This is a genomic window from Ruminococcus sp. NATIVEDY161 (assembly GCF_045819895.1).
GTDB lineage: Bacteria > Bacillota > Clostridia > Oscillospirales > Acutalibacteraceae > Ruminococcoides.
This window is the reverse complement of sequence record NZ_CP162392.1, coordinates 2190888-2247892: the sequence shown is the minus strand read 5'-3', so window position 1 is coordinate 2247892 and position 57005 is coordinate 2190888. Positions and strand designations below refer to the sequence as shown.

Here is a 57005-nt window from a genome sequence, read left to right as displayed (position 1 = left end):
GTATTCCAACAATTGGATTTACTAACAATTGCGTCGAAGATGACATTAAGTTCACATATGCGCCCAACTCGTATTGTTGTGCCTCTGACATTCTGTTATAGTCAAGTCCAAAAGAATTAATCCTTTCGGTCGCCTTGTGTAGTTTTTCAGTTTCGTCATCAATTCTGACAATTCTCTCGTTTATCTCTACAATCGCTAATTCATATGATTTAACATCACGCTCGCTAATTAGAGTAAAAACGTCCTCAATATGCTTTTTGTCAACGATATTTTTCCAAATAAGCAGTCCACTTGTAACAAGTGCCACGCCTGCGATTGCCCAGCCAATCGGTCCGGCTAAAGCCAAAAACGCTTCACCGGCAGCCATTCCACCACCGCCAGCAGCAACAGCACCGCCACCCAACCACGCTAAAGCCGCATTTGTTGCCGCTGCGCCGCTTAAAGACGATATAGCTGTTCCTGTTGATGCAACACCGAATGTTGTAGCAACTCCCATTGCAGCAGTAGGTCCCATTGCAACAACGGCGACACCAAGACCTGCTCCGGCAGCACCTGCGCCAGCTTGTTTAGCTTGAGCCGCTTTGTAGTCAGTTTCAATTTTCTCTGCCTGTTGTTTCCAATTTGACCGTATTTCCTTAAACTTATCATACTCTATTTTTTTATCCGATGGTACATTTCTGATATTATCAAAAGCTTCTTGAATAGCACATAATTCACCATATAAGTCATTAGTGTGTTTGCCTAACTCATCAATCCGTTCATTGGTTTTATTTATTGCTTCTTCAGTTGCCTGTTGAGCAAGTTTTAGTTTTGACGGTTTTCTTTTAAATTTCATTTTTCTTCACCACAAAATACTCATCAATATCTTCTTTTGTCCTTAAAATCTTATCTTCGGGAACATTTCTCTTTTCTGCTAATTCTACCGATTTTGCAAAGGCTTGTAAATAAAAATCACTATGCTCAAAATCGTCTATGAAGTTTATCAAACTTCGATCATCATAAATATTTGATAACAGCTTTAACCCATCAATATAATAATTGATAATATCTGTTTTTCTATCCAATAAATATACTTCATTCGTTAAATCGGACTTCCTAATGGTTCTTGTCATCTCACCAAACAATGAGATTGAAAGACGACCTATTCCAACAATATTTAGGCGGAGAACGAACTCTACTACATTAAAATATCCGCCACCTGTGATGAATCCACGAATCACGGCATCGCCAACATCTATCAAGCAGAATGTTCCGTGCGCAACTGTCAACATTCGTTTTACAGTAGCATTGGAAAATGGCTCACAAGTTTTCCAAAGGAGCGAAAGTGAGCGTTCCTCAGCTTTAGTTGTTGAAATATACTTTATAAATCTACGAATGGAATACATCAAACGAACTACTAATTCATTTATAAAAACAGGAATACCTTGTGTAGTTTGAAAACGTGCATCGTATCCTTTTTCATAGATTTGCAATGCAAGATTATTAACAGATTTATCAAACTCCGATACTGGAATTTTTAATTTCCTTTTGATAGCAATAACGTCATTTGTCCAACACCATAACGGTGAAGGCACTCCCATTCCTCGACCTTTACTGCCGGACGAACCAGATGTATCTGACACTAAATGTCCTATCCAATTAGCGAATCCGCAAAACAATTTGCTTATTGCGTTATTTCCACGCAATTCAAACTTACCGTCCGCTTCTTGTAGCGAAATCAATTCTCCTTCAGATACAAAATGTGATGTGTTAGCAAATTGATCAAGAATAGAAAAAAATAGTCCTAACACGCTCGGATTGTGAGCTAATGATTTAAAGTGATGGTTCTTCGGATTTAGGTTAAAAATCCAACTTGCTGCATCACCTGCGCCACGCTGGTCGTAAGGTATCTTAAACTTCTTTTCAAGGAATTTTATCGCTGATGATACAGAAGGGTTCTCCTTTGAATCCCACCCACATAGCTTTGCAAAATCCTTTGTTCTATTCTCAAACCATTTGTCAGTAATATTGCCAAGCGGCGATTCACCCGGTTTTCCAACAAGGAATACATCAATAACGCCACAAATAGCACCGCTTGACGCAGCTAATGCGTAATCAAGTTTATCACATTCCGGAGTTAATAGTTTTATTGTTTCTAAATTCTCTGCTATTTGAGCTTGCGTTTCCTGTAATTCAGTTTCTGCCTGTGCCAGTGCTTTTGAAACATCTGACAAAAACTCATACTTATCGTCATCTACCGATAAGCCCATTTGTACACAAATGTTATTTTTAGCAAAATGATTATCATCCATAATATGATTTTCCTCAAATATCTGTATTCCTAAACTTGTGATCACACGGTTGTGCATTCATTATACAATGTTATAAAATGCCTTTCAATACATACGTTTGCTTGAAAATGGTTTTTAGAGAAATTAAAACAAGGGTGCTAATAGGTTTGAGAAGTTTATTTTACTCTTTACAGCTTATGATTGTTGTCTTAATTCTTCTGCTTTTTTTTGTATAATCTTCAAAGCCCCATCTGCGACCATACAACCTAATCTCAGATCCACTTCCAAATCCCATTTTTCTTGTTCGGTTGCTGTGCCATCAAGAATTTTATTGTAAATAACTGCTAATTCGTCAAAGGTATGAAACATATATATTCCTATGTCCTTTCACAGAGAATGATTCAGTTTAATTCATTGCTGGTCAATGTTTTCGGCTTGCGGAAGAAAAAGCTATCTGCTTCACAAGGAACTCTAAAATCGTAACCGAGTTTGTTAAGCTCTTGGAGTTTTATCAGGACGAGATTGATATTCACATTCAGCATTTTTGCCATCTGAACGACATCGTACTTTTCCTTACTCATTGAGTAAATGTCATCATCGTCAATTATCAGATGTGCTGCAAAAGCGTTGGCTTCATATTCCGTTGTGTCTTTCATATTAAAAAGCACAAACTCTTTAAGCCCCTCGCCTTTGGCTATATCTCTATGAAGGGCATCGTGTCCAAGCTCGTGAGCGCAGACCATTCGTGCCATTATTTCCTCCATCTTATCATTAAGAAGGATAATTCTGTGCTTCCAGCGATATGTGTAAAGTCCCAACAGTTTATCTAATTCCTCTGAATAACGGAGCATAATACCAATTTCGGAAGCAATCTTCATAGGATTGCGAGTGCCTGTTTGCTTAACCATTTCGGTCGCTTTAGAGTAAATGTAAAATGAATCAATCATAATATCACCACCCTAATAGGAATGATTATTCCTTTTATTTTAGTTAAGGATTGCATCGCTTACAAGGAGAATAACCCATCTCAATGGCTTGCTCACGAGTGCCTTCAAATACTTCTTTGTTTTTTTCTTTCATATCTGAAACTGACGAACAGGAAGGATAATGAAATTTCTTTGTATTTGTATTTAGTATATATTTTGTTGAATCACTATATTGATTATCTTTAACTGTATTGTTATTATCTGACACGGAATCTTCAAGCCAGCTATCTCCATTGCTGTAATCTATTATTATTCCGGGTTGGATATTATAACAAAAAACACAGAAGCAAATACCAGCACCATTGTCCTCAACCGAATACCCTTCAAGAAGTACACCATTAGCTACAAGATTATCATCCTTGAAAATAGGAGATGAACGATACAGAACGTGGTTATTTGTTTGCTCGACATAGTTATGCACCTTGTTCTCAAATGGCAGCATACCTTCTATATTCATATAACGTGTCCCAGTAATGAGATTCTTTTCGTTTGCATTTTCACCTGATAATTCAAATGCAATAAGATGACAGCGATTATATAAATACTTATCTGGAATCACATCATCATATCTAACAGTATGCCAGCCCGATGGCTTAACCATACCGATAGCACCACGCTGTTCAGTTGGAATAGTGTCTATCCCTATACAAGCGTAAGCTACACCACAACGACCTTTTACATCAAGGTCACTGTATGATTCAAAGCATTCAGTAGTATAATCACTTTGGGTAAAGAAAGGGACATTTCCATTAATCTCAGCAAATGCAGATCCTGAATACTCAGGGAACTCTGAAATGGTATTGATGGGATTTTTTGTTTCTGTTATTTTTGAAACAGTGCTTTCTGTAACTTGTTCGGTAACAGGAGAAGAAGTCGGAATTATTGTTGTTGCCGGAACAGTATTGGAAGATTCGCACGTTTCTTTTTTTGTAGAATAGTCAACCTCACTGCCTTCGCTAAATGTACAACTTGTAAATGAAAGAGTTATTATGAGTAACAGAAGAACAACATATAGTGTACTATTCTTATTTGTTTTCTTTATGCTTTTACAATAAATCGTGTTTTGCAAAATATATATCCTTGTCTTAATGCTTCCTTATAATTTCTATACAACAATCTGCATAATACTTACACCATATGCAATTATGACTGCAATGTTTTCTTGAAATGAACAAGTGTTTAAGTCGTTTTATGAATTGCAATAAGCTCACCTCTTAATTAACGCTTACCGAAAACAGCATATTCGAGAAAAATCAGCCCGAATTTTTTACGCTTGAATGAAAAAGTGAAGCTAAGGTAAAAACACGTTAGCGGTCAATTTCGTCCAAGCTGATTGAAATTTGAGCCTGTTTCGACGTTCAAAACGCGGAAACGAAGCTGGTTTTACTTAATGTGGCAATCATCAGTGCATAGCAAAGCTGACAGACCGCCTCTCGATTTTGTCAAAGTGAAACCGACCTGCCTTTTCAAGCAATATAGCCGGTCACTGCCCGCAAAATCGTTAATTTACTTTGTTAATAATGTGGGATTGAGATTGACCTCATCGGAGGGAATCGCGTGTAACCCCAGCATTTTCAGAAGAAGCTTTACTTCCTTTCGATCTTCCGCTTCAAATGGAGATTTGCCCCCGAGCTTTTCCCGTCTGGTGCTGTTAATATGGTTCATCAAAAGCACCATATCGTCCTGTGTGTAAGGGTTGAAGCTTTTGCCTTTACGCAGAACATAGCGTATATATTCGTGGTTCTTTTCAAGCTGAGCCTTTTGCCAAGACGCCTGCGGATCACAGTAAAACAAACGTGTCCTCTGAACGCCCTGATCCGTCTTTTCAAGCTCCTGTGTGTACTTGAACTCACTGCCGTTGTCAGTCAGGATAACCGGGAAAATTTTGCGAAAATTTTCCACCCCGACAAGGCTTGTCAGGTAGTCAAACTGTTCCACAACCGTTGCCGCCTTGCCGTCCCTCATCAGCATAATCAGCATCAGATTCGTCTTGCGAAACAGCAGCGTCAGCATCCGTTTTCCCTGTTCCCGGCATCCTTTGACCGTGTCCATCTCAACAACGTTGATATCAGGGTGCTTCTCCATATATTTCACAAAATCAAGGTAGGTTCGCGTCTGTCTGAACTTCTGGTTTTGAAACGCCTCAGATTCTTCACGCTTCTTTTTTCTCTGCTTGTAAGAAACCTTCCTGCGCAAATCAAAGTTGTTGACCTTCAAACAACCCATGTCAATGTAACGGTACAAGGTGCGCGGTGAAACGCCGATTTCATCGCCGTGTTCCGCATAGATATGCGAAATCGGCTGTCCTTTGCGAATCAGTGGGGAAACAATTGAGTCAATGCGTTTCAGCTCATCCTCGTCTGCGTGGGTTTTCTTTCGCGCCTTGGAATAACGCTTTTTGGACATCGCGTCGGCTTGGTTCGCCATGTAGTAAAACCGGTCGCATTTGCAATTCCTGCGGCGGGAACAAACATTGCAAACATACGGCGGCTTTTGGAGAACAGAGCAGGGGGAGTTGTCGTACTTGTTGCAAAGCTCTCTGCAATTAAAGTCAAAGCACCAAACACATTTGCGTTTGCAGTCAAAGTTGCAGCAAAGATTCTTTTCCTCGCATTCGTTGGCAAACCGGCAGTCATTTCCGTGCGGCTTAGATCCTTTGGCAGGAGTTCGGTTCATCCGAATTTCTTTAGAAACCGATGCTCTCGATACGCCTATTCTACGGGCAATTTCGGTTAATGAAAGTCGTTGATAAATTCCACTTTCAATAATGATTCTTTGTGATAAATTGATTCTGCTCATAATTACCTGCTTTCCGCAGGCAGTAACCGAAATCATTCTACCACACCGACCGTCAACCTTGACTGAACGCTGAGAAAAATGCTGAAAAGTTTTTGAAGGCGACGGAAACTCGGAAATATCCAAACGTTTTCGCCTTCAAAATGACGAGTGTAGCATTTTTCTCACCAACCCGTCAAGGTCAAGCCGCCTTAGGGCGGTGACTGCGTTAAAAGGCTCCGAAAATCTGGAAATATCCAAATATATACCCTGCACTTTTGTCAAGGTGAGCTTTCGCTAACTCTCCAAATTTTCCCTTAAAACGTTAACTTCACTTTGTCAATTTAGGCCGAATTTTTTACTGCCTACTATAATTATAAATCAAGAAGTGTCCCAAAAAACGGACTTTGCTCCGCTACTCGTCAGATTTTTTTAATTTTTTTGGGGTATATTTTTCCCGGTTTTCTGCCTTACACTCCCAATATATATCTTGGAGAGCTTTCATAACGCCATCCATTTCATCATCGGACAGCTCACCGCCTGCAAATAAGCCGCCAATCTCCTGTACAAGCTGATCGGCTTGTTGCTTACCTCTATATCCATATTTTTCAGATGCTTCAGTAATAAACTCCTCATTTTCATTTCGGAGATAATTAACGTCAACCTCAAGGATCTCTGCGAGTATATCATATACTTCTCTTTTCTTGGGATATGTTTTTCCGCTTTCATAATTACTAATTGTGTTTAGTCCGAGATTCGCTGCTTTGGCAAGCTCGCTTTGTGTCATTCCCTTTTTCGCTCGGCTTTCACGAAGTTTCTCACCAAATGTCATTATTACAACCTCCTTGATTTCACAACTAACTTGTGAATGATTAAAATTACCTCTTGACTTTCACAAGTATCTTGTGTATAATGGGTATGTAACCCACAAGTAACTTGTGAATTACTACTTGTATTCTACATTAAGTTGTGAATTAAGTCAAGAGGTATTACAAAAATGACACGAAATATTTTGCATTGCGATATGAATAACTTTTATGCTTCTGTCGAATGTATGCTAAACCCTGAATTGAAACAGTATCCCGTTGCTGTTTGTGGATCAGTTGAGGAACGGCACGGCATTGTACTTGCAAAAAATTATAAAGCCAAAGCATTCAAGGTCGCAACAGGTGACGCAGTATGGCAGGCAAAACAGAAGTGTCCTGATTTAGTTGTTGTACCACCTCATTACGAAGAATACTTGAAGTATTCCAAATTGGCAAAAGCAATCTACTGTGATTATACCAATCAGGTAGAGCCTTACGGTATGGACGAGTGTTGGCTTGATATTTCCGGCACAAAAAAGCTGTTTGGCAATCCGGTAGATGTTGCTAATGAGATTCGTGAGAGGATAAAGTTTGAACTTAGCTTGACCATCTCCGTCGGCGTTTCTTTTAACAAAATATTTGCAAAGTTAGGCTCTGATTATAAAAAGCCTGACGCTGTAACAGTCTTTGAAAAAGAAACCTTCCGGGAAAAGATTTGGGGCTTACCGGCTTCCGATTTACTCGGCGTAGGGAGAGCTACGACAAGAGTCCTTAATAACTACTGCATAAGAACAATCGGTGACTTAGCAAATTCTGACTATGACTTTATAAAAAGGATATTAGGAAAGAACGGAGTATCACTATGGTTATATGCAAACGGCAGAGATAATTCTACGGTTAAGGATATTAAGTTTGTTTCACCTGTTAAGAGTATCGGACACGGAATCACAACGGTTGTAGATTTGAGTAACGAAGAAGAAGTTTGGCGTGTTTTCTTAGAATTGACACAAGGCATCGGACATAAGCTGCGTGTACATCAAAAGGTTGCAAAAGCCGTTGCTATCTATGTTAGGGATAATACCTTGTTCTCAAAGCAGTGGCAGACGCAAATGCAGATGGTGACGCAATCACCATTGGTTTTAGCACAATATGCTTTTCAGCTATTCAGAAAAAGATATGATTGGAGAAATCCTATTAGATCGGTAACTATTCAGGCAATTAACCTGTTTCCGCAGGATATGCCGCAACAGATTGATTTGTTCTTTGATTATGAGCGAGCCGAGAAACAAGAAAAGCTGGATAGCTGTGTTGAAAAACTTCGACAGAGGTTTGGTAAACGCTGCATAAGAAATGCCGTGTTATTGCAGGAGATTGGTATTCCGATGGGAAATGTTGAGATTACTATGCCAACAGGATTAGTCAAGTAGGAGGTAATTATGTTCACAGTAGAAACAGAAAATATACAGGGGTATGTGGATGCTCCACAGTTTTTGACCGAAAGACAAAGCACATATATAGCTTTGATAGCTGATGATGGGAATCGTTTTCTATCCTATGATATTGTCGAAGGAACAATCCTGTTTGTCGATTTAGAAATTGAGTACGCCAAAGGGGAATTGTCGTGTTTTGTCAATAAGAAAAAGGAGTTTAAGCTATCCGAAACAGAGATTGACGGATATGAATATGTAGGACGCATTGTTGCTGCCCGCAACGAATTTGAGGTGTGAATATGGAACAAAAACGAAATAAGGTCTATGTTTCTGTCAATGCCGACCATAACGCCGATGGCACTTGTCGTCCTCGTTCAATTACATTAGAAGATGGACGAAAATTTGATATTGACCGCTTAATTCACCGCTGTCGTGCAGCAGCTACAAAGGTTGGCGGAACAGGTATTCGATACACAGTGTCTATCTGCGGAAAGCAGACATACCTTTTTGATGAAGAAAACGGAAAATGGTTTGTCGAATTTAAAGCAATATAGGAGGAACAAATAATTGAAATATCTGTCACGAAAGGATATTGAAATTATAGGAAATAGAGTTATTCAAGCGTATATGAGATTACCCGATTTTGTAGGTAAGACTATTTACAGAATCACCCCTGATGTACTGATTAGGGACGTTTTGGGATTGAATCTTGAATATCATCACTTATCTTTGGACGGCTCTGTCCTCGGTTTAACAACAGCTTATAGTGATGTAGCATATAAGGTGTTTGACTGTGCTGATGAAGAAAGCTACTGCAAACTTGACGGCAAAACAATCCTTATAGAAAGGGACTTGAATGATGATGTTTCCCAAATTGGTAGATGTAATTTTACCAAATCACACGAAGCAGGTCATCAAATATTGAAAATGCTATTTCCGAATGAATATGGCGGGAGCTATAAAAAAATACATTTCTGTCTTTCACAACCACAGCCGCACAAAAGAATGGATTGGGAGGAATGGCAAGCAAATGGAATTGCTTCGGTTATACTTATGCCGGAAGAATTAATCAAACAAGCTATGTTTCTTTTTAGCTTGGGTGATAAGATTGAGATGATTAATAAGGTTTATGCAACATACGAATACGAACAATTCTCAGCTATGGCGGATTTCTTGGGAGTTTCAAAAACGGCTCTATCTATCAGGCTTACACAGCTTGGCTTGGTCGAGAAAAACTTCTTTAGCAATCCCTATGACTTAACGAATGTGTATTATGATGGAGGTATATGAAATTGGCAAAGTTTAATGCAAAAGAAAATGATCCTGAGCGTTACGCAAGAGTTAAAGAAGAACAGGATAGATTGAGGACAAGGTGCAAGTCAGAGCTGCGATTAGCTCGCTTATGTCCATACTGTGATTATAAGCTATCTGTTGTCTTAAAGGGCGAACATAGCTACACAAGCGAGAAATGTCCTAACTGCGGCGAGATAATCGTTTTCCCACCTATATCATTCAGAATGGCGTCCAGCCACTAACATTAACCAATTTTTTCTAATATTATCCAACAAAATCAAATATTAAAAAACTATAAAAAGCAAGTTTGAGCTTGGAGCCGCTTGATGCGTTGATTCCTATTGCCACTTGATTTAGATTTATACCTTATATATAAGGTATAGGTCTATCTTGTGGCAGTTGGCGACGGATCAAGTGGCTTTTTATCTTTTCATCAGGCAGCTCCGGAAAAGGAGTTACTGATGAAAACAATTATTGAAAGCAATGAAAACTATTCTGTTATCGACCTGACTCTTGAATACGAGAATTGGACAGGAAAAGAAAGATATGCTGTTATTTCAGATTTATCTCAAGAATATATCGAAGAATTGTATTCTTCGGAATTGGTATTGTATATGCCCTACGTCTTTATGTCCAGCGCTTTTCTTGAGATAAGTAATGACTACAAAAGAAATGAAAAGAAATTTGAAATAAGAGATTATCTCTATCATAGCCTTTTTGAATATGAGGACGGAACGACAGAAGAAAGAAATCACAGCTTGTTATCATCTGACTTTGTTGACGGGTGGATTGAAACCCAAACAATAAAACTCGCATTGTCTACCTTAAAAGAAATCGAAAGAAAAAGAGTTGTTCTGCGCTTCAAGGATCAGATGACATATAAAGAAATAGGTGAAGAAACAGGCTGTAGCCCAAGAGGTGCAAAATACTCAGTGGATTGCGCTATAAAAAAATTAAGAACTTTTTTTGAAAAACACTTCAAAAATGACCTCTCCCATTAGGTATAAGTGAAAGGGTTAATTACTTTCGACAATACTTAATGAAAAGAGGAATTAGAATGAACAACAAAAATGTTAGAAAAATCAGACGTGGTGACATTTACCTTTATGATTATGGTGAGAATGAAGGCTCGATACAGAACGGTTACAGACCTGTTGTTGTTTTGCAGGCAGACAACTTCAATCTCAAAGCGCCTACGATTATGGTGGCGGCTATTACCACCGCCATTAGAAAGACCTTTCTTCCCTCACACATCTTGGTGGAGGATAAGTTTGGACTGACTGATCCTTCAATGATTATGCTCGAACAGCAGAGAGCTGTGAACAAGGAGGAATTAGTCAATTATGTAGGACACATCAACGACGATAATGTTTTGCGCCGAATACATAATGGCTTAATGAAGCTGTACGGTTATTGGGACTACACCCGATATAACAAGGCAAATATCCGGTGCCTGTGTCCGAGCTGCTTGAACAAGTACAAATATGTATCGGAGCTGATTGTTAAGCGAGTTGATCCGCTGACCAATATCAAGGATAGGTGTGACCAATGTCAGGGCTTTGGCTATGATTATTTTGTCTATGAAAAGCCGAGGAGGGACAGAAATGGATAATGACGCAACAAGGAAGAATGGTTTAAATGTTCCGATTTGGGAAAGAAGCACACTGACAGTTGAAGAAGCGGCAGCATACTCAGGTATAGGTAGGAATAAGCTCCGTTCTATCACTGATAAAGAAGATTGTGACTTTGTTCTTTGGGTAGGCAGTAAAAGACTTATCAAAAGGAAACTGTTAGATAAGTTTATCGACGAATCTTATTCTATTTAAGTCAAGGCTGTCAAATGTGCGATTGTATAAATCGCATCATTGGAAAAAAGGCGTTGTCGGGATAGAATCATATCACGGCAACGCCAAAAACAGTTTTAGGAGGTAAGAAAAATGGCAACCAAAAGAAAGGATAACAATCGAGTAGTTTTAAGGAAAGGTGAAGGACAACGAGAAAATGGTTCTTACTATTTTCGCTGGAGTGATAAGAAAGGTAATCGGCATTATATTTATGCTAAAACCTTAGAGGACTTACGAGAACAGGAAAAGGCGATTACAAAGGAGAAACTTGAGGGGCTGAAAGCCGAAGCTCGGTATAAATCGGTGAATGACCTGTTTGATTTATGGGTTCAGTTGAAAAGAGGAGTAAAGAATAATACATTTCAAAACTACAAATATATGTACAACACCTTTGTCCGCCCCGTATTAGGAAAAAAGAGAGTTTCAACTATCAAGAAATCAGATATTAAGACGTTTTACAATTATCTTGCCGACCAACGGTACTTACAGGCAGCAACAATAGATAATATTCATACGGTTATACATCAGGTTTTCCAATTAGCCGTTGATGATGATTATATCAGGAATAATCCGACTGATAACGTTTTGAAAGAACTCAAAAAATCTCACGTTTTCCAGACGGAAAAAAGGAGAGCATTAACAAAGGAAGAACAGGATTTATTCCTGAATTATCTTAGGAACAATCATCAATACAATCATTGGTATCCACTATTCGCAGTAATGTTAGGAACGGGACTTCGTGTTGGAGAACTGACCGGACTTAGATGGTGTGATCTCGACTTTGATGGAGGACTTATTGACATTAACCATACTTTGGTGTATTATTGTCATAGAGAAGAAGTTGCTAAGAATGGCTGCTATTTCAATATTAACACGCCCAAAACCAAAGCGGGTAACCGCCAAGTGCCGATGATTGATTCAGTCAGAGAGGCTTTCTTGATGGAAAGGGACTATCAGGAAAAAATGGGCATAAGTTGTAATGTGGTCATTGATGGATATACTGATTTTGTTTTCTTAAACAAAAACGGGAAAACCTATCAGCAGGGAACTTTGAATAAAGCGATTCGCAGAATCATACGGGATTGTAATGACGAGGAATTATTAAAAGACGAGAACGCTACTGTATTACTTCCGCATTTCAGTTGCCACTCATTACGTCACAGCTTTGCGACAAGAATGTGTGAAGCGGGCATAAATATCAAAGTAATGCAGGATACGCTTGGTCATAATGATATTTCAACGACTATGAATATCTATACCGATGCGACAAAGGCATTGAAGAAATCAGAGTTTCAAACTCTTGAAACGTACTTGATTCCAGAGGAATAAAGGACATCTCGTTTTCACTGCATACACCATTTACACCAAAACTTACACCGTTTTGAACAAGCAATATAATAAGTTGAGTTAGGTTATAAAAAATCGAAAGATTTTAACCCCTGAAAATAACAGGACTTAGGAGCTTTTGGCAACTTACAAAACGGCGGTACTGTCAATCCCGACAATGAAGTCCCTCGATAAGTAACAACCTCAAAAGTGGCTTATCTATGCGGTTTTTGAACTTCACGAAGTACCGAATTTACACCATTTACACCAAACTTACACCAAACGGTGCAGAAAGTTGTGCAGAGCGAAAACAATCGCATATTTTAATGAATTTGACCTTGATGGATTCGTTTTCATCAAGGTCTTTTTTTGTTTGACGGATAGACAAAATCAGGCAGAAATGATATAATGATAGAAAGATAAATCGGAGTTTTGCAGGAGAACCGGAATGGATACAATTAAGAAAACAGGACTAAACTCCAATGAAATAAAGCTGATTGCCATTATTGCGATGACAATCGACCATGTAACTTGGCTACTATTTCCTGGATGTCAAAAGATATGGTGGGTCATGCTTCTTCACGCGATAGGAAGATTGACAGCGCCAATTATGTGGTTCTTTATTGCAGAGGGATTTCATTACACTCGAAACGTAAAAAAGTATATTGCCCGACTGTTCCTTTTCGCTGTAATATCGCATTTTGCCTATAACTTTGCCGGAGGAATACCATTTATTCCTAACGGATTTTTCAATATGACCAGTGTGATGTGGTCGCTTGCTTGGTCGGTAGTTTTGATGGTCATATTTACAACGGATCAGTTGCCGCAGTGGGGTAAAATTGTTTTGATCCTGATTATCTGCTTTATTACCTTCCCATCGGATTGGTCAACTGTGGCGGCTATGTGTCCGGTATACTTATACATGAATCGCGGCGATTTCAAGAAACAATCGCTTACTATGCTCATATGGACAACAATTTATGCAGTCGTATATTTTATCTTTATGGACAAAGCGTATGGAATCCTTCAGATGTGTACGCTGTTATCATTACCGATTTTGAAGCAGTATAACGGTGAGAGGGGAAAATGGAAAGGCATGAAATGGTTTTTCTATCTCTATTATCCGGCGCATCTGTTTGCAATTGGAATTATCAGGGTGCTCATTGGAAACGGAAGTATCTTCCCTTAGGCTGTCGATAAATTCTGATTTATTGCATTTACTATTATGGCAATCGCAGGCAGCCTTATATGAGGTTGCCTGTTTTATTTGGGGTATAGACAAAATCAGACTGAAATGATATAATTTCAAAAAGACAAATCGGAAAATATAGGAGCGCAGAATTATGAAAGGTATTATTCTTTATCAATCCAAATACGGTGCTACAAAAAAATACGCCGATTGGATATCGGAAGCTACGGGATTTGAATGTGTCGAAACGAAAAAAGCGAATATAAAAGAAGTCGAAAAATATGACATCATCGTATTAGGCGGTGGAATATATGCAATGGGTATAGCCGGTCTTTCTTTTTTGAAAAGGAATATCGATGTATTATCCGATAAGAAGATAATCGTGTTTTTCTGCTGTGCGTCCCCATATGACGAAGATGCTTTTAAGCAGATCAGAAGTCATAATATGAAGGATAAACTATCTGATATTCCGATTTTTTATTGCCGTGGTGCATGGGATATGGATTCAATGTCGTTCAAGGACAAGACCCTGTGTAAAATGCTGAGAAAAGCAGTAAGCAAAAAGGATCCTGCCGATTATGAAATATGGGAGAAAGCAATAATGGATGCTGGAGAAAACAAGTGTGATTGGACTGATAAAAAATATATCGATCCTATTCTCAAATGTATCCTATTTCAAAGATAAATTTCATTGCTCACAGTCTGTTCTTGCCGCATATGCCGACGAGCTCGGATTAACGGAAGAACAAGCGTTGAAAATCGCCGCCTGCTTTAACGCAGGAATGAGAAAAGGCGAGGTGTGCGGAGCTTGTTCGGGAGCGTTGATGGTGCTCGGAATGATGTACGGTCAAGCCGATAAGGACGATCTCGACAGTCGAAACAAAACCAATCAGATGACTAACCGTTTTCTGGATCGCTTTAAGGAACTAAACGGAACATATATCTGCAATGAGATACTCGGCTGTGATATTACCACGCAGGAGGGAGTAGAATACGCTGTAAAGCACGAATTATTCACCACGACCTGCAGAGATATGGTAGCGCTTGCCGTTCGGGTTCTTGAGGAAATCATTGAATAAAAATGATATAATAATCAAAAGATAAATCGGAATATATTGAGGTGCAAAAAATATGATTGATAAACTATTGGAAAAGCTGGCTGGATTTGAGCAGGTCGAGGCGATCGCGCTCGGCGGTTCCCGTTCGGGAGAAAACTATGATGAAAAATCCGATTATGATTTATATGTATACGTCACCGCGCCGATCGGGGAAGAAAACAGGCGCGCGTTATTGGCTGACTACTGCAAATATTTGGAAATCGGAAATCATTACTGGGAATATGAGGATAACTGCGTTCTGAACAACGGGATCGACATTGACATTCTTTACCGCGATCTCAACGAATTCTGCGACGGCGTCGCGCGGGTCGTCGAAAGCTTTGAGGCATGCAACGGATACACCACCTGTATGTGGCACAATCTTTTGACCTGTAAGATCATCTGCGATAAGCGCGGAAGGCTTCAAAGGGCTAAGGACCGCTTTTCAGTTCCTTATCCGGAAGAGCTGCGGAACAACATCATCAAAAGAAATACCGCGCTTTTGTATAACGCCATGCCCGCATATTTGTTTCAGCTGAATAAAGCGAATAAAAGAAACGACAGAGTGAGCGTTATTCACAGAACAGCCGCCTTTCTGGAATCGTATTTTGATGTGATTTTTGCCTTGAACAAGCGGACACATCCCGGTGAAAAACGCCTGATCGAGCTTTGCGCGCGAAATTGCAGTATCCTTCCCGATCGCTTTGAAGAAAATCTCAACCGGCTTTTTGATGATATGCTGATACATAATGACAATCTGACCGAAGATTTGAATGATATTGTTTCGGAACTGGAGTCAGTTCTGACACGGGAGGGCTTTTGATCTTTCGCTCCGCTAGATTTTGATTTATTGCATTTACTATTATGGCAATCGCAGGCAGCCTTATATGAGGTTGCCTGTTTTATTTGGGGTATAGACAAAATCAGACTGAAATGATATAATTTCAAAAAGACAAATCGGAAAGTATAGGAGCGCAGAATTATGAAAGGTATTATTCTTTATCAATCCAAATACGGTGCTACAAAAAAATACGCCGATTGGATATCGGAAGCTACGGGATTTGAATGTGTCGAAACGAAAAAAGCGAATATAAAAGAAGTCGAAAAATATGACATCATCGTATTAGGCGGTGGAATATATGCAATGGGTATAGCCGGTCTTTCTTTTTTGAAAAGGAATATCGATGTATTATCCGATAAGAAGATAATCGTGTTTTTCTGCTGTGCGTCCCCATATGACGAAGATGCTCATAAGCAGATCAGAAGTCATAATATGAAGGATAAACTATCTGATATTCCGATTTTTTATTGCCGTGGTGCATGGGATATGGATTCAATGTCGTTCAAGGACAAGACACTGTGTAAAATGCTGAGAAAAGCAGTAAGTAAAAAGGATCCTGCCGATTATGAAATATGGGAGAAAGCAATAATGGATGCCGGAGAAACCAAGTGTGATTGGACTGATAAAAAATATATCGATTCTATTCTCAAATGTATTTAGCAACTTGTACTGACGCATATTTAATGAATTTGACCTTAATGGATTAGTTTTCATCGAGGTCTTTTTTTATTTGGCGGATAGACAAAATCAAGCTGAAATGATATAATGATGAAAAGATAAATCGGAAATAAGGAGAGGATTTAAATGACACACGAAGAAAAAGCGTTATCCTATTTCAAAGATAAGTTTCATTGCTCACAGTCTGTTCTTGCCGCATATGCCGACGAGCTCGGATTAACGGAAGAACAAGCGTTGAAAATCGCCGCCTGCTTTAACGCAGGAATGAGAAAAGGCGAGGTGTGCGGAGCTTGTTCGGGAGCGTTAATGGTGCTCGGAATGATGTACGGTCAAGCCGATAAAGACGATCTCGACAGTCGAAACAAAACCAATCAGATGACTAACCGTTTTCTGGATCGCTTTAAGGAACTTAACGGAACATATATCTGCAATGAGATACTCGGCTGTGATATTACCACGCAGGAGGGAGTAGAATACGCTGTAAAGCACGAATTATTCACCACGACCTGCAGAGATATGGTAGCGCTTGCCGTTCGGGTTCTTGAGGAAATCATTGAATGAAAATGATATAATAATCAAAAGAAAAATCGGGATTTGTAGGAATATTCATTTCTCTTATAAACAGGCACCGAGGTGCGAGGAGGTAAATAACATGGATATGAAGCAGGCAATGAAAGAACGTCATATGGTTCGAAAGTACACTGATGAACCTATTCCGGAGGATATCGTAGAAAAGTTGAATCGTCGGGTAAGAGAGAATAATGAGCAGTATGGACTATCTATCAAATTGATGACCAATGATGATAGTGCTGTTCCCGGTGTGATCAAACTGATCCTCGCTAAGGGGGTCAACAATTTCTTTATCATGGCCGGGCCTGATGGTGCAGATGAACTGTGTGGATACTGTGGAGCTGATCTGATGCTTTACGCACAGACGCTGGGACTGAATACATGGTGGGTCGGCGGTACCTATAATCGAAAAGGAGCACAGAAAAAAATCGAAGGTGCAAAGCCTGTAGGAATCATCGCTGTTGGTTATGGCCAGACACAAGGTGTTCCACATAAGACAAAGACAGCAGAACAGGTCAGTTCATACGACGGAGAAGCACCACAGTGGTTTAAGAACGGCATTGAAGCAGCACTCTTGGCACCTACCGCACTGGCAAAACAGGCATTCACCATCAAAGGTAAAGGAAATAAGGTATCTATCTCCTGCGATAACGGCATCTTTACCGGTGTGGATACAGGTCTTGTGAAATACCACTTTGAACTTGGAGCGGGTAAGGATTGTTTTGAATGGGTGTGATCCCTATGGGTGAGCATTACAAAAGCATTTTTCTGTCTGTAATTATTATCTGACAAATTCTGATTTATCGCATTTACTATTATGGCAATCGCAGGCAGCCTTATATGAGGTTGCCTGTTTTTTATGCCCTGAAACGAATCGCATATTACGATATTTCTCCTGTTTCTTATATAATATAGGTAAAGGAGAGGATAAGGTATGAAAAGAATGTTAGCTGATGTTTGCCCTGAACTTATAAATGAATGGTCACAACGCAATTTACCTCTTACGCCGGACAGTGTAACGCACGGCTCTAATAAAATAGTATGGTGGAATGGCAAATGCGGACACGAATGGCGAGCTTCAATAAAAAACAGAGTAATAAGCGGAAGCGGTTGCCCTTACTGTTCCCACAATGCGATATTAGAGGGCTACAATGACCTTGCTTCCCAAAAGCCCGAACTTGCCGCCGAGTGGTCAGCCAGAAACGCACCTCTACTCCCTACACAAGTAACAGTCTTTGCTAACCGCAAGGCTTGGTGGAAATACTGTCCTTCACCAAGTATTGGATATGGCTGTAGACGATAAATATATTCGTAATAACCCTTCTGATAAGGCTTTGAAAGAGTTGAAGCAATCGCACGCATTCAAAACCGAGAAAAGACGTGCATTAACTATAGCTGAACAAGAGCTTTTTCTTAACTACCTACGCAATAATGAAACCTATTCGCATTGGTATCCCATTTTCGCTGTTATGCTCGGCACAGGTATGAGAGTTGGAGAAATAACAGGATTAAGGTGGTGCGATATTGACCTTGATAATGGTGTAATTGATATTAACCATACTTTGGTGTATTACTGCCATAGGCACGAGGTTGAGTTGAATGGGTGCTACTTCAATATCAACACACCGAAAACAAAAGCAAGTAACCGCAAAATACCAATGATTGAATCTGTTAAGGAAGCATTTCTAATGGAGAAAGCAAATCAGGAAAAAACAGGTATTAAGTGTTCAGCAGTTATTGATGGATACTCGGATTTCATCTTTGTGAATCGCAACGGAAAAACGCAACATCAAGGAACACTCAACAAGGCAATAAGAAGAATAATCAGAGATTGCAACGATGAGGTTTTGCTTAATGATGAAAATGCAACAGTTTTGCTTCCGCACTTTTCTTGTCATTCACTTCGACACACTTTTTCTACACGAATGTGTGAAGCTGGTATCAATGTCAAAGTGATACAAGATACTTTGGGACATCAAGATATTTCAACTACGATGAATATCTACACTGATGCTACCAAAGAAATGAAGAAACAAGAATTTGAAAGCCTTGATAACTACTTGAAGAAAACAGTATAAATTTGATGATATGAAACAAGCAGGCAGAATTTGTTGCCTGCTTGTTTCATATTATTTACCATACTCAAAAAATAAGACCTTACGCCACTTACGCCAAAACTTACGCCAAATGGAACAACCGGAACACAAGAAATGGCTTATCCTCTACGGAAATAGTCAGTTTATGGCTCTTGACAGATGTAGGATTTATGGTAGAATAATAATTGTAAGTGGGACGGTTGATTGCTGAGAAAGCGCTATGATAAATGTCCCTTTTTTAGCTTGCTTACGCCACTTACGCCTATATTTACGCCATTTACGCCAAAACTTACGCCAAACGATGCAGTATTTATAAACACTTATAAAGACTTATGGAAAGCAGTAAAATCAAAAATGGCTTAAATAAAGGGTTATGGAGGGTTATGGAGAGTAATATCCGTGATGTATCGGAAGTCCCGACGATGAAGTCACTCGATAAGTAACACTCCAAAAAAACGGCTTATCTATGCGGTTTTTGAACTTTACGAAGTACCGAATTTACAACATTTACACCAATCTTACGCCAAACGGTGCAGAAAGTTGTGCAGAGCGAAAGCAATCGCATATTTTAATGAATTTGACCTTGATGGATTCGTTTTCATCAAGGTCTTTTTTTATTTGACGTATAGACAAAATCAGGCTGAAATGATATAATTATAGCAAGATAAATCGGAATTCAGAGGATGTGCTAATGTGGACAATTCTGTAATAATCAAGGAGGAACGCCTGTCATCTGAGGAATACATTGATTTTCTTAAAAGGACAGACTTAGGCTCGCAGTATCCGAAGGAACGCTTTGAACAACGGATCAAAAAACTGGTCGATAATGTGTCCGTCAGCCTTGTCGCAAGAAATCAAGAGCATAAGATCGTTGGTGTCTTATTCGGATTAACGGATTATGCTTATTGGCTGTATATAACAGATCTGGGCGTGGACAGAGCGTATCTGCATCAGGGGATCGGCTCCCGTCTGATGAAAACGGCACTTTCCGTTGCAGGCGGCGAAAAGGATATCGCCGTATACCTGATCGTCAATGATAAAGCGATACCGTTTTATGAAAAACTCGGTATGAAAAAAGCGGACGATGTAATGCAGTATAATCATATTGATTGGACAGAGTTTACAGTAGAATAAATTCTGATTTACAGCATTAATCTATACTATAGCAGGCAGCCTTGGATAATTTAATTGTAAAGTAGGAGCAAATGCAAATGATTATTGATTTTAACAAGCTGAATGAAATCACAATGCCGTGTATGAACAACGGCACGGGAGAAATGACGGTGCGGATGTACAACGATGAAAATTACCGCATTGTCCCGACCGCAATTCACCCGGGCGGAAGTATAGGACTGCATACGCAGAATTCAGGCGATGATATGAATTATATTCTTTCGGGAACAGGCAAGGCTGTCTGCGACGGCGCGGAGGAAGAGCTTTCGGCAGGGGTTATGCACATCTGTCCGAAGGGCTCTGAGCACACCATCATCAACACCGGCGATGACGACCTTGTAATGCTCACGATTGTAGTTGCAAAATAGATTTTTTCAGGAGGTTATTATGAGAAGAGATTTAGTTTACTTTTATCCCGCACCGATGAAGCTTGTTTATGACGCTTTTTATAACGCGGCAAATCAGAGGTTCGGCAAGGACTGCAAGGCGGATCCGTTCAAGACCTTGCAGTTTGGGCTCAACTATTCCTTTAAGTACAATATGAACGGCGGTTCGATTACCGCTCACTTTATGCCCTACCAAAACGGCATAGCGGTTAACCTGAGATACACTATTATTCAGGCGTTCGGCGCAAGGTATCAAAAACACGCTCAGGACTACACTGCATATGTTGACGGACTGCTTAATGTAAAGGGCGCGTTAATTCAACTCCCTGTTGAGCAGTTTTTGGATTATGAGAGCAGAACTCCGTCGGGCGTTCTTCCTCAGCAAATGCCGCCGCAGCAGCAGCCTGTACAGCAAATGCCGCCTCAGCCTGCTCCCCCTCAGCAGGCACAGCCGAGGTTTTGCACAAAGTGCGGAGCTCCCGTAACGGTTGGAAGCAATTTCTGCACCAAATGCGGAAACAAAATTAACTAATTGGAAAACAAGGTAAAGAATAATGATTTACAACAACGTACTCGAGGCGATCGGACAAACGCCTCTTATCAAATTAAACCGTATGCCCGAGCCCGGCAGCGCAGACATCCTCGTAAAGTTCGAGGCGCTCAACGTTGGCGGTTCAATCAAGACGCGCACAGCGCTGAATATGATTGAGCAGGCTGAAAAAGAGGGCTTGATTGACAAGGACAGCATTATCGTAGAACCCACCAGCGGAAACCAGGGTATCGGACTTGCACTTGTCGGCGCGGTTAAGGGCTACCGCACCATTATCATTATGCCCGACTCGGTGAGCGAGGAAAGGCGCAAGCTTATCCGTCACTACGGCGCTGAGGTTAAGCTGATTCACGACGCAGGCGATATCGGCGCCTGCATTGACGAGTGCCTGCAAATGGCGCTTAAAATGAAGGAGAAAAGCGACAAGGTGTTTGTTCCCCAGCAATTTGCCAACATAAATAACGTAAAGGCTCATAAGCGCTACACTGCGCTTGAGATTATGCAGCAGTGCGCAGGCCCGATTGACGGCTTTTGCTCGGGTATCGGCACAGGCGGAACGATTACGGGTATCGGTGAGGTGCTAAAGGCGCAGTATCCCGACATTGAAATTTGGGCGGTTGAGCCCGAAAACGCCGCGATTTTGGCAGGCGGAACAATCGGAACTCACCTGCAGATGGGTATCGGTGACGGCATTATTCCCGATATTCTCAACAAGGAGATTTACGACGAAATCTACGTTGTTACCGACGAGGAAGCGCTCAACACCGCAAAGCGCCTTGCGCGTGAGGAAGGCTTGATGTGCGGAATTTCGAGCGGAACAAACGTTGCGGCGGCGCTTAAGCTTGCCAAAAAGCTCGGCAAGGGAAAAACCGTTGTCACCGTCCTTCCCGACACCGCGGAAAGGTACTTCTCCACACCTCTTTTTGAAGAATAACAGTTATATTCGGAGCGGACTGAAAGGTTCGCTCCGTTTTTATTTCCTTATTCGCATATATTGTTACATCTCTGTAATTTTGTTGAAATAAGAAACAACATATGGTAGAATTACATTGATATATTCTATAATAAAATCAGGGGTGCATTATATGAAAAAAGTTGTTGTAAGAATTACCGCAATAGCGGTTGCGGTATTGCTTGTAGCCTCAATCGCGATTGTCGCGGTTTCGACCTACAAGGCGGCTACAAAATCGCTCTATTTAAGCGCAAAATCGCTGTTTATCAGCGTAGGCGACACTGTTGACATCAACTCGTTTTATACCGACGGCTCGTCAACAAACAAGGTCGCTTACTACACCAACAATTCAAATATCGCAAAAATTGAGCGCGGAGGCGGATTTTTGACCGCTGTCGGAACGGGAAGCACCACAATTTACGCTCAGGACACCGTATCGGGCCACAAGGCGACCTGCACCGTCACCGTTGCCTCGGGCTATGTTCCGGTTACCTCGGACAATGTTGTAAACACCCTGCACAAGGGCTACAACAGCTTTTGCGATGTTCTCGGAATTAACTACAACACCTATCAGCAGTGGCTTAAGGACCGCGACCACAACGGTAAATATCCCAACTACTACCTCGGCACTCCGTTTGACAACGACGGCGACTACCGTATGCCCAACGGCGATCAGAGCAGCAGATACGCAACCGGCAACTACGGTCTGCCGACAACCGAGCCTGTTACAAACTGCACAGGCTTTGTTTGGCACGTATTGCAGAGCGTTTCGAGCAAAAAGTACCTTGTTCCTGCCGAGACCGGCTGGGTAACTCTATACCGCGACTACAGAATAAGCCGCTACTACTTTGACAACAAGGCGACAATGCTCAACTCAGGTCTGCTCGAAAAGGGCGACATTATCTGACAGTTCGTAACCGATTCCGAGTACTACGGCAGCGGCTACAATCACATCGGAATTTACTACGGCAACGGCCATTCCGACGTATTCTGGCACTCAACTACCCCCGAAAACCATATTACCGAAATCCGCGGTGCAGGCAGACCTGTAACCTTCTTTGTTGTATTAAAGGCGAGAACCACCATTCCCTTTACCCTCAACCGCAGCTCCGCTACATACGGCGCAGGCGAGGTCGGCACACTGTTCGCGACATCCTACGACAAGCGCTACACCCCTGTTTATACATCGAGCAACTCTAACGTTGCATACGCTAAAAACGGCAAAATCTACACCAACAAGGTCGGCACTGCTACAATCACCGCGACCTGCGGAAATCAAAAGCAGTACTGCACGGTTAAGGTTATTAAAGCTCCTACCAAGCTCAATATCAACTGTACCCAGCGAACGCTCGGAATAGGCGAAACGTACGACTTCAACACCTCGTTCCTGTCGGGCGAGGGCTGCGCAAGCGTAGGCTATAAATCGAGCAATCCAAAGGTCTGCGCGGTTATTGCAAACGGCGGTATAGTCAAGGCTACGGGCGTAGGCACGGCGACAATTACGGCTTACGTATTCAACGGAGTTCACGTCGACGCAACCGTTACCGTCGGCAAAGCGCCTACGAAGATTTACCTGAACCGCACAAACTTCTACCTCGGCGTAGGCGAAAGCTACGATATTAACGCAAGTATTCCGGCAGGCGAAAAGACCTCGTGGATCACATACACCAGCAGCAACCCGAAGGTTGCGACGGTCGGCAAGTACGACTGTCTTACAAAGGCTGTCTCCCCCGGCACAATCACCGTTACCGCGACAGCTTACAACGGCGTTAAGACCACAACGCGCGTTACCGTTGTTAAAGCCCCGACAAAGCTGCTCATCAACACGCCTAAGCGAATTATGGGCGTAGGCGAAAACTTCCAGTTCTTCTGCAAGTTCCTCAAGGGCGAGGGCACGGGAATTGTAAGGTACGTTTCGAGCGACCCGTCGGTTTGCGAGATTAACCCCACCAGCGGTCTTGCAAAGGCTAAGGGCAAGGGTACGGCGACAATCACCGCCTCGGTTTACAACGGAGTTAAGGTTACTTCACAGGCGGTTGTTATGGATCCTGCCACCGACGTTATTATGAACAGCGGCGACAGAGTTATGGGCGTAGGCGAAAAGTTTGACTTCGACTCGTGGCTGCCAAACGGTCAGGGCACGACAAGCCTGCTCTACTCCACAAGCAACGCAAAGGTTGTTGACATTGCCGCGGCAGGCGGACTTTCCACCGCAAAGGCGTGCGGTAACGCAAAGATTACCGTCAAGGCAGGCAACGGCGTGAGCAGAACGGTCAACATCACCGTCAAGAACGCGCCTACAAAGCTGATTCTCAACACCACCGAAATTACAATCGGCAAGGGCGAAACCTTTGACTTTAACCACTTCTTCCCCGGCGGTCAGGGCACAACCTCAGTGCGCTACTACTCATACAAGCCCGAAATTGCCGATATCACCGAAAAGGACGGCGTTGTTACCGGCGTTGAGACCGGAACCGCGATTGTATGCTGCAAGGCTTACAACGGCGTTTACACCTATATGCGCGTCAACGTGCTTGACGCTCCCGAGGAGCTTGACCTCAGCGATGAGGAAATCACCCTCACTCAGGGCGATACCTTTGATTTAGAGGCGATTGTTCCCGAGGGTACTACAAGCCGCAAAATCACATTTGTTTCATCCGATACGGATGTAGCGGCTGTTTCCGTTCCGGGCGGCAGCAAGGTGGGCACAATCACCGCAAAAGCCGAGGGCAAGGCTGAAATTACCGTTACAACCTTTAACGGAATCAGCAAAACCTGCACCGTAAATGTTGTTCTCCCCGAGCCTGAGCCCGAGGAGAGCACCGAAACCGTTACAGAAAACGTTGAACCATAAGGGAGAATAGTATGAGAAAGATTATTGGAATTCTGCTCAGCCTGAGCACCGTTCTTGCGGTATTCGGCGCAGGGTGTCTGAACGCCTTTGCGCTCGGCGCAACCCCTGTTACCGCTAACGAGGGAAAAGTCACCGTTTGGGTATTCGCGGTGATTATCACAGTGGTTGCAATTGCAGGAATTGTTTACTTTATAATTCAGCACAAGAATAAAAAGTAATAGTTCACTGCTTACACGCTATTTCAACAAAAACACAAGTATTATTTTGTGCAACTTTTCACGATTATTTTTCAAATAATTATTTACAAAAATTAAAACCTATGATAAAATAGAGAATGTAAAGTTATATACTTTGCGTTAATTCTAAATTTGGAGGTTTTTTAATAATGAAAAGAACTCTTTCTATATTAGTTGCAGTGCTTGTTATTGCGCTCTCAGCAATCCCTGCATTTGCCGCTGAAAACGATTATCTCAGCCCGAAGGCTACCGTTGCCAATTATCAGATTACCATTATTCCCGGACCGGAAGGCGGAACTTATAACTTTGAGTACAAAACTCCTGTTGATGACGACGGAAAGCAGACAGTTCACTTCCACGCAAAGCCCGACGACGGCTACGAGTTTACAGGCTGGACATTCGACGGCAATTACACTCCTCTCGGCAATCTGACCGACACTGAGCTCGATATAATCGTAAGCAGCGACATTAAGGCTACACCGAACTTCAAGAAAATCGGCAGCAGCGAAACTACCGAGAAAAAGGACACAAAGATTGACGACAGCTCAAAGTCACCTAAGACCGGCACAAACTATGTTTACGTTGGTATTGCTTGTGTTGCTCTTATCGGCTTGCTGTTTGCCGCAAAGAAAAGCATTTATAAGAAATAATTAAACACCACAAATTCAAAAGGAACGGTTATCCGTTCCTTTTTTTTACCTAAAAGCTCCTGTTTCCTTTCGCCGTTGTTGACACGGTACACATTAAATGATAAAATATTTATATGTAACACACACTTATTTGTTAAGAAGAAGGTTATTATGGAAAATGTCCCGGATAAAAACATCACCGATGAAGCTCAGGCAGAAGCCGGTGAACTTAATATAGTTGAAGCTAAAATCGGTGAGCACGTCAAAATGCGCCGTCGGCGTTCATCCGGCTCAGGCTCAAAACGGAAAAAGCACCGCCGTTCCTCATACAAAAAGAACGGCAAAAAGAAAATGAAGCTTTGGAAAAAGGCTTTGATTGCACTCGGCGCTGTAGTTTTGTCGCTTGCGCTTATTGTAACGGGAACTCTCCTGTACCTTCGCGGAACAGGCAGACAGCAGTTTAATGAGAGCTCGTACACCATTACCGCGCCCGAGAGCCCTGACGTGCGGATTAAGGACAACGGCAACACAATAGACTATAAGGGTAAAACCTACAAGTATAAAGACTACTGCACAAATATGCTCTTTATGGGTATAGATAAAAAGGAATATGAGGAAGAAAAAACCGAAATAGGCAATAAATACCAGTCTGATGTCATTATTGTAATTTCGGTAGACGCCAAAAACAACAAGGTAACGCTTGTCAATGTTCCGCGAGACATCATCACCGATGTTTCGGTATATTCAAAAACCGGCGGTTACACCGGAATTGAGAAGCTTCCGATTGCTTTGTCCTACGCATACGGCAGTACAGACAAAGAAAGCTGTCTGAATTGCCTTGATTCGGTTCGCAGAATTTTCTACAACATCCCGATTAAAGCGTTTTTCTCAATGGAAATCAGCGGAATTGCCGTTGTTAATGATGAAATCGGCGGAGTTGACGTTAAATCTCCCGAGGATGTATACAAAGGAGATAACAATCTTATTTTTGAAAAAGGTAAAAAGTATCACCTTGAAGGAACAGACGCGCGTGATTTTGTAATGAACCGTTCTCACGAAACGCCGAACGCGAACCTGCTCAGAAACGAACGCCAAAAGATTTATCTGACGGAATTTATGAAAAAAACAATTTCTCAGACTAAATCTGATTTTTCCACACCGGTAAGGCTTTACAACGCCGCTGAGGATTACTCCTGCACCAACATAACGCTAAACGGAGTGACCTTCCTCGCTACCGAGCTTCTCGGTAAAGGCGAAAATCTTAAAACAGATACAAAAACCATTCCCGTTGATGTAAAGGCAAACGGCAGCTATGCCGAAAACTACATTCGTGACGGTGAGTTTTATGAGATGTTTTTAAATGTTTTTTATGACGAAGTAAAATAATAATTGAAAGGATTGATTATAATGATTAGTGACGCAGTAAGGAAGGGCACACAATGCGCCCCTCAGCGTTCCCTTTTGCACGCGCTGGGTATGACGGACGAGGAGCTGGGCAAGCCGCTTATCGGTATTGTAAGCTCTTATAACGAGATTGTACCCGGTCATATGAACATAGACAAAATCGTTAACGCCGTTAAGACAGGCGTTGCAATGGCAGGCGGCAACCCCGTTGTATTCCCTGCTATCGCCGTTTGCGACGGTATCGCCATGGGACATCAGGGTATGAAGTACTCGCTCGTTACTCGCGACCTTATCGCGGATTCTACCGAGTGTATGGCTCTTGCGCACGCCTTTGACGCGCTTGTTATGGTTCCCAACTGTGACAAGAACGTTCCCGGACTTCTTATGGCGGCGGCAAGGCTTAATATTCCCTGTATCTTTGTCAGCGGCGGCCCAATGCTTGCAGGCAGAGTGGGCGGTCAAAAGACCAGCCTGAGCAGTATGTTTGAGGCTGTAGGCTCTTACAACTCCGGCAAAATCACCTTTGACGAGCTTATGGAGTACGAAAACAAGGTTTGCCCGACCTGCGGCTCATGCTCGGGTATGTACACCGCAAACTCGATGAACTGCCTTACCGAGGTTCTCGGTATGGGACTTCGCGGCAACGGCACAATCCCTGCTGTTTATTCCGAGCGTATTCAGCTTGCTAAGCGCGCAGGTATGAAGATTATGGAGCTGCTTGAAAAGGATATCAAGCCGCGCGACATTATGACAGAGGACGCTTTCCGCAACGCACTTACAATGGATATGGCTCTCGGCTGCAGCACAAACTCAATGCTCCACCTCCCTGCCATCGCTCACGAGTGCGGAATCGACCTCAACCTTGACATCGCAAACGAAATCAGCGCGCATACACCCAACCTCTGCCACCTTGCTCCGGCAGGCAGAACATATATGGAGGACCTCAACGAGGCAGGCGGCATTTACGCCGTTATGAACGAGATCAACAAGCTCGGTCTGCTCAAAACCGACCTTATCACCTGCACCGGCAAGACCGTTGCGGAGAATATTGAGGGCGTTGTAAACCGCAATCCCGAGATTATCAGAACCGTTGACAATCCCTACAGCCCCACAGGCGGCATCGCCGTGCTCAGGGGCAACCTCGCTCCCGACAGCTGTGTTGTTAAGCGCTCGGCTGTCGCTCCCGAAATGCTCAGGCATTCGGGCCCTGCAAGGGTTTATGACTGTGAGGAGGACGCTATGGCGGCAATCAACGGCGGTCTTATCAACGAGGGCGATGTTGTTGTTATCCGTTACGAAGGCCCCAAGGGAGGTCCGGGTATGAGAGAAATGCTCAACCCCACCTCTGCGATTATGGGCAGCGGTCTCGGCAGCAGCGTTGCGCTGATTACCGACGGACGTTTCTCGGGCGCTACAAGAGGCGCTTCTATCGGCCACGTATCTCCCGAGGCGGCTGTAGGCGGCCCGATTGCGCTGATTGAGGAAGGCGACATCATCGAGATTGATATTCCTGCCAACACAATCAACGTTAAGCTCAGCGACGAGGAGCTTGCCGCGCGTAAGGCAAAATGGCAGCCCAGAGAGCCTAAGATTACCACAGGCTACCTCGCGCGTTATCAAAAGCTCGTTTCGTCAGGCGCACAGGGCGCGGTACTTTCTAAGTAAGTAAAACGCTTTAAGGTGATAATGCACAAAAACCAATGATAAAATTTGTGCATTATAAGCCGATAATTTCGCAAATAAAGCAAATTGCACAATTCACCCTTGTCCATATTGGGCAAAGGGTGAATTTTTTTATTTTGCGTTTAAATTGTTGTTAATTCTGTACAAATATGATATAATTATTAAGTGTTATTGCACACTTATGCTGAATATTTTTGAAATTAACAATATGGCTGCCCCCTTACTTTCGGGGAATGCCAAACGAAGGGAGTTTATTCTTTTGAAACAGTACGACGCAAAAAAAATTCTTAACATCGCGCTCGCAGGTCACAGCGGCTGCGGAAAAACCTCCGTTGCCGAGTCAATTCTGTATCTTGCGAAGGCGACCGACAGACTCGGAAAGGTTTCCGACGGCAACACAACGCTCGACTTTGACGCCGAGGAAGTAAAGCGCCACGCTTCTATTATGACTGCCGTTGCTCCTATAGAGTGGAAGAACACCAAAATCAACCTCATCGACACCCCCGGTCTGTTTGACTTTGCAGGCGGAGTTGCAGAGGGTATGCGCGCAGCCGACACGGCGTTAATCGTTGTATCGGGCAAGGACGGCGTAAATGTCGGCACCGAAAAGGCTGTTGAAGCCGCTACAAAAGCAGGTCTTACAAAGGTGTTCTTTGTTAACGGTCTTTGCGACGAGGACGCGCGTTTCTACCGCGTATTTGAAAGCCTGAAATCAACCTTCGGCGCGGCTGTATGCCCCGTTGTTGTTCCTTACATTGTTGACGGCAAGGCCAATGTTTACGTTAATCTGTTTGACTTTAAGGCATATGAATACGATGAAAAGGGCAACGTTAAGCAGACTGCCCTTCCCGATATGGGCGACAGACTTGAGGGCTTAAGAGAGGCTATCAAGGAAGCCGTTGCCGAAACAAGCGAGGAGCTGCTCGACAAGTTCATTATGGGCGAGGAATTCACCCCCGAGGAGATTATTCTCGGCGTTAGCCAGGGCGTTAAGGACGGCTCGATCTGCCCCGTGTTCTGCGGCGACGCTCACAACACCTTTGCTATCGACCAGCTTCTTAACAGCCTTACATGGCTTGCTCCTTCGGCGGCTGACAAGGGCGACGAAATCGGCGTTGACGTAAACGGCGAGCCCGTTGAAATTGCGGTTAACGAAAACGGCGCGGCTGCGGCTATCGTATTCAAGACCGTTGCAGACCCGTTTATCGGCAGACTTTCGTTTATCAAGGTTGTATCGGGCAAGATTTCTCCCGACACCCAGATTATCAATATGCGCACCGGCGCTCCCGAGCGTATCGCAAAGGTTCTCACCATGACCGGTAAAAAGCAGGCTGACTCAAGCTACATCGGCGCAGGCGACATCGGCGCAATTCCGAAGCTTTCTTCAACCAAGACCGGCGACACACTCTGCTCACCGCTCAGAAAGGTTGTTCTCGACGGAATTGATTATCCCGTATCTTCCTACACAATGGCGATTTACCCTGCAAAGAAGGGCGACGAGGACAAGGTTGCCCAGGCAGTTCAGAAGCTTTGCGACGAGGATCCGACAATCAAGTTTGAGCAGAACCACGAGACTCACGAAATGCTCGTTTCAGGTCTCGGAGAACAGCATCTTGACGTTGTTATCTCGCGCTTAAAGAGCAAGTACAACGTAACCGCTTCGCTCCAGAAGCCCAAGATTGCTTACCGCGAGACTATCCGCAAGAAGGTTTCCGCTCAGGGACGTTATAAAAAGCAGTCGGGCGGTCACGGACAGTTCGGTGACGTTTGGATTGAGTTTGAGCCGTACGATACCGATTCGCTCGAATTTGCAGAGCGTGTTGTAGGCGGCGCTGTTCCCAAGAACTTCTTCCCTGCTGTTGAAAAAGGTCTGCGCGACTCAATCAAGAAGGGCGTGCTCGCAGGTTATCCCACAGTCGGAATTAAGGCTACGCTTTACGACGGCTCATACCACCCTGTAGACTCTTCGGAAATGTCGTTTAAGACAGCCGCAAGCCTTGCTTACAAGAACGGTATTCCCAACGCTATGCCCACACTGCTCGAGCCTATCGGCAGCCTTAAGGCGTATGTGCCTGACAACAACATGGGCGACGTTATGGGCGAGGTTAACAAGAGACGCGGCCGCGTGCTCGGAATGGCTCCTGCGGAGAACGGCACTCAGGTTGTAGAGGCTGAGGTTCCGATGTCCGAGATGAGCGACTTTGCGACCTTTATCCGCCAGATCACTCAGGGACGCGGCTCATACGAGTTCACCTTTGCACGTTACGAGGATTGTCCCTCTAACGTTGCTCAGAAGGTAATCGAAGCAGCCAAGGCAGAGATGGAAGAGGATTAACAAATAATTAAATAAATATAAAAAACAGCGCGTCTGATTTATTGTCAGATGCGCTGTTATAATATAGTTTTGAGCAAGCTTAAATTATTTTACAAGATATTTCTGTATACATGTCGCGTCGAGGATATCGAGAGTACTGTCGTTGTTGACCTCTCCGCGTCGCTTCGCAGCCTTATCAAACTTGGTTTTTCCGACCACCGCTTTTTGTATCTCGATCGCGTCGTAAATATCAACCGACCAGTCAGCATTGACATCGCCCTTTGTGAGCTCTTTGATCATCCTGTGATTGACTCCGCCGCCACCGCCGACGGTGCTTCCGATTTTATACCGAAAATCGGTGGAAAAATAAGTTTGCACTCCGATCTCCTTGCTTACGTGAATTTCGACCTCGCCCTTGCTGTTCGGGACCGCGCAGGTAAACGCGCCGCCGCTCTCAAAACAAAGCGCGGAGGTGAACTGGTCGCCGTTACTAAGCGCAGCCTCCTCCTCAAAGGTATATTTGTGAGTACCGTAAGGCTCCATTACCGAGTCTGTATACGAACCGTCTGAATTAAAGTAGGAGGAATAATCCGACAGCTTTATTCTGATAACCTCGTAATTGCCCTTAACATTTTCGTATTCAAATCCGGTTCCTCCGCCGTAACCGCCTGACGAACCAAGTGAAACGCCGAGATACGGCTTATATTCTAACGTCGGGATGATCTGAACCTCCTGCGGGCTGTTGACGCAATCCTTGAAATTAACCTTTTTATTTCCCAGCGTATCGTTCGACAGGATTATAAACGAATTCGCCGTCTCGGAAACTCCGTAGGTATAGAATTTTAAGGTATCCGATCTGTTGATTTTTTCATTGGAAACCTTCGTGTAGGAAAGAGCGGACGCGGGCACCACGCTCAATACCGCAACGAGGCAGCACGCCGCAATTGAAATAATTTTTTTGCACATAAACAGAACTCCTTTTTAAATCATTTTTACGCAACGATTATACAGTATTAAACTCTAAACTCTATTTTATCTTCCCCTCAAAAAACTCGGGAACGTATTTTTTGATCTTCGGAAGCATTCCGATTCCGTCGGGGGTATGCGGCGGAAGCTGCCAGAAATCGTGAGCGCAGTAGGTGTTGCCCTCGATGATAGCAGGACCGTTGGGAGTTGTGGCAACGTCCCAGCCCACATAGCGGATTTGCGGAGTGATTGTCGCCGCCTTAAGCACCATCTGCACGGCCTCTTTGACGAACGGAATTGTGTAGCCCTGGAGCTTAACGTGCGTGTCGGGGTGTTCGGTGTAGATAATACCCTTAAGCGTATCGCCCGAATGTGCAGGGTACATAATCTTGCCGGTCTCGGGGTCAACAGGGGCGAACAGGCAGTTGTTGTCAATGATACTGCCGCCGAGTCCCATCTTCTGCACGATATAGAGCACGTGGGGCACGCCGTCCTTGTCGAGCACGGTAATAATTCTCATACTGTTAACCGCGTTGGGGTACAGCTTTGAGAGCGCTTCGTGCTGCTGAATATTGTCCTCGAGCGTGCAAAAGCCCTTGTCGGTAAGATATTTGTATAGCTCGTCGAAGCTCTTGTAATCGCTTGTTTTAATTCGCTCGCAGCCGTGACCGCACTCCAAATCCTGCATTTTGCAGAAGATGTACTCGCGGCTTGAACAAAACTTCTCAACCTCTTCCCTGCTTGCCTCTTGGAGCTGAACAAACTCACGGCCGATGTAGTCCTTGTAGAGCTTGTTGAACTCGTCCTTGTTCTCGAGGAAATGGGCGTAGTCGTAGTCGTTCATAAAGGTGTTGAACTTTTTGCTGATAAGGCGCGTTACGTAGGTTGCGCGCTGCTCCTTGTTCAGGTTATAAAAAGCGAAAATCTGATAATCGTAGTAGCCTGCGCCGTACTTTTTCGCGCAGTAGAGCATATCGAAAAATGTGGCTATTCTGCTCTTTCCGGAGCGCTCGTGAACCGTCTTTACCGCCTCAAACATCTTGCCGAGGCTCGCGTGAGCCAAAATCTTAAAAATATATCCCTTTGCCATATCCTATCTCCTCATTACTCCGTTAATTTTCATAAATGCGCGGTACACGTTTTGATACCGAGCACACAATCTCGTCAACATTGCAGTCGAGCAAGTCCGCCATCCACAGCACGCTGAGCTTGTCGTCAATCAGGCTGACGGTGTCGCCGCGCTTAACCTCGGGAATGTCGGTTACATCAACCATAAACTGGTCCATACAAACCCTGCCGATAATCGGCGCTTCATAGCCGTTTATGCGAACCTTGCCTTTGTTCGAGAGCTTTCGGCTGTAGCCGTCGGCAAAGCCCACGGGAATGGTAGCGATTTTTGTATCGCGCGGACATACAAACGTTCCGCCGTAGCCAACCTCGGTGCCCTTGGGGACTTCCTTGACCATAACGACGTAGGTGTACCAGCTCATAACCTGCTCGAACTCCATCAGGTTCCAGTCCTCCTCGTCAATCGGGCAAAGACCGAAAAGCACGTCGCCTGCGCGAACCGCGTCAAGCTGGGTTTCAGGTCTTAACAAAATTGCAGGGCTGTTCGCAACGTGCTTGCAGGGGATTTTTATTCCCTCGTCCTCGAGCTTGTCAATAAAGCTGAGATACCGCTCAAACTGCGCCTTTGCGGACTGTCCGTCGCTTTCGTCGGCGCGTGAAAAGTGGGTAAACGCGCCTGTGATTTTTATATTCGAAAGGTTGTTAATGCGCTTGATTGTCCTCAGCGACTCCTCGTTGTCGGCAAATCCGATACGGCTCATACCCGTGTCAATCTTGATGTGGACGGGCACGGTGTTGCCGCTCCACTTTGCGAGGGTGTTCAGCTTGTCCGCCGTGTCCTCGGAAAAGATTGCAGGCGTGAGGTTGAACTTGATGATGTTTTCAAGCTGACCGTCGCAGGTGTCACCGAGCAAAAGGATAGGCTCGGTACAGCCTGCTTCTCTGAGCGAAGCGCCTTCCTCCCACACCGCGACGGCGTAGCGCTCTATGCCGCACTTTTTGAGCGTGGGGTATATTCCCTTTTCTCCGTGGCCGTAACCGTCGCCCTTTAGAACCGCCATAATCTCGACCTCTCTGCCGAGCCTTTTGCGAATTCCGAGCACGTTTTTTTCAAGCGCTCTTAGGCTGACTACCGCCTCTGTTCTCTGCGCGAGCTTTCTCATAGCTTCGCCTCCTTTTGGAGTATAAATCATTCTGATTAATTTTAACACAAATAAATGAGTATTACAATATTAATATCTACCGAATAAACGGCGCTAAACCGCGCTATTATGGCAATTTTTCAAAAAAGTGCCGACAGTAGCTTTATGTGTAGCAAAACAGCCCGGGATAGCCCGGGCTGAAAATAATACCTGTTTTTCTGTTAAACGTACGTGCCGCAGTACTCTATTCCCGTCGTGAATTCGCCTGCGTAGCGCTGAACCGCCGTTGCGTCGTAAACCGAAACCAAGCCGTCGCGGCTTGCGTCAGCCGCTGTGAACCGGTCGCCTGTCAGAGTAATGAGCTCGCTTGCGTGGCGCTGAATCAGGGTCGCGTCATAAACCGAGATAATGCCGTCACCGTTAACGTCACCGATAAGCACCTTGCTAACCGGAGCGGTTGAGGGCGCTTCGGTTGTGGGAGCTTCGGTGGGCTTAACAGGGTTCTGAGTGGTGTTATAAACAACCGCTACGCCCGTTGAGCCGACTGTACCGGTGATTTTGCCGTTTGAAACGGTGAAGGTTCCGCCGCCTACCTGATCCTTGTAGGTTCCGTCCTCCATCATCTTTGCGGTCAGCGAAACCGAGCCACCGCCTGCAGGACGTGAGATTACAACGCCTGTTGTGCCTCTCTCGTTATAAGCGCAGCCGTTTTCCGCGGATACCGACTCGCCCAGGCCGTCAAAGAAGTTCTTGAACTTGTTGACCTCGGTAACAGCCTTTGATTTCCAAGTTGTATCGGAGCTTGCGGCGCCCATTGTGGAGTTAGGTCTTGCAAAGAACAGCGAGGTCGCGTCCGCTCTGGAGCCGACAATCGCCCAGCCCTTGATAATCGAGGCGTTGCCTACGTTCTTGGTCTCGTTGCCCATATATGTATCGTGCGACTCGCACCAAAGCACGCTCTTGTCGGCAGTTGCGTCCTTGTAGTAATGGTCGTCCGCCATTCTGGTAACGTTATTTTTGTTCGCGGCGTACATTACCTGCTCACCCGACCAGTGGTCGGTAACGCTCATATACTCGGTATAGTTTTCAATATCAGTGCCCTGATAGTTGAGTATTTCGCCGTAATAATAGAGGTCGGTTCTGCTGCCCTTTGAGCCGTTGATAACCGTCGGCCAAAAGTTGCTCGCACCCTTGGGATCGGTCGGAAGCTCAATGTGCTTTGCCGCGTCGAAGCGGAAGCCGTCAACGCCGATGTTGATACAGTCAATGCAGAGCTGCTTTACACGGTTCTGAATGTAGGTGTTGCCGGTGTTGAGGTCGGGGTTGCCGATTGAACCGTGGGTCATTTTGTAGCGGTCGTTATCGTCGTCGGTTTTGAGGTTATCGAGGTGCCAGTAGTTTGAGTTGCTCCTGATAGTCGAATTGACCTGAGAGTTAACGTTGTCCATACCGTTGCGGTCTAAGCTGTTATCCGCCATATGGTTTGCTACGATGTCAACGATTACTTTTATGCTGTACTTGTCCGCCTCGGTGCAAAGCGACTGAAGCTGCGCCTTTGTACCGAGCCACGAGTTGCCGTTGGCTATGGAAATATCGACAGGCTGGTAAAGCTTCCACCACTGACCGTCGGTATCTGTCCAGCCTGAGTTATAATCCTTCGGCGGCTGAACAGGCGAGGTCTGAACCGCGGTATAGCCTGCGTTTTTGATAGCGCTGAGGTTCGACTTGATGTTGTTGTAAGACCAGTTAAAGCAGTGTAAAACCGCCGCGCCCTGAATTTTGCTCTGAGCCGCCTGGCTGCCTGCCGCTTCGACAGGCTCGCTGTCAGCGTCGTTCGCCGCGTTAACGGCAAAGCTGCCCACCGCAAACGAGGATATCAGCAAACAGATTACAAGCGCAAAGCTGATAATTTTCTTGTTCATATTTCTCACGCCTAAATATTGTCGGGCGATTTCGCGCAAAAAGCCGAAACTTCCCATTTTCATATTTATCATACCAAATAGGCAAATTTTTATCAATTTGCGTAATGCACAATAAAATACTTTGTTTTTGTAAATTCTGCTAATTGACAGATTTTCAATAAAGTATATATAAGTTAATTCTGTTATTTGTGTAGGATTTTTTAATTTTACTATTGACAAACGGCAGATATTTTGATAGAATAATAATGTTGCAACGGGATGTAGCGCAGTTTGGTAGCGCACACGTCTGGGGGGCGTGGAGTCGCAAGTTCAAGTCTTGTCATCCCGACCACAGGAGACGGTTTTTTGACCGTCTCTTTTCTTTTGCCATTTTATGCGAAAATGTTCAGAAACGGCTTAAACACTGAGGTTTTGAGCACTGCCACAATCAAGTTGGGAAAACTTGAAGAAAAGAAACTAACACGTCATAAACAGTCACATAAACAGTCATTTAAACTGTCAGCTATTATAGACCGTAAAATCACAAGAAATCCTGAATACTTTTCAATAATTTGAGGTTGTAAACTATGTCGAAAAATGATATTTTGAAAAAAGCAGAAAAATATATGAAAACAAAATACAGATTTGAATTGACAGAAGATGAAGCCGAAGGCGGATATGTTATCTCCTATCCCGATTTGATCGGCTGTATGTCGTCAGGTGAAACGATCGAAGAAGCTGTCAAAAACGGCGAGGATGCAAGATGTGAGTGGATCATCGCTACACTTGAAAGCGGAATTGAAATTCCAAAACCGTTTGATGCAGAGGAATACTCCGGTCAGTTCAGACTGAGAATGCCCAAATCCCTTCATAAGCTCCTTGCCGAGCGTTCCAAGCAGGAAGGAATCAGCATGAATCAGTATTGTATATATCTGCTTTCGCATTACAGCTAATACAATTACAAAAAACTCTATAATATTTCAGCTCAGATATGAAGAAAATCATACCTGAGCTGTTTTTCATTCCTCAAAAGAATAATTGTTCAGTTCCTCAAAATCCAAAAATTCTGCGAGAGTCATGCCAAATGCCAAAGCAATTTTATGAAGATTTACTGTGCCTGGATTCTTAGTACGTCCGTTGACGATATTATCAATTGATGATTGACGCAAGCCAGCCATATCCGCAAGCTTATTGATAGACAATCCCCTCTGCTTACATAGCTGATGGATTCTTTTAGCATATAACTCTGAATACTCCATAATTATCTCCCATATTATCTTTACCTATATTCGGTTAAATAAATGATAATATGAGATTTCGATTGATTACCTATACATAGGTTGACAGCAAAAATTTTGTTAATTATAATTAACTATATATAGGTAGTCGCGAGAGGGTTAATTATGTTTGCTTGTACATTTTTCGGTCACGGAGATTCACCGGATAGTCTTTTTCCTATTCTTAAAGAAAAAATCTTAAATCTGCTAATTCATCATCAGGTAACAGTTTTTTATGTTAGGACACATGGAAACTTTGATACTATGGCATACCGCGCAACTAAAGAATTGCAAGTTGAATACCCTGTAATCCGTGTTTATCGTGTTTTGGCGTACATGCCAAATGAAGAAATAGCAGACAGTATTTTGCCAGAAGGTATTGAGTTGGTGTATCCAAAATATGCAATTTCATGGAGAAACAAGTGGATGCTTGACCACGCCGACTATGTTATTGCTTACACTACTCATAACTATGGCGGTGCTGCCAAATATGTGAAGCAAGCAAATCGGAAGTGTAAAACAGTAATAATATTTTCTGCCTTTATCTTGAAAAACAATATTTTTGCGCTATCGCGCTGACCTTTTCCGCATAGCGCTCACCTTTTTCTGTCAGCTTATTTATTTGAAAATCTATTGCTTCTGTCTCGCCGTAAAACTTCTTTATATCTCCGAGGACGCGCAAGCCAGCTTTTCTAAGCGGCTCATTTCCGTTTATCAGCGTGCTGTCAATGTCGTACAGCGCGCCTTTTTTAAGATTTTCAACTGCTCGGATTTGGTCTTTATACGACAGACTGTCCTCATAATTTGAGAAAATCCACAAAATCAGCAATTCCAAAAATTCCAAATCACGGACATCCAAGCCTGACGGTGCAAAAGGGTTAATATCTATATTGCGCAGCTCGATATGATTAACGCCGTTTTGCACGAGATTGTTCAGACGGTTTGCACCCTTTGGCTTAAGGCGAACGGGATAATACAGCTCGCCCACGCCTGCCAGCGTACCGCTGTTAAGATACCTCTGAATACTTCCTGCGTATGACGTGATATTGTCATAGAACAGGATTGGCGTAAAGGTATTCCAGTAGCCTTTTTCTCCGCAGCGAAGGGAAGCGTACTTTGTGAGCACGGCTTCACCTGCTCTGTCTTTGCCGAAATATGAACCGTCGCAGACAGGAGAGGATGAGAGCAGCAGATTAATCAGCCAGCCGTATTCAAGCAACCCCTGCGCCAAACGCAGATATGCTTGATTTTTAAAGGCTGTAAAATCGCTGCGCGATGAGTGATAAAAGCTGTATTTCAGCATTTCTTCCGACAGGGAGTAATTAAAATGAATACCCGACAGCGCCATTTTGTACTTGCCGTACTTTTCGGCGAGATACAGGCGATAATTATGCTTGCCCTGCATATCGCCCTCGTAAACGGCTACAGGAATATCGTCTGCGCTTTTAATCATCGGCGGATTTGAATACAGCCAGAGCCTTTCTCCGCGGTTATTTATTTCATCGGACAAGCGCTTTGAATGTTGCAAAAGCTCGTCAATAGCTCCCTGTGCGCTGTCATGAACGCCTGTGTTGATTTCCGCCTGATTTTCGCAAAAATCCTTAACGATGTGCAAATCGTCGGGAAATGGATGCGGCGTTTGCGCCATGCCGCCCGCGGCGTTCACGCGCAGGGTTTCGCGTTCCAAGCCGAATGTTCCGCCCAAAAGGCTGATGTTTTTTGTATTGAATATCTTTGACATCATTTCACCTACAGTTTTGCGTATTCTCTGACGGCTTTATTTACATCGTTTTGCCGCAACAGACAGACCGACGGCGAGGTCAACGTCCTTGCACGGTCATATAGCGGCGAAAGATAAATTTCCTCGGAATAGCCGCGTTCCTTCAGCCCTTCGGCGCAAAGCTGTAATACATCGCTTAACAGAGCTTTCAATTCATCCGCATTTACAAAAGAAAGAAAATCCGCACGGTTCATTTTTTGTCGGAGCTGTGCGGGTTTTTCATTTGCCTGATATAAAAATGAGTTTTTTATTAAATTGGTCAATTTTTTCGTTTGGTTCATCAAACCGAGATGAAACGCCGCTACGGTCATCGCTTCACCAAGCGGCTGAGTACACGCGGAACGGAATTCAAGCGTTCCCCTTGCCGTGAGGTCAATTTGCTTATATGTTCTCAGATACGCTATGTCTCCGGCACTCGGCGTTAAGGAGCAGGTGTGATAATCTCCGTCGTAGTACTCGCCCTCGACGGTGTCGCGTTTCAGGTATTCGTCGAAGGGTATCGGATAGAAGAACAGATATTTTCCGTCACGCTCGGCGCAGAAGATACTCGCCTTGCTCAAATAATCCGTTATCTCACCGGTAGATTTCGGGAGCGACTCAAAAAAGCCGACGTTTCCGGGATTAATTCCGTGAGGGCTCTGCTCCCAAAAATAATCCCTTACGCAAAGCAGTTCGGGCTTATCGGGGAAAAATGAATTTGCGAACAGCACAGTCTTAAGCGGTTCGACGAGGGAAAACGCTTCAATAGTCTCGCAAAGGTTTTCCTCGGTGACGTCAAGCTGAACCTGAGACGCGCTCGAAAATGTTCCGTAGCCGTAAAACGGATGAAACTGCCCTTTCCAAACTTTGCACTTTTTCAGATAGCCTTCAAGCATACGGTAGCGCGGCGACGGAACAAAATTGAAGTCGTTGATTTTATAATTCGGGTTAATTCCCATTCCGGTCAGCGTGTGTTGATACCTGTTCAGTTCTCCGTTGATAAAGCGCACATAATCGCGGAAACGCGCCTGCGCCTCATGAAGCGTGCGCACACGTCCGAGGGAAATCTCAAAGTTATTATATGAGCAGTCGAACGAGAAAACATCGCCGGTATCGCCGCATACCGCTTCGTGACAAATTCCGTCATCATCAAATTTATTGGGAGTAAAGCCGAAATGCTCAATTGCTTTTTTGACGGCTGTTATGCTGACGGTTTTATCGGTTTTTTCACCGCTGAGGTTTACGACGGGCATCTCTATTTCAATTCCGATGTAGTTTGCACGCGGCTTTTGAAGCGGTGCGATAAAACGGTCGTATATCAAATTTTGAGCGTTCATTTTTCTTCTCCTTACAGACCTGAATATGCCATATAGAGCGGATTATATGTTGACGGGTCAAAGAAATATTCGTTGTTGTGATTTGTTCCTGTGTATACGCGCGTACCGTTTTTATAACCGAGCAAGGTTGTGAACGGCACGTTTTTCCACGCTTCTTCCGACAGCGGGCGCGTTGAAAATGTCACGCCGCTTTCGCCGCGCCGATAGTAAAGCGAATTGCGGAAATTTGTGTGGACGTATAGTGTCTCGCCGTCATAAATCAGTAAATTAAGCTTATTTTTCGGTGAACTGCCGCGGACAATCTCATCCAAAATATCAAAACGCTCCTCGGCGCTTGGAAAACGCCTTAACTGCTCGATTGCCTCATTGATACGGTCGATGATATAGAGCAGTATCCGTTCGCTGTCGGTCTCCCCTTTTTGCAGAAAAATGTATTTATTGAGCTTATCACTTTCAAAAACAGTTCCGTTGTGTATCAGCGTCCACGTTCTGCCGCTGTTGTCCGAAGCCGTAAAGGGATGGCAGTTATCCTGCTCAACATTTCCGATTGTCGCCAAGCGGATATGCGCCAGCGCGTTTTTTGCAATAATCGGAATGTTGAGCTTTTCACCAAGCAACGCGCTATTATCCGCGCGGCAGGCTTCCTTAGACAATTCGATTTTATGTTCATCGAACAGCGCAAGTCCCCAGCCGTTCGGATGTTCGTCTGAATGGGAGTAAAACTCGCGCAAATCATTATTCAGTTCTTTTTTCCGGTTGCCCGAAAAGCCGTAAATTTCGCACATAATAAAACTCCGCAATCGTTAATTCTTGATTATATACTATTCCTATCTAATTAGTGGGTTAATTATATCCCGAATATCGTATTTTGTCAAGTGATTTGTAAAAAAGAACTCGGATGAAGCGTTTTGAAAGCAGTATATTTGGGGTTCATCTGTGATTAAAATTCAGGCAATACCGCATAATTCAGGTGTGCGGATTGCGCAGCAAGATTTTTCGTCAGGTTGTACAAATAAATCAAGGTAAGGCTGACGCCTTGCCGAGATTTTTTGGGCAAGCTGACGGAATAATATTCAAGCAAGCCGTGCGCCTTGAATTGTGCGGTGTTGCCTTCAGATTTTTAATATAAAAACGCAGCCCGTTACGGACTGCGTTTTCTGTTTATTTATTTGACGGATTTACACAAGCGTTTTTGCAAAATCCGTACTCTCTTTTAAATAGTCATTGTCTTTTGTTCTTACCGAAAACTGCCCCGACGATTGCCTGCCGAGCAAACTGTCCATCGCTTTTATCTTTCTCATATAATCGTTGCCGCCCATTTGAGTAACCACATAGTACACGTCCTTTGGCAGCTTGTCGCGGTACTTTTTGATAAATGCTCTGCCAATCGCGCAGGGACCTTCAACCCAGACAGGCATACCGATAATCACACGGTCATAAGCCTTTAGGTTGATATCTCCCTTTATGGTTAATTTCGGAATGGTACGGTATACGGACACAAAGCAAGCTCCGATATACCCGAAAATACCGCCTCTCCCCTTGCCGTCGGTGTACTCCGCAAGGTCGGCGCCTGTGATAAGGGCGATATTCTCCATAACCTCTTTAGTCTTGTTGGTTCTTGTGTAGTATAAGCAAAGCGTTTTCATAAGAAACTCCCTGAATAATTTATGTATTAAAACTCAGCCGTTGCCCTGCTCAACTTCCTCAATCTCGTCCTGCGAGGCTTCCTTGAGCGAGTAGGTGTCGAACGCCGCTTCTCTGGGAAGCTGTATTTCTATTCTGTCCATTTTCTGTACGATACATTCACCCGAGCTAAGCGTTGCCTTAAAAACATGTCCGCCGAGCGTTCTGTCCTCCGACAGAAAGTGCATATGCCAGCCTGCGGCGTTAATGCCGTCCATATAATCGGGGTAATAAACACAAACAAGCGTTCCGCGAATATTTTCAAAGCTAAAATCCTTCTGTGTTTTTGAGAGAATGTCCTTAAGCGAAACGTGCTGTGAGCGGTAAGGTGCGCCTGCGCGCGCGTGAATAACGTTGAACAATCCGTCAATGCGCGCGATGTGAATGCTGTTCAAGCCGAAATCTTCCTCGATTTTTATGGTCAGCTCTGTTTTAATGGCGTCAATATCCTTCATTTCGCCCATCTCAAATTTTCTGCCGTCCTTGACAAAGCCCGAAACCGCGAACGGTACGCCTGCGTCGTCTGCCGTGCGGACAATGCTGCCGTCCTGCTTAGCCTGATAACACACGCCGTCTAAAACTATCATTTCGCCGTCAACGTGTTCAAAGGTTCCCAGTCCGGTATCGCCGTGCTCGAGCAACTCGTGAACCTTGACAACAGGTCTTGTATAGCCAAGCGCTAACGCCTGTAATGTTGAAACCTGGTAAATTTTACTTGATTTCATTTTTGTTTTCCCCCTGAAATTATTCCTCGTTTGTCTCTACCTTTTTAATGGCGTCGCTTACATCCTTTGACAGCTCCATTTTCTGGAACTCCGAGTTGTCCGACAGGTACATATCGAAGTCCTGAGTTGCGTCGAACTCCGCCTGAGCTGAATCAAAGGCTAAATCCAAAATATGGCCGCCCTTTGTTTTGTCATCCGAGATAAAGTGGAAATGCCAGCCCGGGGTATTCAGTCCGCCCATATAGTCGGGGCAGTAGAGCGCTACGACTGTTCCGGCGATATTATCGTAATTAAACTCCCTTTGGTCGGTGGCAAGCGCCTTGTCAAGGCTCTTGTAGGGCTTTTCCTGCTTGAGCTCGCTGCGCACGTTCATCTTTTTGAATGTGCCGTTGATTTTTACAAAATAAAACAGATTTCTGCCGTTTTCGTTTACGGTCTTTGTCAGCGACTCCTTTAAGGCGTTGATGTCGTTTGTCTGAGAAAGAGTTGCGGAAAGATCCTTGTCAAAGTAGGTTACGTTAGAAAACGGAACGGTTTCGTTATCATCGGCTTCTTTAACGGTTCCGTCACCGAGAGCCTGATAAACCTTGCCGTCGAGCACAATCATTTCGCCGTTAACGCCCTCAAAGGTGCCGATACCCGTGTCGCCGTGCTGTTTAAGCTCGCTTACCTTAATAATGCCGTCGTAATAGCCCTGAGTAAGCGACTGGAGCAAGGCAACCTGATAAATGGTCTCGCGGTTATTTTCGGCTTCCTTGGCGGTTTCAACCGCTTTGCTGCTCTCGGCTTCCTTTTTGCTTTCGGGTTGCTGTTGGGCTGAGCATGCCGCAAAAGGCACTATCATAGCCGCCGATAAAAGAACTGCTGCAATTTTTTTCATATTAAACACATTCCTCTCTCTGTAAAATTATTTATAATTTATTCTTCTGTTTTTTTCACTTCTTCGGTTTTTTCTGTTTTTTCGGTTTTTTCCGCATCTTCCGTTTTTTCTGTTTCTTCCGGCATTTCCGCTTCTTCCGGCTTTTGATGTTTAATCTCGTTAACGGTGTTCTTGACAGTCGAAATAAGCTCGTGGTTGCGAATCATAATAAACAAATCCGAAAGCGCCTTGACTACCAGCACTATGCCGCAAAGCATCATTGTGAAGTCAGCCGAGTCGTTCGACAAAATTATAAACACCACGCCGATTACCACAGAAAGCAAATTTAAGAAAAAGGATGCCCATTGACCTTTCATTGGGATTCCGCTTCTTTTTGCTACGATTATGCCCCACACTCCGCTGGCACCGTCGAAAATTAACATCGCACCGAAAATTATGTGAACCAGGCTTATCGCATCATCTGGCCAGGCGAACAGCACAACCGTGCAGGCTAATAGGATAATGTAAAAGACTATCATTACAAACTTGCTTGCCTGCGTCTGTTTATTGTGTCTTTCGTTCAGCTTTTGAATACGCTGATCCCACTTGGATTTGGTATTTAAGCCGGACATTCCTTTTTCAAACTTTTCATTTTGAGACAGCACCTCGTTTATTTTCATCATGGGGTTGCCATCGCCCTTAAATGTGTCCCTTACCATATCGCTCGCGAATTTTTTGCCTTCTCCAACCTTGTCATTGCTGCCCGTCAGAATAAATACAATCGAAAGCAGCGCGTAAAGGGCAATAAACAACGAGAGCATTGTAACTGTTCCGCGCAAGCCGCCGCGCGGGTCGATAATATGCAGCGTGCCCGTAAACAAAAAGATTATAATGCTGACGAGCTTGCAATTCATCAAAACACCGAACGCGCCGATCCCGCGGTTAACAAGTCCGCTTAATTTCCACTTCATATTACCACCTCAAATTTTGACTGATTTTCCTTATATTAAGAATATCATAAAAATTTAAATAAGTCTACAAAAATTTCATTAAATTTGTATATTCTAAAACAATTTTCCTTGATACTTTTGACAGTTTATGTTACACTTTATTTGTAAATAAAATGATTAATCTGAGAAGGAGATATGAATATGGAACTTATACAGAGCTTTTCCGTAGACCACACCAAAATTGTCCCCGGAATTTTCACCAGCCGCGTCGACGTGTTAGGTGATAAAACCGTTACAACCTATGATATCAGGCTCAAAAAGCCGAACAGAGAGCCCGTGATTGATGTTGCAGCTATGCACTCGCTCGAGCACATTATCGCGACCTTCCTGCGCAACGACGCCGAGTGGAAGGATGAGATTATCTACTGGGGACCGATGGGCTGTCTTACGGGATTTTATCTGATTTTAAAGGGCAGCCGCACTCCGAAAGAAATTTACAACCTACTGTTAAGCGCATTCAGGTCAGTTGCAAATGCTGATGAAGTTCCCGGCGCAACCGCGGTAAACTGCGGTGCGTACCTTATGCACAACCTCGATATGGCAAAGTGGTACGCCGCTGAGTTTGCGGAGTATCTTGAAAAGAACGCCGACAACCCGAAAACCTTTGAATATCCCAAGGCGGAGAGACTTGTAACGGACGACGGCAAGCATTTTTACGACTCGTAAAGCGTTAATTTATAAAACACAACGGCAACCCAAAACGGGCTGCCGTTATTTTTTGCTTATTCAAATGTAATATTTCGCTCAACGGACGGCTCATCGGCAGGGTTTGTTCTCGCGAGCAAATAGCCCTGAATGTAATCGCAACCGGCGTTTACGGAAGCTGTAAGCTCCTCCTCGGTCTCTACGCCTTCACACAGCGCCTTAATGCCGAGGAAATGAGACAGATTGATAATGCCGAGCAACAGCTTTTTGCCTTTTTCCCTATGCGAGCCGATAATCAGCTCACGGTCGATTTTGATAATGTCAATCGGATAATCGTCCAAATCCTTGACCGAGGAATATCCGCAGCCGAAGTCGTCAAGCGCAATCTGACAGCCCATCTGCTTACAGATTTCAATGTTGCCGCTAACGAGCTTTTTGCTCTCGGCAAAAGCATCCTCGGTAATCTCAATTACCAACTTGCCGATATCAAAATCATACCTGCTTATTATCTCCTTGAACCTCTCGGCAAAGTTTTCGTTAGAGAGCGTAATTCTCGTCATATTACATGACAGCCAAACGTTTTTCTTATCGGTTTGCTTCCAACTTTCAAGTGTGCGGCAACACTCACCGAGAATGTAAAAGTCGAGCTCGTCAATCATTTCGGCGGTTTCGAGCATTTGGATATAGTCGGCAGGGGCAATAACACCTTCGTCGGGGCTGTCCCAGCGCGACAACGCCTCTGCGCCGCACGCCTTTTGACCTTTGCCGTCAAAAATATACTGCACATACAGGCGGAATTCCTTGTTGTCGAGCGCGTCGCGCAGCTTGCTCTTAAGGCTCTTTACGTACTCCTCGCGCCCAAGCAGCTTTGAATCGGAGAACACAAACGGAGCGTTCATCTCACGCGCGTGATAAAAGCCGTGACGGGCGTTAAACAACGCCTTTTCGCACGGAATATTCGGCGCGTTAAGGTGGAATACGCCGGCCTGAAAATGGATGTGATATTTAAGCATTACGTCACTGTTGAACTGGTTGAGCTTTGAGAGCAGGTGCTCGATATACTCTCTCGCCTGCTGCTCAACCGGCGCTTCAAAAGCAAGCGCAAAACGGCCGTCCGAAACACGTGCGCAAAAGCCCGTCTCGCCTGCATGCGCGGCAAGCTCAGAGGCTGCGAACGTCTGGATTTCCTCGGACACGGTGCTGTCGGCGTACTGAAGAATTCGCTGAATATCAATTCCGATGTAGGCTATGTAATATAGAGGACTCGACGCCGGAGAGATAAAGTTGTTATACCAGTGCTCAAAGTACAGGCTGTTGCCGATGCCCGTTACAGCGTCGGTCATGCGGTCTGCCTTCGCCTCTTTATCCTTTTTACGGCGAATGAAAATGAGCAGTGCCAAGACTATGCACAGCACAGCAAGTCCCGCGATTACGAATATCATCCAGAACGGAAAATCGTTGGGCGATTCGGTTACCGCCGTCTCAACAGACAGGCGCAAAATCTGCTCGGACGAGGTGGATTTAAGCGCTGTAGTAACGGTATTTTTTTAGCTGTCGGGCGCGATTGACGTAAAGCCTACGCACAGCTCAATTTGCTCATCGCCCTTTTTGTAGGTGAGGATGTGCACCTCGTCGGACAAATAGTCAACGTCGCCCTTTGCGTGAGCTGAGACTATCTCAACCTGGTCGTTTTTGGCAAGGCGGTACTGGTCGTTTACAATTCCCGAATCTATATAGTCACTGCCTTCAAAACAAGCAATCAGTAAAATTCTCGATAAACAGTGCATTTTTCATCGAAATGTGCTATAATAAGTGCAAGAAAATAATCAAGAGCAATAAAAAAGCTTGCACTTAAGTTAGAGGACAGTATGTATAAGTTCCATAGAAATCAACAAATGAGTTTTACAGATTTCAATCAGCCCGCAGGGATGCAGATGGATCCTGAGAACCGCTGGGTAAAGAAGGCTGCGAGTATACCGTGGTACGACATCGAGATAAAATATGCCGCGCTGTTTCCGAGCGAGACCGGTATGCCGGCAAAACCTTTACAAACAGCTCTCGGGTCGCTGATGATCCAGAAGAAATATGATTATTCCGACCGTGAGCTTGTCGAGCAAATCAAGGAGAATGCCTACTACCAATACTTTATCGGACTTCCGGGATATTCTTATGAAGCGCCTTTTGCGCCGTCACTTTTGGTAGAGTTTCGCAAACGTCTGACAGATGACATCCTTGAAGACATCAACGAAATGATGATCCAATTCAATCTGCCTGAAAACAATGAAGACGATGATTCGGATAACAACAGTCACTCCGATGGCGGCGAGGATGCTGAAAGCAAAGAGAATGAGAAATCCGAAGCAGACAACAAAGGCACATTGATTCTTGACGCTACCTGTGCTCCTCAGAACATCTCTTACCCGCAGGACATCAATCTGCTGAACGAGGCAAGAGAAAATCTTGAATCCATCATAGACGATATCTGCTATACCTACAATTTTTACAAGCCAAGGATGTATCGCAAAAACGCGAGAAAAGATTATCTGAATTTGGCGAAATGCAAAAAGCGTACCAAGAAAAAGATCCGCAAGGCGATCAAGCAGCAGCTTCAGTATATTCGTCGAGACCTCGGCTATATCGATATGTTTGTATTAGCCAACGGAGTAGTTCTTACCGAAAAGCAAGCCAAGCGGTTAACGGTCATCAAAGAGCTGTATGAACAGCAAAAGTACATGTATGACAACAATGTTCACAGCGTCAAAGACCGCATCGTCAGTATTTCTCAGCCGTATATCCGACCCATCGTGCGCGGCAAAGCAAAAGCTCCGGTAGAATTCGGTGCAAAGCTGGATATGAGCATTGATGAAAACGGATTCGCACGGTTAGAGAGATTATCCTTTGACGCTTACAATGAAGCGGATGTGCTCATCTCGGCAATAGAGAGATACCGCAAGCGAACCGGACGCTATCCCGAAAGGGTGCTGGTCGATCAGATATACCGCAATCGGAACAACAGAGCTTTCTGCAAGAGCAAGGGTATCCGTATATCCGGTCCGGCTTTGGGGCGTCCAAAAAAAGAACCGACGCCGGAGGAACGCAAAACTGCATACAGTGATAACACGGATCGTATCGAAGTCGAGCGAGGCTTCAGCCTCGCAAAGAGATGCTGCGGCTTGGGACTCATCAGAACGAAGCTCGATACAACGACCCGTTGTTCCATTGCGCTTTCCCTACTGGTATTGAACCTCGAAAAATTAGCAAGAGGTTCTTTGCGCCGATTTTTGGGATTCCTGTACGACGTAATATCAATGCTGCTGAAGCTGAAAAATAACCTCATATCCGTTTCGTGCGGTTAATGAGCAGAGACTATATAAGAGAAGTCAATACCGCTGTCGTCCGAAATTTTCTTGTACAGCTCGGGTAGAATACCCTTGTACTCCTTATCCTGAGTATCGTAGTACTCAATCGGGTACATATCGGGATCTCCTGCAATATAAATCGTATTGCCGTTTGTCGGTTTTTCGACCGTATAAACCGCCGCGTGAGCGGTTAATGATGTGAATATCAACAGCACCGCGGCTGTAATAATCGCTGTTATTTTAAGTTTCATAGGCGTACCTTATTTCAAATTAATCTTTTGGCGCTGAATTCTGCCCCACTGCGTCTTTTTCTTTTTATAGCCGATGAACGCCGTAGCGCGTACCCATGCCATAATAAAGCGCAAAACGCAGATTTCAAAGGTGCAGAGCATTAAAGCCTTGAGCACATCGCGGAATTTGAGCTTCAAATCGATTGTCTGAGTTCTCGCGAAAAACGCCGTCATCGACATTACCGAGCCGAAAAGCGCGTAAATTCCGAAGAACAACAGCATAAACGGCACGTTAATCAAATCGACAAACAGTGCGAGTATCATCGTCAGTATACCGAAAACCTCGATAAACGGCGACAAAAGCTCGTAAATTAAAAAGTAAAAATATGATACAAAGCTCGTCAGTCCGAACTTTGGATTTGCGAGCATAATGCGGTGCTTCCACATTGACTGAAAAAGTCCGATGTGCCAGCGCCTGCGCTGTTTGCACAGGTCTCCCAAGTTTTCGGGAACCTGCGACCAGCAGATTGCGTCGGTAGCGTAGCGGATAAGGTAAGGAACGTCGTTTGAAACGCAGTAATCGTGAAGCTTAACGACAAGCTCCATATCCTCTCCCATGGTTGAGGCGTCGTAGCCGCCTGCGGCAACTACGGTGTCCTTTTTGAACAAGCCGAACGCGCCCGAAATAATCAGCGAGCCGTTGAACTTGTCAAAGAGAATTCGCGATGCGAGGAACGAACGGTCGTACTCGAGCACCTGCATACACGCGAGCAGATTGCGCGGAAGGCGGTAATTGATCACCTTGCCATCCTTGATTTCAACGCTGTTTGACGGGCGGACAGCTCCGCCGACAGCGACAACGTTTTCGTTTTCAAGCACGGGCTTTACGATTTTGCTCAGCGAGTCCTTTTGCAAAACCGAATCCGCATCAATGCAGATAAAGTACGGGTATTTGCAGGCGTTAATGCCCATATTCAGCGAGTCAGCCTTGCCGCCGTTTTTCTTTCGTATCAGCGTGAGCGGAACCTTCTGAGTCGCCGCCTCGTAAATAAACTCGACCGGCTGGCAGTCGATTTTCCGCTGAATCGGGCGGCGAATTGGGAGCATTTCAAAGGCTTCAATCAGCTTTGCCGAGGTGTTGTCGCCGGAGCCGTCGTCGACGACTATAATCTCATACAAGGGATAGTCGAGCGACAAGAGCGAACGCACGTTTTCTACAATTGTGATGTCCTCGTTATACGCCGGCACGATAATGCTTATCGGCACAAAGTGGTCTTTCAGGATTGTGTTTTTAAGTCTGTCCTGCTGACGTTTGCGGTAAAGCTGAGACGATCCGGTGACAACGGCGATAAACAAAAAGGTTGAGTAGCCGATAAGGTAGGCGGCAAAGAAAAACTCTACGCAAATCAAAAACACCTTGATAAATTCAAACGCCGTGTCGTTAAACAGAAAAAATCTCACGTAGCCGCCCTCCTTTCGCTTAGCTTTTTGCGGTCGAACCGGTAGCGCATCATTTCGCCTGGGTAACGGTCGTCGCCTTCGAAAACATCAATAAAGTCCGCGTATTCAAGTCCCATGCTCTCAAGCGCCTGCGAAGCATTGAGACGGACGTACCAGTTGTGGCTGCTGAGGTTCTTTTTCAGCGCCGCAATTGTCCGCTCGCCGGGGTAAGAAGCGAGCGCAAAGCAGGTAATTGACGTGTACTCCCAGCGAACCTCGTCCTCGCGCTCGGCATACTTCATAAGCTGCTCATACGCAGGCTGATACGGATATCTGCCCAGATAGCGGATGGCGCAGAAATGGATTTCGCTGTTGTGCTCCTCTTTGAGCAAGCCGAGCATTCTCTCCTGAAAATCGCCCGACGAAAAACGGATGTAGTCGAGAATTGCGAGCTGAATATTCAGCGAATAGTCCCAAAGGTGATTCCAGAGCATTTCGTTGAGCTCTTTTTTATCGCCTGCAAACGACATCAGTCCGTCGGTCAAAAGTTTTTTGTTGTGGTAATAGCCTGTGCTGTCAATAATCGTCAGGGCGTCGGTTACATTTTCGCTGACACCCATTGAGTAAATCGCGTTAAGCGCGTTTTCGCGGCAGTAGATTGACGGCTTTTCGAGCAAATCAACCATAATGCGGTTAATCTGCGGCAAGTCCTCGCCGTAAAAAAGCTTGTAGCGCGCGATGATATACGGAAAGTATGCCATCTGAATTTCATTTCGGCGGCTGTAGCGGTTTGCAAGAGCGACAAAAACGCTCTTCAGTCCGCGCAGATACGCCTGAACCTCAGCGGGATATTCCTTGGAAAGAATTTCAAGCGACTTGTCAAAAGCCGTCATCTCGCGCACGTGAACCAGACGTTTAAGAATCAGCATACGGTGCCGTTCGTCGATTACAGCCTTGCCGAACTGTTCTTTTATCAGGTTTATGTAATACAGCCGGCTCTGTTCGGTCTCCCTGTCGTTGCGACTGAACAGAAAGATGCAGACAATATTAAATCCGATCATCGCCAGACATACAGCGAGATAGGCATAAACTAATATCTCGATCTTCATCCTGATTTCTCCAGTATTTTTGTAAAGCGTAATAGGAGCTTTTCAGCCTCTCGTGATATGTAACCGTGTTTTCCCATTTCTTAAGCTTAAACGGCTTAAGCTCGGCTCTGCGGGGTTCGCTGCCGTTTGAGGAAAGTCCTGCCCATATCTCGCTTACCTCGATGTACTCGATGCCGTAGTGTTCGTAGTAGTCGTCGTGAATCGTCATCAGCGACGGATCCGAGAAGTTGAGAAGCTGCCACGGCAGTTTAATCTCGACAAAGCCGTCGCCTGCCATAAAGTCGGCAAGCGAGTTAAAATCCTTGCTCGACGGATTTGCGTTGCCGTAGGTGAGCTTGCCTGTTTCAAAGGTCTCGGCAGGCGCCTGCAGATTGTTGTAAATCAGCGGCGTTGCCGTCTGCAAAATCATATCAATATTCGTAAAACGCGGCGAATCCTTTGAGGGGATATTGTCCTTAAGATAGGCGTTATACTCATAGACGTTCTCGGAGTAATTGCTCCGCAAAACCTCGTAACGCTCCTGAACCCTTACGCGGCTGTTCTGCTTGCCCTCAAGCTCGATTATAAAGGCAATACCGCATAATTTAGGTGTGCGGATTGCGAAGTAAGATTTTTCGTCAGGTTGGACAAAAAATCGAGGTAAGGCTGACGCCTTGCCGAGACTTTTTTGGGCAACATGACGGAACAATATTCAAGCAAGGCGTGCGCCGTAAATTGTGCGGTGTTGCCTAAAATCAACCGCGCGGTCGAACAGCATATTTTTCTCCTCGTAATAGCTGCTGCCGCTTTTTGGGGTGATGTCGAGCGGAATGTAGATTTTATCCTTGTCGATATTCAGTCCGTCCTTTTTAACCATAAAGTAAACGAACTTTTCGTCGTACTTCATCGAGAGCTTCATATCTCCCCTGTCGGCTACAATGTCATCGTCCGTCCATTCGGAAGCGTCGCCGTCGACGTAGCAGACGGATTGCTCGCTGCCGGGGTCAAAGGAGATCAGACCGAAATACTGCTCGTTAGTCTGGTAGTCTGACCAGTAAGGCGTGCGCTTTAGGTTGACCGCGTACATTGTGTTCCATGTGCGCTTGAACCACTCGTCCTGCCACGAGAACACGCAGCAGCCCGAACAGCCTGCGCCCTTGATATCCTTGTACTGCTCGTTGGTGTAGGCTACGGTTACGTCCTCCCACTCAACGCCGAGGATGTAGCCGATAATCCACTGCGAAACGTCGTGCAGATAAAAGCCCGAGCCTGCCGACGCCATTCTGCCGAGGCCGATTTTTTTGTTGCCGTGAATAACGTCGAGCACTGTGCGGCAGTCGGACAAAAACCTCTCCTTAAAGCCCTTGTCAAGGGCGTCACGGTGAGAGTTTTGGGTGTAGTCGTTAACCCAAACGCCGTGAATAAGATACAGCGGATTGTCGTTATCTTTATTATATTCGTAAAATGCATTGTAGAATACGTCCTGCTGAACCGTGTAGATACGGATGGTATTGGCGCCCATATCCTGAATGTACTTAAACCAGCGCTTATAGGTTTCCTTGTCAATTTTTGCCTGATTAACGGAAGCTGGCAGTGGGTTGAGCTTGTACTGCTTACGGGCAGCAGCTACGGACTCGGCAAAGGCATTATGCGTATGTATGTCTTTGACTGCCACAACCGAAAGTCACGCGATCTTGGGATTAAGAATACTGTTATGTATTCGGGCTTGGAGCGAAACGAGATGACAGGCCTGCTGAAAAAGCGCAGTTTTATCAGCGAAGCCGAAAGGCTGCTGCAAACTCAGGACGACAAAAACTGGTGTCTTGTTTCGATTGACATTGAGAATTTCAAGCTGTTTAACGAGTGGTACGGTCATAACGAGGGCGACTTGCTGATGGTGCAAATCGGCGCGGCGCTTTTGCAGGCAGGAGAGCGCACAGGCGGTACGGCGGGATATTTCGGGCAGGACGATTTTTGTCTGCTTGCTCCTTTTGATATGGAATTAATCGGCACGCTGTACGACGACATCGCCTCGCTTGTAAGCTCGCGCGGCGGTAACGTGGGCTTTTTGCCTGCCTTCGGCGTATGCAAGGTCGAAAAGGGCTATCCACCCTCGACTTGCTCGACCGTTCGTTTTTGGCGGCGCAGGTGGCAAAGAGCGGCTACCGCAACCGTGTACGGATTTTTGAAAAAAGTATGTATCTCCGCACCGACGAGGAGTACCATGTTATAACAAAGTTTTTCCAGGCTCTCAGCCAGCACGAGGTTGTGTTCTATCTTCAGCCTCAGTGCCGCGCTTCATCCGGCAAAATTGTCGGCGCAGAGGCGCTCGCAAGGTGGATAAAGCCCGACGGAACGGTTATTCCGCCCGACGAATTTATTCCGATACTCGAAAAGCGCGGATTAATCTCAGATTTGGATATGTATATTGGGGAGGAAGTCTGCCGCTGGCAGCGCGGCTGGATTGACAGCGGACACACTCCGCTGCCCGTTTCAATCAACGTTTCCGTCGCGGATATTCTGCACACCGACCTTCCGAAATATTTTGAGAACCTAACCGACAGATATTCGCTCGAGCGCAGGCTCATTAAAATTGAAATTACCGAATCCTCGTATATCTCGAACACCACGCTTGTCAGGGACACTGTTCATTCGCTCCGTGAAAAAGGCTTTACCGTGCTGATGGACGACTTCGGCAGCGGATATTCTACGCTGAATATGCTCAAAAACCTGAATATCGACATCATTAAGCTCGACGCGCAGTTTTTGAGAATGGACGAGAGCAACGAGGAAAAGAGCATCCGCATTTTGGAATCCGTCACCAATATGACAAAAACAATAGGCGTTCCGATTATCGCGGAGGGCGTTGAAACCGAAAAGCAAAAGGATTTTCTGCTCGACTTGGGCTGCCGATATATTCAGGGCTACTATTTCTACAAGCCGATGCCTGCGGCGGATTATGAAAGGCTGATTACAAATCCCAAGCTTATCGACACCTCGGGAATCAGATTTAAATCAAATCAGCAGTTCCGCCTGCGCGAGCTGCTCGACAACAATATTTACAGCGACACAAAAAATCGAAAACTCCGAATCGTTCTCCGAGGTTTTGAAAACCAACAACGTCAAGGGCGAGCCTTTGTCGCTGAATGTTCACGGCAACTATATACAGGACGATACCGAGAATATGAATTAGTCTCTGCTCATTAACCGCACGAAACGGATATGAGGTTATTTTTCAGCTTCAGCAGCATTGATATTACGTCGTACAGGAATCCCAAAAATCGGCGCAAAGAACCTCTTGCTAATTTTTCGAGGTTCAATACCAGTAGGGAAAGCGCAATGGAACAACGGGTCGTTGTATCGAGCTTCGTTCTGATGAGTCCCAAGCCGCAGCATCTCTTTGCGAGGCTGAAGCCTCGCTCGACTTCGATACGATCCGTGTTATCACTGTATGCAGTTTTGCGTTCCTCCGGCGTCGGTTCTTTTTTTGGACGCCCCAAAGCCGGACCGGATATACGGATACCCTTGCTCTTGCAGAAAGCTCTGTTGTTCCGATTGCGGTATATCTGATCGACCAGCACCCTTTCGGGATAGCGTCCGGTTCGCTTGCGGTATCTCTCTATTGCCGAGATGAGCACATCCGCTTCATTGTAAGCGTCAAAGGATAATCTCTCTAACCGTGCGAATCCGTTTTCATCAATGCTCATATCCAGCTTTGCACCGAATTCTACCGGAGCTTTTGCTTTGCCGCGCACGATGGGTCGGATATACGGCTGAGAAATACTGACGATGCGGTCTTTGACGCTGTGAACATTGTTGTCATACATGTACTTTTGCTGTTCATACAGCTCTTTGATGACCGTTAACCGCTTGGCTTGCTTTTCGGTAAGAACTACTCCGTTGGCTAATACAAACATATCGATATAGCCGAGGTCTCGACGAATATACTGAAGCTGCTGCTTGATCGCCTTGCGGATCTTTTTCTTGGTACGCTTTTTGCATTTCGCCAAATTCAGATAATCTTTTCTCGCGTTTTTGCGATACATCCTTGGCTTGTAAAAATTGTAGGTATAGCAGATATCGTCTATGATGGATTCAAGATTTTCTCTTGCCTCGTTCAGCAGATTGATGTCCTGCGGGTAAGAGATGTTCTGAGGAGCACAGGTAGCGTCAAGAATCAATGTGCCTTTGTTGTCTGCTTCGGATTTCTCATTCTCTTTGCTTTCAGCATCCTCGCCGCCATCGGAGTGACTGTTGTTATCCGAATCATCGTCTTCATTGTTTTCAGGCAGATTGAATTGGATCATCATTTCGTTGATGTCTTCAAGGATGTCATCTGTCAGACGTTTGCGAAACTCTACCAAAAGTGACGGCGCAAAAGGCGCTTCATAAGAATATCCCGGAAGTCCGATAAAGTATTGGTAGTAGGCATTCTCCTTGATTTGCTCGACAAGCTCACGGTCGGAATAATCATATTTCTTCTGGATCATCAGCGACCCGAGAGCTGTTTGTAAAGGTTTTGCCGGCATACCGGTCTCGCTCGGAAACAGCGCGGCATATTTTATCTCGATGTCGTACCACGGTATACTCGCAGCCTTCTTTACCCAGCGGTTCTCAGGATCCATCTGCATCCCTGCGGGCTGATTGAAATCTGTAAAACTCATTTGTTGATTTCTATGGAACTTATACATACTGTCCTCTAACTTAAGTGCAAGCTTTTTTATTGCTCTTGATTATTTTCTTGCACTTATTATAGCACATTTCGATGAAAAATGCACTGTTTATCGAGAATTTTACTGATTGCTTGTTTTGAAGGCAGTGACGAATTATATAATCACCTTAAAGTGCCAAAAATAGGAGAAATCATTTTGGAATACGGATACTCGGTTTTAATGGGCATTTTTTCTGCTATGATTTTACTGTATGCAGGATTTGCCGCGATTTTTAAGGATTATAGAATTCTGCCGTTGAGGGTTAGGGTTTCCGTAGCAAAGCCTAAGAACGAAAAGAAATATATGACTCAGTTCGCAAAAACGCTGGCGCTTGTTGCGCTCTCCCCTGCGCTGAGCGCCTTGGCAGGTCTTTGGAATATGGCAGCCGCGCTTATAGTTTTGATTGTCAGCGCAGTATTCTT

The 57005-nt window shown here is 44.6% G+C and carries 63 protein-coding genes, 1 tRNA gene and 1 pseudogene (2 of these 65 cut by a window edge); 37 read left to right on the top strand and 28 right to left on the bottom strand.

Annotation, left to right across the window (positions count from 1 at the left end; genetic code table 11):
* The 7 genes from AB1I50_RS10755 to AB1I50_RS10725 form a co-directional block, all read right to left on the bottom strand.
* Positions 1-835 carry the 5' portion of a hypothetical protein gene (locus AB1I50_RS10755; protein WP_407724003.1) on the bottom strand. Its footprint begins 269 nt before the window's first position, so only the first 835 of its 1104 coding nucleotides appear in the window; its start codon is at positions 833-835; the stop codon falls past the left edge of the window.
* Positions 825-2291, bottom strand: a complete 1467-nt coding sequence (locus AB1I50_RS10750; protein ID WP_407724002.1) for a hypothetical protein — start codon at positions 2289-2291, stop codon at positions 825-827. Before AB1I50_RS10750 ends, AB1I50_RS10755 begins: the two co-directional genes overlap by 11 nt.
* Before the next feature lie 174 nt (positions 2292-2465).
* Positions 2466-2639 (bottom strand): hypothetical protein, encoded by a 174-nt coding sequence (locus AB1I50_RS10745; RefSeq protein WP_407724001.1) that lies wholly within the window; start codon positions 2637-2639, stop codon positions 2466-2468.
* Between the two features lie 32 nt (positions 2640-2671).
* Positions 2672-3217, bottom strand: a complete 546-nt coding sequence (locus tag AB1I50_RS10740) for an ImmA/IrrE family metallo-endopeptidase (protein ID WP_407724000.1) — start codon at positions 3215-3217, stop codon at positions 2672-2674.
* A 43-nt stretch (positions 3218-3260) separates the two neighbouring features.
* On the bottom strand, positions 3261-4325 hold the full coding sequence (locus AB1I50_RS10735) for a DNA/RNA non-specific endonuclease (RefSeq protein WP_407723999.1): 1065 nt from the start codon (positions 4323-4325) through the stop codon (positions 3261-3263).
* A gap of 437 nt (positions 4326-4762) precedes the next feature.
* Positions 4763-6178, bottom strand: coding sequence for an IS30 family transposase (locus AB1I50_RS10730; RefSeq protein ID WP_407723566.1), 1416 nt, complete (start codon positions 6176-6178; stop codon positions 4763-4765).
* 268 nt (positions 6179-6446) lie between these two features.
* On the bottom strand, positions 6447-6863 hold the full coding sequence (locus tag AB1I50_RS10725) for a helix-turn-helix domain-containing protein (protein WP_407723998.1): 417 nt from the start codon (positions 6861-6863) through the stop codon (positions 6447-6449).
* A 165-nt stretch (positions 6864-7028) separates the two neighbouring features.
* Here AB1I50_RS10725 and AB1I50_RS10720 point away from each other — a divergent pair, with 165 nt between their 5' ends.
* The 22 genes from AB1I50_RS10720 to AB1I50_RS10615 all read left to right on the top strand — a co-directional run bounded on the left by AB1I50_RS10720 (position 7029) and on the right by AB1I50_RS10615 (position 23169).
* A complete protein-coding gene (locus tag AB1I50_RS10720; protein WP_407723997.1) occupies positions 7029-8264 on the top strand; it encodes a DNA polymerase Y family protein in 1236 nt (411 codons plus the stop codon).
* A gap of 9 nt (positions 8265-8273) precedes the next feature.
* Positions 8274-8564 carry a hypothetical protein gene (locus tag AB1I50_RS10715; protein ID WP_407723996.1) on the top strand — a complete coding sequence of 97 codons (291 nt, stop codon included), beginning with the start codon at positions 8274-8276 and terminating at the stop codon, positions 8562-8564.
* 2 nt (positions 8565-8566) lie between these two features.
* A complete protein-coding gene (locus AB1I50_RS10710; protein WP_407723995.1) occupies positions 8567-8821 on the top strand; it encodes a hypothetical protein in 255 nt (84 codons plus the stop codon).
* Between the two features lie 13 nt (positions 8822-8834).
* The gene (locus tag AB1I50_RS10705; RefSeq protein ID WP_407723994.1) at positions 8835-9557 is read left to right on the top strand and encodes an ImmA/IrrE family metallo-endopeptidase; all 723 of its coding nucleotides are present in this window, start codon (positions 8835-8837) and stop codon (positions 9555-9557) included.
* Positions 9558-10021: 464 nt separating this feature from the next.
* Positions 10022-10561 carry a sigma factor-like helix-turn-helix DNA-binding protein gene (locus AB1I50_RS10700; protein WP_407723993.1) on the top strand — a complete coding sequence of 180 codons (540 nt, stop codon included), beginning with the start codon at positions 10022-10024 and terminating at the stop codon, positions 10559-10561.
* A gap of 56 nt (positions 10562-10617) precedes the next feature.
* Positions 10618-11172, top strand: a complete 555-nt coding sequence (locus tag AB1I50_RS10695) for a type II toxin-antitoxin system PemK/MazF family toxin (protein ID WP_407723992.1) — start codon at positions 10618-10620, stop codon at positions 11170-11172.
* A complete protein-coding gene (locus AB1I50_RS10690; RefSeq protein WP_407723991.1) occupies positions 11165-11386 on the top strand; it encodes an excisionase in 222 nt (73 codons plus the stop codon). The genes AB1I50_RS10695 and AB1I50_RS10690 overlap by 8 nt, the downstream gene beginning before the upstream one ends.
* 111 nt (positions 11387-11497) lie before the next feature.
* Positions 11498-12733 (top strand): site-specific integrase, encoded by a 1236-nt coding sequence (locus AB1I50_RS10685; RefSeq protein ID WP_407723990.1) that lies wholly within the window; start codon positions 11498-11500, stop codon positions 12731-12733.
* Between the two features lie 445 nt (positions 12734-13178).
* Positions 13179-13919, top strand: coding sequence for a TraX family protein (locus AB1I50_RS10680; RefSeq protein ID WP_407720779.1), 741 nt, complete (start codon positions 13179-13181; stop codon positions 13917-13919).
* Positions 13920-14073: 154 nt separating this feature from the next.
* A complete protein-coding gene (locus AB1I50_RS10675) occupies positions 14074-14604 on the top strand; it encodes a flavodoxin domain-containing protein (protein ID WP_407723989.1) in 531 nt (176 codons plus the stop codon).
* A complete protein-coding gene (locus AB1I50_RS10670; RefSeq protein ID WP_407723988.1) occupies positions 14543-14998 on the top strand; it encodes a C-GCAxxG-C-C family protein in 456 nt (151 codons plus the stop codon). The genes AB1I50_RS10675 and AB1I50_RS10670 overlap by 62 nt, the downstream gene beginning before the upstream one ends.
* Positions 14999-15050: 52 nt before the next feature.
* Entirely contained in the window at positions 15051-15839 is a 789-nt protein-coding gene (locus AB1I50_RS10665; RefSeq protein ID WP_216553874.1) for a DUF4037 domain-containing protein, read from the top strand.
* 159 nt (positions 15840-15998) lie between these two features.
* Entirely contained in the window at positions 15999-16517 is a 519-nt protein-coding gene (locus tag AB1I50_RS10660; protein WP_407723987.1) for a flavodoxin domain-containing protein, read from the top strand.
* 144 nt (positions 16518-16661) lie between these two features.
* Positions 16662-17096: a C-GCAxxG-C-C family protein gene (locus tag AB1I50_RS10655; protein WP_092965555.1), complete on the top strand. Its 435-nt coding sequence runs from the start codon at positions 16662-16664 to the stop codon at positions 17094-17096.
* A 91-nt stretch (positions 17097-17187) separates the two neighbouring features.
* Positions 17188-17841: a nitroreductase family protein gene (locus tag AB1I50_RS10650; RefSeq protein ID WP_216556253.1), complete on the top strand. Its 654-nt coding sequence runs from the start codon at positions 17188-17190 to the stop codon at positions 17839-17841.
* Positions 17842-18039: 198 nt separating this feature from the next.
* A complete protein-coding gene (locus AB1I50_RS10645; protein ID WP_407723986.1) occupies positions 18040-18408 on the top strand; it encodes a zinc-ribbon domain-containing protein in 369 nt (122 codons plus the stop codon).
* Complete coding sequence (locus tag AB1I50_RS10640; protein WP_407723985.1) at positions 18392-19183, top strand: tyrosine-type recombinase/integrase; 792 nt, start codon at positions 18392-18394, stop codon at positions 19181-19183. The genes AB1I50_RS10645 and AB1I50_RS10640 overlap by 17 nt, the downstream gene beginning before the upstream one ends.
* Positions 19184-19894: 711 nt before the next feature.
* Positions 19895-20335, top strand: coding sequence for a GNAT family N-acetyltransferase (locus AB1I50_RS10635; RefSeq protein WP_216556251.1), 441 nt, complete (start codon positions 19895-19897; stop codon positions 20333-20335).
* A 77-nt stretch (positions 20336-20412) separates the two neighbouring features.
* A complete protein-coding gene (locus tag AB1I50_RS10630) occupies positions 20413-20742 on the top strand; it encodes a cupin domain-containing protein (protein WP_407723984.1) in 330 nt (109 codons plus the stop codon).
* 19 nt (positions 20743-20761) lie between these two features.
* On the top strand, positions 20762-21292 hold the full coding sequence (locus tag AB1I50_RS10625) for a zinc ribbon domain-containing protein (protein WP_407723983.1): 531 nt from the start codon (positions 20762-20764) through the stop codon (positions 21290-21292).
* 22 nt (positions 21293-21314) lie between these two features.
* Positions 21315-22244 (top strand): cysteine synthase A, encoded by a 930-nt coding sequence (gene cysK / locus AB1I50_RS10620; RefSeq protein WP_407723982.1) that lies wholly within the window; start codon positions 21315-21317, stop codon positions 22242-22244.
* Positions 22245-22395: 151 nt separating this feature from the next.
* Entirely contained in the window at positions 22396-23169 is a 774-nt protein-coding gene (locus AB1I50_RS10615) for a hypothetical protein (protein WP_407723981.1), read from the top strand.
* 56 nt (positions 23170-23225) lie between these two features.
* Here AB1I50_RS10615 and AB1I50_RS10610 read toward each other — a convergent pair whose 3' ends face one another.
* Positions 23226-23402 carry a hypothetical protein gene (locus AB1I50_RS10610; RefSeq protein ID WP_407723980.1) on the bottom strand — a complete coding sequence of 59 codons (177 nt, stop codon included), beginning with the start codon at positions 23400-23402 and terminating at the stop codon, positions 23226-23228.
* Here AB1I50_RS10610 and AB1I50_RS10605 point away from each other — a divergent pair.
* From AB1I50_RS10605 to AB1I50_RS10575, 7 genes and pseudogenes are all read left to right on the top strand, one after another.
* Positions 23347-24033: pseudogene (locus AB1I50_RS10605) on the top strand (Ig-like domain-containing protein); the annotation flags it as partial. The gene AB1I50_RS10610 and the pseudogene AB1I50_RS10605 sit on opposite strands and share 56 nt — an antisense overlap.
* 69 nt (positions 24034-24102) lie before the next feature.
* Complete coding sequence (locus tag AB1I50_RS10600) at positions 24103-25116, top strand: Ig-like domain-containing protein (protein ID WP_407723979.1); 1014 nt, start codon at positions 24103-24105, stop codon at positions 25114-25116.
* A gap of 11 nt (positions 25117-25127) precedes the next feature.
* Positions 25128-25334: a hypothetical protein gene (locus tag AB1I50_RS10595; RefSeq protein WP_407723978.1), complete on the top strand. Its 207-nt coding sequence runs from the start codon at positions 25128-25130 to the stop codon at positions 25332-25334.
* A gap of 167 nt (positions 25335-25501) precedes the next feature.
* Positions 25502-26002, top strand: a complete 501-nt coding sequence (locus tag AB1I50_RS10590; protein ID WP_407723977.1) for an InlB B-repeat-containing protein — start codon at positions 25502-25504, stop codon at positions 26000-26002.
* A gap of 150 nt (positions 26003-26152) precedes the next feature.
* Positions 26153-27367 carry an LCP family protein gene (locus AB1I50_RS10585; RefSeq protein ID WP_407723976.1) on the top strand — a complete coding sequence of 405 codons (1215 nt, stop codon included), beginning with the start codon at positions 26153-26155 and terminating at the stop codon, positions 27365-27367.
* A 21-nt stretch (positions 27368-27388) separates the two neighbouring features.
* A complete protein-coding gene (gene ilvD / locus AB1I50_RS10580) occupies positions 27389-29050 on the top strand; it encodes a dihydroxy-acid dehydratase (RefSeq protein ID WP_407723975.1) in 1662 nt (553 codons plus the stop codon).
* A 277-nt stretch (positions 29051-29327) separates the two neighbouring features.
* The gene (locus AB1I50_RS10575) at positions 29328-31403 is read left to right on the top strand and encodes an elongation factor G (protein WP_407723974.1); all 2076 of its coding nucleotides are present in this window, start codon (positions 29328-29330) and stop codon (positions 31401-31403) included.
* An 84-nt stretch (positions 31404-31487) separates the two neighbouring features.
* Here AB1I50_RS10575 and AB1I50_RS10570 read toward each other — a convergent pair whose 3' ends face one another.
* The 4 genes from AB1I50_RS10570 to AB1I50_RS10555 form a co-directional block, all read right to left on the bottom strand.
* Positions 31488-32348, bottom strand: coding sequence for a dockerin type I repeat-containing protein (locus AB1I50_RS10570; RefSeq protein ID WP_407723973.1), 861 nt, complete (start codon positions 32346-32348; stop codon positions 31488-31490).
* Between the two features lie 61 nt (positions 32349-32409).
* Complete coding sequence (locus tag AB1I50_RS10565) at positions 32410-33438, bottom strand: sugar-transfer associated ATP-grasp domain-containing protein (protein ID WP_407723972.1); 1029 nt, start codon at positions 33436-33438, stop codon at positions 32410-32412.
* Between the two features lie 22 nt (positions 33439-33460).
* The gene (gene alr / locus AB1I50_RS10560) at positions 33461-34579 is read right to left on the bottom strand and encodes an alanine racemase (RefSeq protein ID WP_407723971.1); all 1119 of its coding nucleotides are present in this window, start codon (positions 34577-34579) and stop codon (positions 33461-33463) included.
* Between the two features lie 200 nt (positions 34580-34779).
* Positions 34780-36480: an alpha-amylase family glycosyl hydrolase gene (locus AB1I50_RS10555; protein WP_407723970.1), complete on the bottom strand. Its 1701-nt coding sequence runs from the start codon at positions 36478-36480 to the stop codon at positions 34780-34782.
* Positions 36481-36734: 254 nt separating this feature from the next.
* Between AB1I50_RS10555 and AB1I50_RS10550 the strand changes: the two genes are divergently transcribed.
* Together AB1I50_RS10550 and AB1I50_RS10545 are read left to right on the top strand one after the other, a co-directional pair.
* Positions 36735-36811 (top strand) — tRNA-Pro (locus AB1I50_RS10550).
* Positions 36812-37064: 253 nt separating this feature from the next.
* Entirely contained in the window at positions 37065-37412 is a 348-nt protein-coding gene (locus AB1I50_RS10545) for a type II toxin-antitoxin system HicB family antitoxin (RefSeq protein WP_407725341.1), read from the top strand.
* Positions 37413-37478: 66 nt separating this feature from the next.
* Here AB1I50_RS10545 and AB1I50_RS10540 read toward each other — a convergent pair whose 3' ends face one another.
* On the bottom strand, positions 37479-37718 hold the full coding sequence (locus AB1I50_RS10540; RefSeq protein WP_407723969.1) for a helix-turn-helix domain-containing protein: 240 nt from the start codon (positions 37716-37718) through the stop codon (positions 37479-37481).
* A gap of 144 nt (positions 37719-37862) precedes the next feature.
* On the opposite strand from AB1I50_RS10540, the gene AB1I50_RS10535 reads away from it, so the two are divergent.
* A complete protein-coding gene (locus AB1I50_RS10535) occupies positions 37863-38315 on the top strand; it encodes a hypothetical protein (protein WP_407723968.1) in 453 nt (150 codons plus the stop codon).
* On the opposite strand, the gene AB1I50_RS10530 is transcribed toward AB1I50_RS10535, so the two are convergent.
* The 7 genes from AB1I50_RS10530 to AB1I50_RS10500 all read right to left on the bottom strand — a co-directional run bounded on the left by AB1I50_RS10530 (position 38278) and on the right by AB1I50_RS10500 (position 45070).
* Complete coding sequence (locus AB1I50_RS10530; RefSeq protein ID WP_407723967.1) at positions 38278-39477, bottom strand: hypothetical protein; 1200 nt, start codon at positions 39475-39477, stop codon at positions 38278-38280. The genes AB1I50_RS10535 and AB1I50_RS10530 overlap by 38 nt on opposite strands.
* 8 nt (positions 39478-39485) lie before the next feature.
* On the bottom strand, positions 39486-40832 hold the full coding sequence (locus AB1I50_RS10525) for a glutamate-cysteine ligase family protein (protein ID WP_407723966.1): 1347 nt from the start codon (positions 40830-40832) through the stop codon (positions 39486-39488).
* Between the two features lie 11 nt (positions 40833-40843).
* Positions 40844-41617: a class II glutamine amidotransferase gene (locus tag AB1I50_RS10520; protein ID WP_407723965.1), complete on the bottom strand. Its 774-nt coding sequence runs from the start codon at positions 41615-41617 to the stop codon at positions 40844-40846.
* 393 nt (positions 41618-42010) lie between these two features.
* Positions 42011-42478: a hypothetical protein gene (locus tag AB1I50_RS10515; RefSeq protein WP_407723964.1), complete on the bottom strand. Its 468-nt coding sequence runs from the start codon at positions 42476-42478 to the stop codon at positions 42011-42013.
* A 33-nt stretch (positions 42479-42511) separates the two neighbouring features.
* Positions 42512-43240: an acetolactate decarboxylase gene (locus tag AB1I50_RS10510; RefSeq protein ID WP_407723963.1), complete on the bottom strand. Its 729-nt coding sequence runs from the start codon at positions 43238-43240 to the stop codon at positions 42512-42514.
* Positions 43241-43259: 19 nt separating this feature from the next.
* A complete protein-coding gene (budA, locus tag AB1I50_RS10505) occupies positions 43260-44120 on the bottom strand; it encodes an acetolactate decarboxylase (RefSeq protein ID WP_407723962.1) in 861 nt (286 codons plus the stop codon).
* Positions 44121-44158: 38 nt separating this feature from the next.
* Entirely contained in the window at positions 44159-45070 is a 912-nt protein-coding gene (locus AB1I50_RS10500) for a DUF308 domain-containing protein (RefSeq protein WP_407723961.1), read from the bottom strand.
* A gap of 180 nt (positions 45071-45250) precedes the next feature.
* Between AB1I50_RS10500 and AB1I50_RS10495 the strand changes: the two genes are divergently transcribed.
* On the top strand, positions 45251-45775 hold the full coding sequence (locus AB1I50_RS10495; RefSeq protein ID WP_407723960.1) for an S-ribosylhomocysteine lyase: 525 nt from the start codon (positions 45251-45253) through the stop codon (positions 45773-45775).
* A gap of 56 nt (positions 45776-45831) precedes the next feature.
* Here the strand turns inward: AB1I50_RS10495 and AB1I50_RS10490 are convergent, their stop codons facing one another.
* Together AB1I50_RS10490 and AB1I50_RS10485 are read right to left on the bottom strand one after the other, a co-directional pair.
* Entirely contained in the window at positions 45832-47253 is a 1422-nt protein-coding gene (locus AB1I50_RS10490; protein ID WP_407723959.1) for an EAL domain-containing protein, read from the bottom strand.
* Positions 47254-47301: 48 nt separating this feature from the next.
* Positions 47302-47541, bottom strand: a complete 240-nt coding sequence (locus AB1I50_RS10485; protein WP_407723958.1) for a hypothetical protein — start codon at positions 47539-47541, stop codon at positions 47302-47304.
* Positions 47542-47622: 81 nt separating this feature from the next.
* On the opposite strand from AB1I50_RS10485, the gene AB1I50_RS10480 reads away from it, so the two are divergent.
* Entirely contained in the window at positions 47623-49110 is a 1488-nt protein-coding gene (locus AB1I50_RS10480) for an IS5 family transposase (RefSeq protein ID WP_407723075.1), read from the top strand.
* On the opposite strand, the gene AB1I50_RS10475 is transcribed toward AB1I50_RS10480, so the two are convergent.
* Genes AB1I50_RS10475 through AB1I50_RS10455 form a run of 5 tightly spaced genes read right to left on the bottom strand, consistent with a single transcriptional unit; the run spans position 49107 to position 53546 of the window.
* Positions 49107-49364, bottom strand: a complete 258-nt coding sequence (locus tag AB1I50_RS10475; protein ID WP_407723957.1) for a hypothetical protein — start codon at positions 49362-49364, stop codon at positions 49107-49109. The two genes, AB1I50_RS10480 and AB1I50_RS10475, sit on opposite strands and share 4 nt — an antisense overlap.
* 9 nt (positions 49365-49373) lie before the next feature.
* Positions 49374-50804, bottom strand: coding sequence for a glycosyltransferase family 2 protein (locus AB1I50_RS10470; RefSeq protein ID WP_407723956.1), 1431 nt, complete (start codon positions 50802-50804; stop codon positions 49374-49376).
* Positions 50801-51892 carry a HEAT repeat domain-containing protein gene (locus AB1I50_RS10465; RefSeq protein ID WP_407723955.1) on the bottom strand — a complete coding sequence of 364 codons (1092 nt, stop codon included), beginning with the start codon at positions 51890-51892 and terminating at the stop codon, positions 50801-50803. The genes AB1I50_RS10470 and AB1I50_RS10465 overlap by 4 nt, the downstream gene beginning before the upstream one ends.
* On the bottom strand, positions 51831-52580 hold the full coding sequence (locus tag AB1I50_RS10460; protein WP_407723954.1) for a hypothetical protein: 750 nt from the start codon (positions 52578-52580) through the stop codon (positions 51831-51833). The genes AB1I50_RS10465 and AB1I50_RS10460 overlap by 62 nt, the downstream gene beginning before the upstream one ends.
* Before the next feature lie 3 nt (positions 52581-52583).
* On the bottom strand, positions 52584-53546 hold the full coding sequence (locus AB1I50_RS10455) for a hypothetical protein (protein ID WP_407723953.1): 963 nt from the start codon (positions 53544-53546) through the stop codon (positions 52584-52586).
* On the opposite strand from AB1I50_RS10455, the gene AB1I50_RS10450 reads away from it, so the two are divergent.
* Entirely contained in the window at positions 53520-54104 is a 585-nt protein-coding gene (locus tag AB1I50_RS10450) for a GGDEF domain-containing protein (RefSeq protein ID WP_407723952.1), read from the top strand. The two genes, AB1I50_RS10455 and AB1I50_RS10450, sit on opposite strands and share 27 nt — an antisense overlap.
* Positions 54068-55078 (top strand): EAL domain-containing protein, encoded by a 1011-nt coding sequence (locus AB1I50_RS10445; RefSeq protein ID WP_407725340.1) that lies wholly within the window; start codon positions 54068-54070, stop codon positions 55076-55078. Before AB1I50_RS10450 ends, AB1I50_RS10445 begins: the two co-directional genes overlap by 37 nt.
* Here the strand turns inward: AB1I50_RS10445 and AB1I50_RS10440 are convergent.
* Positions 55075-56562: an IS5 family transposase gene (locus tag AB1I50_RS10440; RefSeq protein WP_407723075.1), complete on the bottom strand. Its 1488-nt coding sequence runs from the start codon at positions 56560-56562 to the stop codon at positions 55075-55077. The two genes, AB1I50_RS10445 and AB1I50_RS10440, sit on opposite strands and share 4 nt — an antisense overlap.
* Positions 56563-56739: 177 nt before the next feature.
* On the opposite strand from AB1I50_RS10440, the gene AB1I50_RS10435 reads away from it, so the two are divergent.
* Positions 56740-57005: the 5' portion of a hypothetical protein gene (locus AB1I50_RS10435; protein ID WP_407723951.1), read on the top strand. 40 nt of this gene lie beyond the right edge of the window; the window shows 266 of its 306 coding nt (coding positions 1-266); the start codon lies at positions 56740-56742; its stop codon lies off the right edge, out of view.

Bases quoted from the DNA above. Each gene is read 5' to 3' on its own strand.
- AB1I50_RS10750 (WP_407724002.1), bottom strand. From the start codon at position 2,291: ATGGATGATAATCATTTTGCTAAAAATAACATTTGTGTACAAATGGGC.
- AB1I50_RS10745 (WP_407724001.1), bottom strand. From the start codon at position 2,639: ATGTTTCATACCTTTGACGAATTAGCAGTTATTTACAATAAAATTCTT.
- AB1I50_RS10740 (WP_407724000.1), bottom strand. From the start codon at position 3,217: ATGATTGATTCATTTTACATTTACTCTAAAGCGACCGAAATGGTTAAG.
- AB1I50_RS10725 (WP_407723998.1), bottom strand. From the start codon at position 6,863: ATGACATTTGGTGAGAAACTTCGTGAAAGCCGAGCGAAAAAGGGAATG.
- AB1I50_RS10720 (WP_407723997.1), top strand. From the start codon at position 7,029: ATGACACGAAATATTTTGCATTGCGATATGAATAACTTTTATGCTTCT.
- AB1I50_RS10715 (WP_407723996.1), top strand. From the start codon at position 8,274: ATGTTCACAGTAGAAACAGAAAATATACAGGGGTATGTGGATGCTCCA.
- AB1I50_RS10710 (WP_407723995.1), top strand. From the start codon at position 8,567: ATGGAACAAAAACGAAATAAGGTCTATGTTTCTGTCAATGCCGACCAT.
- AB1I50_RS10700 (WP_407723993.1), top strand. From the start codon at position 10,022: ATGAAAACAATTATTGAAAGCAATGAAAACTATTCTGTTATCGACCTG.
- AB1I50_RS10695 (WP_407723992.1), top strand. From the start codon at position 10,618: ATGAACAACAAAAATGTTAGAAAAATCAGACGTGGTGACATTTACCTT.
- AB1I50_RS10690 (WP_407723991.1), top strand. From the start codon at position 11,165: ATGGATAATGACGCAACAAGGAAGAATGGTTTAAATGTTCCGATTTGG.
- AB1I50_RS10685 (WP_407723990.1), top strand. From the start codon at position 11,498: ATGGCAACCAAAAGAAAGGATAACAATCGAGTAGTTTTAAGGAAAGGT.
- AB1I50_RS10680 (WP_407720779.1), top strand. From the start codon at position 13,179: ATGGATACAATTAAGAAAACAGGACTAAACTCCAATGAAATAAAGCTG.
- AB1I50_RS10675 (WP_407723989.1), top strand. From the start codon at position 14,074: ATGAAAGGTATTATTCTTTATCAATCCAAATACGGTGCTACAAAAAAA.
- AB1I50_RS10665 (WP_216553874.1), top strand. From the start codon at position 15,051: ATGATTGATAAACTATTGGAAAAGCTGGCTGGATTTGAGCAGGTCGAG.
- AB1I50_RS10660 (WP_407723987.1), top strand. From the start codon at position 15,999: ATGAAAGGTATTATTCTTTATCAATCCAAATACGGTGCTACAAAAAAA.
- AB1I50_RS10655 (WP_092965555.1), top strand. From the start codon at position 16,662: ATGACACACGAAGAAAAAGCGTTATCCTATTTCAAAGATAAGTTTCAT.
- AB1I50_RS10650 (WP_216556253.1), top strand. From the start codon at position 17,188: ATGGATATGAAGCAGGCAATGAAAGAACGTCATATGGTTCGAAAGTAC.
- AB1I50_RS10645 (WP_407723986.1), top strand. From the start codon at position 18,040: ATGAAAAGAATGTTAGCTGATGTTTGCCCTGAACTTATAAATGAATGG.
- AB1I50_RS10640 (WP_407723985.1), top strand. From the start codon at position 18,392: ATGGCTGTAGACGATAAATATATTCGTAATAACCCTTCTGATAAGGCT.
- AB1I50_RS10630 (WP_407723984.1), top strand. From the start codon at position 20,413: ATGATTATTGATTTTAACAAGCTGAATGAAATCACAATGCCGTGTATG.
- AB1I50_RS10625 (WP_407723983.1), top strand. From the start codon at position 20,762: ATGAGAAGAGATTTAGTTTACTTTTATCCCGCACCGATGAAGCTTGTT.
- cysK (WP_407723982.1), top strand. From the start codon at position 21,315: ATGATTTACAACAACGTACTCGAGGCGATCGGACAAACGCCTCTTATC.
- AB1I50_RS10615 (WP_407723981.1), top strand. From the start codon at position 22,396: ATGAAAAAAGTTGTTGTAAGAATTACCGCAATAGCGGTTGCGGTATTG.
- AB1I50_RS10600 (WP_407723979.1), top strand. From the start codon at position 24,103: ATGGGCGTAGGCGAAAACTTCCAGTTCTTCTGCAAGTTCCTCAAGGGC.
- AB1I50_RS10595 (WP_407723978.1), top strand. From the start codon at position 25,128: ATGAGAAAGATTATTGGAATTCTGCTCAGCCTGAGCACCGTTCTTGCG.
- AB1I50_RS10590 (WP_407723977.1), top strand. From the start codon at position 25,502: ATGAAAAGAACTCTTTCTATATTAGTTGCAGTGCTTGTTATTGCGCTC.
- AB1I50_RS10585 (WP_407723976.1), top strand. From the start codon at position 26,153: ATGGAAAATGTCCCGGATAAAAACATCACCGATGAAGCTCAGGCAGAA.
- ilvD (WP_407723975.1), top strand. From the start codon at position 27,389: ATGATTAGTGACGCAGTAAGGAAGGGCACACAATGCGCCCCTCAGCGT.
- AB1I50_RS10570 (WP_407723973.1), bottom strand. From the start codon at position 32,348: ATGTGCAAAAAAATTATTTCAATTGCGGCGTGCTGCCTCGTTGCGGTA.
- AB1I50_RS10565 (WP_407723972.1), bottom strand. From the start codon at position 33,438: ATGGCAAAGGGATATATTTTTAAGATTTTGGCTCACGCGAGCCTCGGC.
- alr (WP_407723971.1), bottom strand. From the start codon at position 34,579: ATGAGAAAGCTCGCGCAGAGAACAGAGGCGGTAGTCAGCCTAAGAGCG.
- AB1I50_RS10555 (WP_407723970.1), bottom strand. From the start codon at position 36,480: ATGAACAAGAAAATTATCAGCTTTGCGCTTGTAATCTGTTTGCTGATA.
- AB1I50_RS10540 (WP_407723969.1), bottom strand. From the start codon at position 37,718: ATGGAGTATTCAGAGTTATATGCTAAAAGAATCCATCAGCTATGTAAG.
- AB1I50_RS10535 (WP_407723968.1), top strand. From the start codon at position 37,863: ATGTTTGCTTGTACATTTTTCGGTCACGGAGATTCACCGGATAGTCTT.
- AB1I50_RS10530 (WP_407723967.1), bottom strand. From the start codon at position 39,477: ATGTCAAAGATATTCAATACAAAAAACATCAGCCTTTTGGGCGGAACA.
- AB1I50_RS10525 (WP_407723966.1), bottom strand. From the start codon at position 40,832: ATGAACGCTCAAAATTTGATATACGACCGTTTTATCGCACCGCTTCAA.
- AB1I50_RS10520 (WP_407723965.1), bottom strand. From the start codon at position 41,617: ATGTGCGAAATTTACGGCTTTTCGGGCAACCGGAAAAAAGAACTGAAT.
- AB1I50_RS10515 (WP_407723964.1), bottom strand. From the start codon at position 42,478: ATGAAAACGCTTTGCTTATACTACACAAGAACCAACAAGACTAAAGAG.
- AB1I50_RS10510 (WP_407723963.1), bottom strand. From the start codon at position 43,240: ATGAAATCAAGTAAAATTTACCAGGTTTCAACATTACAGGCGTTAGCG.
- budA (WP_407723962.1), bottom strand. From the start codon at position 44,120: ATGAAAAAAATTGCAGCAGTTCTTTTATCGGCGGCTATGATAGTGCCT.
- AB1I50_RS10500 (WP_407723961.1), bottom strand. From the start codon at position 45,070: ATGAAGTGGAAATTAAGCGGACTTGTTAACCGCGGGATCGGCGCGTTC.
- AB1I50_RS10495 (WP_407723960.1), top strand. From the start codon at position 45,251: ATGGAACTTATACAGAGCTTTTCCGTAGACCACACCAAAATTGTCCCC.
- AB1I50_RS10485 (WP_407723958.1), bottom strand. From the start codon at position 47,541: ATGCACTGTTTATCGAGAATTTTACTGATTGCTTGTTTTGAAGGCAGT.
- AB1I50_RS10480 (WP_407723075.1), top strand. From the start codon at position 47,623: ATGTATAAGTTCCATAGAAATCAACAAATGAGTTTTACAGATTTCAAT.
- AB1I50_RS10475 (WP_407723957.1), bottom strand. From the start codon at position 49,364: ATGAAACTTAAAATAACAGCGATTATTACAGCCGCGGTGCTGTTGATA.
- AB1I50_RS10465 (WP_407723955.1), bottom strand. From the start codon at position 51,892: ATGAAGATCGAGATATTAGTTTATGCCTATCTCGCTGTATGTCTGGCG.
- AB1I50_RS10450 (WP_407723952.1), top strand. From the start codon at position 53,520: ATGCGTATGTATGTCTTTGACTGCCACAACCGAAAGTCACGCGATCTT.
- AB1I50_RS10445 (WP_407725340.1), top strand. From the start codon at position 54,068: ATGTATCTCCGCACCGACGAGGAGTACCATGTTATAACAAAGTTTTTC.
- AB1I50_RS10440 (WP_407723075.1), bottom strand. From the start codon at position 56,562: ATGTATAAGTTCCATAGAAATCAACAAATGAGTTTTACAGATTTCAAT.